General features: G+C 59.6%; 49 protein-coding genes (1 of these 49 running past the window's edge). 25 read left to right on the top strand and 24 right to left on the bottom strand.

From position 1 onward, the window contains the following. Window positions 1-414: the 5' end (the start) of a hypothetical protein gene (locus ACM6IT_RS04100; protein WP_414917569.1), read on the bottom strand. 777 nt of this gene lie to the left of the window's left edge; the window shows 414 of its 1191 coding nt (coding positions 1-414); its start codon is at window positions 412-414; the stop codon falls past the left edge of the window. A gap of 249 nt (window positions 415-663) precedes the next feature. Then, entirely contained in the window at window positions 664-4122 is a 3459-nt protein-coding gene (locus tag ACM6IT_RS04095; protein WP_414917568.1) for a P-loop NTPase fold protein, read from the bottom strand. Window positions 4123-4323: 201 nt separating this feature from the next. Here ACM6IT_RS04095 and ACM6IT_RS04090 point away from each other — a divergent pair, with 201 nt between their 5' ends. The 5 genes from ACM6IT_RS04090 (at window position 4324) to ACM6IT_RS04070 (ending at window position 9574) form a co-directional block, all read left to right on the top strand. Next, complete coding sequence (locus ACM6IT_RS04090) at window positions 4324-6147, top strand: glycoside hydrolase family 15 protein (protein ID WP_414917567.1); 1824 nt, start codon at window positions 4324-4326, stop codon at window positions 6145-6147. 293 nt (window positions 6148-6440) lie between these two features. Next, entirely contained in the window at window positions 6441-7406 is a 966-nt protein-coding gene (locus tag ACM6IT_RS04085; RefSeq protein ID WP_056722660.1) for an aminoglycoside phosphotransferase family protein, read from the top strand. Window positions 7407-7612: 206 nt separating this feature from the next. Beyond that, window positions 7613-8002 carry a hypothetical protein gene (locus ACM6IT_RS04080; protein WP_056722662.1) on the top strand — a complete coding sequence of 130 codons (390 nt, stop codon included), beginning with the start codon at window positions 7613-7615 and terminating at the stop codon, window positions 8000-8002. Window positions 8003-8013: 11 nt separating this feature from the next. After that, window positions 8014-8646, top strand: coding sequence for a BRCT domain-containing protein (locus ACM6IT_RS04075; protein ID WP_056722664.1), 633 nt, complete (start codon window positions 8014-8016; stop codon window positions 8644-8646). 28 nt (window positions 8647-8674) lie between these two features. Then, a complete protein-coding gene (locus ACM6IT_RS04070) occupies window positions 8675-9574 on the top strand; it encodes an alpha/beta fold hydrolase (RefSeq protein WP_056722666.1) in 900 nt (299 codons plus the stop codon). On the opposite strand, the gene ACM6IT_RS04065 is transcribed toward ACM6IT_RS04070, so the two are convergent. Then, window positions 9543-10526 carry a GlxA family transcriptional regulator gene (locus ACM6IT_RS04065; protein WP_414917566.1) on the bottom strand — a complete coding sequence of 328 codons (984 nt, stop codon included), beginning with the start codon at window positions 10524-10526 and terminating at the stop codon, window positions 9543-9545. The genes ACM6IT_RS04070 and ACM6IT_RS04065 overlap by 32 nt on opposite strands. Window positions 10527-10615: 89 nt before the next feature. On the opposite strand from ACM6IT_RS04065, the gene inhA reads away from it, so the two are divergent. Then, on the top strand, window positions 10616-11302 hold the full coding sequence (gene inhA, locus ACM6IT_RS04060) for an isonitrile hydratase (protein WP_340316072.1): 687 nt from the start codon (window positions 10616-10618) through the stop codon (window positions 11300-11302). A gap of 286 nt (window positions 11303-11588) precedes the next feature. Here the strand turns inward: inhA and ACM6IT_RS04055 are convergent, their stop codons facing one another. Beyond that, window positions 11589-12077 carry an SRPBCC family protein gene (locus ACM6IT_RS04055; RefSeq protein ID WP_409079192.1) on the bottom strand — a complete coding sequence of 163 codons (489 nt, stop codon included), beginning with the start codon at window positions 12075-12077 and terminating at the stop codon, window positions 11589-11591. Between the two features lie 197 nt (window positions 12078-12274). On the opposite strand from ACM6IT_RS04055, the gene ACM6IT_RS04050 reads away from it, so the two are divergent. Together ACM6IT_RS04050 and ACM6IT_RS04045 are read left to right on the top strand one after the other, a co-directional pair. Then, window positions 12275-12673, top strand: a complete 399-nt coding sequence (locus ACM6IT_RS04050; protein WP_223465804.1) for a GFA family protein — start codon at window positions 12275-12277, stop codon at window positions 12671-12673. Between the two features lie 62 nt (window positions 12674-12735). Then, window positions 12736-13137 carry a lysozyme inhibitor LprI family protein gene (locus tag ACM6IT_RS04045; RefSeq protein WP_414917565.1) on the top strand — a complete coding sequence of 134 codons (402 nt, stop codon included), beginning with the start codon at window positions 12736-12738 and terminating at the stop codon, window positions 13135-13137. A 149-nt stretch (window positions 13138-13286) separates the two neighbouring features. On the opposite strand, the gene peaD is transcribed toward ACM6IT_RS04045, so the two are convergent. From peaD to peaA, 4 genes are all read right to left on the bottom strand, one after another. Continuing rightward, window positions 13287-14405 carry a quinohemoprotein amine dehydrogenase subunit beta gene (gene peaD, locus ACM6IT_RS04040; protein WP_414917564.1) on the bottom strand — a complete coding sequence of 373 codons (1119 nt, stop codon included), beginning with the start codon at window positions 14403-14405 and terminating at the stop codon, window positions 13287-13289. A 21-nt stretch (window positions 14406-14426) separates the two neighbouring features. After that, window positions 14427-14750 carry a quinohemoprotein amine dehydrogenase subunit gamma gene (gene qhpC, locus ACM6IT_RS04035; protein ID WP_007971075.1) on the bottom strand — a complete coding sequence of 108 codons (324 nt, stop codon included), beginning with the start codon at window positions 14748-14750 and terminating at the stop codon, window positions 14427-14429. Between the two features lies 1 nt (window position 14751). Next, window positions 14752-16182 carry a quinohemoprotein amine dehydrogenase maturation protein gene (gene peaB / locus ACM6IT_RS04030; protein WP_056722678.1) on the bottom strand — a complete coding sequence of 477 codons (1431 nt, stop codon included), beginning with the start codon at window positions 16180-16182 and terminating at the stop codon, window positions 14752-14754. 96 nt (window positions 16183-16278) lie between these two features. Then, complete coding sequence (gene peaA / locus ACM6IT_RS04025) at window positions 16279-17859, bottom strand: quinohemoprotein amine dehydrogenase subunit alpha (protein WP_414912848.1); 1581 nt, start codon at window positions 17857-17859, stop codon at window positions 16279-16281. A 514-nt stretch (window positions 17860-18373) separates the two neighbouring features. Between peaA and ACM6IT_RS04020 the strand changes: the two genes are divergently transcribed. Then, window positions 18374-19864: an aldehyde dehydrogenase family protein gene (locus ACM6IT_RS04020; protein WP_414917563.1), complete on the top strand. Its 1491-nt coding sequence runs from the start codon at window positions 18374-18376 to the stop codon at window positions 19862-19864. A gap of 89 nt (window positions 19865-19953) precedes the next feature. On the opposite strand, the gene ACM6IT_RS04015 is transcribed toward ACM6IT_RS04020, so the two are convergent. The 7 genes from ACM6IT_RS04015 to ACM6IT_RS03985 all read right to left on the bottom strand — a co-directional run bounded on the left by ACM6IT_RS04015 (window position 19954) and on the right by ACM6IT_RS03985 (window position 29441). Beyond that, the gene (locus tag ACM6IT_RS04015; protein WP_414917562.1) at window positions 19954-21249 is read right to left on the bottom strand and encodes a tryptophan 7-halogenase; all 1296 of its coding nucleotides are present in this window, start codon (window positions 21247-21249) and stop codon (window positions 19954-19956) included. Beyond that, window positions 21246-21923, bottom strand: a complete 678-nt coding sequence (locus tag ACM6IT_RS04010; RefSeq protein ID WP_414917561.1) for a S8 family serine peptidase — start codon at window positions 21921-21923, stop codon at window positions 21246-21248. The genes ACM6IT_RS04015 and ACM6IT_RS04010 overlap by 4 nt, the downstream gene beginning before the upstream one ends. Further along, the gene (locus ACM6IT_RS04005) at window positions 21913-23631 is read right to left on the bottom strand and encodes an ABC transporter ATP-binding protein (RefSeq protein WP_056722688.1); all 1719 of its coding nucleotides are present in this window, start codon (window positions 23629-23631) and stop codon (window positions 21913-21915) included. Before ACM6IT_RS04005 ends, ACM6IT_RS04010 begins: the two co-directional genes overlap by 11 nt. Beyond that, window positions 23631-25535 (bottom strand): sigma-54-dependent Fis family transcriptional regulator, encoded by a 1905-nt coding sequence (locus ACM6IT_RS04000; protein ID WP_056722689.1) that lies wholly within the window; start codon window positions 25533-25535, stop codon window positions 23631-23633. The genes ACM6IT_RS04005 and ACM6IT_RS04000 overlap by 1 nt, the downstream gene beginning before the upstream one ends. A gap of 247 nt (window positions 25536-25782) precedes the next feature. Then, the gene (locus ACM6IT_RS03995) at window positions 25783-26808 is read right to left on the bottom strand and encodes a histone deacetylase family protein (RefSeq protein WP_414912853.1); all 1026 of its coding nucleotides are present in this window, start codon (window positions 26806-26808) and stop codon (window positions 25783-25785) included. Window positions 26809-26878: 70 nt separating this feature from the next. Next, window positions 26879-28108, bottom strand: coding sequence for a Zn-dependent hydrolase (locus tag ACM6IT_RS03990; protein ID WP_414917560.1), 1230 nt, complete (start codon window positions 28106-28108; stop codon window positions 26879-26881). Window positions 28109-28130: 22 nt separating this feature from the next. Continuing rightward, entirely contained in the window at window positions 28131-29441 is a 1311-nt protein-coding gene (locus ACM6IT_RS03985) for an MFS transporter (protein WP_414917559.1), read from the bottom strand. Between the two features lie 486 nt (window positions 29442-29927). Between ACM6IT_RS03985 and ACM6IT_RS03980 the strand changes: the two genes are divergently transcribed. From ACM6IT_RS03980 to ACM6IT_RS03960, 5 genes are all read left to right on the top strand, one after another. Beyond that, complete coding sequence (locus ACM6IT_RS03980; protein ID WP_056722702.1) at window positions 29928-30779, top strand: sugar phosphate isomerase/epimerase family protein; 852 nt, start codon at window positions 29928-29930, stop codon at window positions 30777-30779. Window positions 30780-30793: 14 nt separating this feature from the next. After that, window positions 30794-31864, top strand: coding sequence for an isopenicillin N synthase family dioxygenase (locus ACM6IT_RS03975; RefSeq protein WP_056722704.1), 1071 nt, complete (start codon window positions 30794-30796; stop codon window positions 31862-31864). A gap of 46 nt (window positions 31865-31910) precedes the next feature. Beyond that, a complete protein-coding gene (locus tag ACM6IT_RS03970; RefSeq protein WP_409079202.1) occupies window positions 31911-32705 on the top strand; it encodes an ABC transporter substrate-binding protein in 795 nt (264 codons plus the stop codon). Between the two features lie 64 nt (window positions 32706-32769). Continuing rightward, a complete protein-coding gene (locus tag ACM6IT_RS03965; RefSeq protein ID WP_056722708.1) occupies window positions 32770-34317 on the top strand; it encodes an amino acid ABC transporter permease/ATP-binding protein in 1548 nt (515 codons plus the stop codon). Window positions 34318-34363: 46 nt separating this feature from the next. Then, window positions 34364-35152 (top strand): SDR family oxidoreductase, encoded by a 789-nt coding sequence (locus ACM6IT_RS03960; protein ID WP_223542050.1) that lies wholly within the window; start codon window positions 34364-34366, stop codon window positions 35150-35152. 74 nt (window positions 35153-35226) lie between these two features. On the opposite strand, the gene ACM6IT_RS03955 is transcribed toward ACM6IT_RS03960, so the two are convergent. Genes ACM6IT_RS03955 through ACM6IT_RS03935 form a run of 5 tightly spaced genes read right to left on the bottom strand, consistent with a single transcriptional unit; the run spans window position 35227 to window position 40955 of the window. After that, window positions 35227-36060, bottom strand: a complete 834-nt coding sequence (locus ACM6IT_RS03955) for a class I SAM-dependent methyltransferase (protein WP_056722712.1) — start codon at window positions 36058-36060, stop codon at window positions 35227-35229. Next, complete coding sequence (locus ACM6IT_RS03950; RefSeq protein ID WP_414917558.1) at window positions 36054-37211, bottom strand: acyltransferase family protein; 1158 nt, start codon at window positions 37209-37211, stop codon at window positions 36054-36056. The genes ACM6IT_RS03955 and ACM6IT_RS03950 overlap by 7 nt, the downstream gene beginning before the upstream one ends. Continuing rightward, window positions 37208-38092 (bottom strand): class I SAM-dependent methyltransferase, encoded by an 885-nt coding sequence (locus ACM6IT_RS03945; protein WP_056722716.1) that lies wholly within the window; start codon window positions 38090-38092, stop codon window positions 37208-37210. Before ACM6IT_RS03945 ends, ACM6IT_RS03950 begins: the two co-directional genes overlap by 4 nt. Then, window positions 38089-39384: a glycosyltransferase gene (locus tag ACM6IT_RS03940; protein ID WP_414917557.1), complete on the bottom strand. Its 1296-nt coding sequence runs from the start codon at window positions 39382-39384 to the stop codon at window positions 38089-38091. Before ACM6IT_RS03940 ends, ACM6IT_RS03945 begins: the two co-directional genes overlap by 4 nt. Next, on the bottom strand, window positions 39378-40955 hold the full coding sequence (locus tag ACM6IT_RS03935; RefSeq protein ID WP_414917556.1) for a glycosyltransferase: 1578 nt from the start codon (window positions 40953-40955) through the stop codon (window positions 39378-39380). Before ACM6IT_RS03935 ends, ACM6IT_RS03940 begins: the two co-directional genes overlap by 7 nt. A 425-nt stretch (window positions 40956-41380) precedes the next feature. Here ACM6IT_RS03935 and ACM6IT_RS03930 point away from each other — a divergent pair, with 425 nt between their 5' ends. The 9 genes from ACM6IT_RS03930 to ACM6IT_RS03890 all read left to right on the top strand — a co-directional run bounded on the left by ACM6IT_RS03930 (window position 41381) and on the right by ACM6IT_RS03890 (window position 51427). Continuing rightward, window positions 41381-42295, top strand: coding sequence for a GDP-mannose 4,6-dehydratase (locus ACM6IT_RS03930; protein ID WP_056722753.1), 915 nt, complete (start codon window positions 41381-41383; stop codon window positions 42293-42295). Continuing rightward, on the top strand, window positions 42292-43263 hold the full coding sequence (gene gmd, locus ACM6IT_RS03925) for a GDP-mannose 4,6-dehydratase (RefSeq protein WP_056722724.1): 972 nt from the start codon (window positions 42292-42294) through the stop codon (window positions 43261-43263). The genes ACM6IT_RS03930 and gmd overlap by 4 nt, the downstream gene beginning before the upstream one ends. Before the next feature lie 3 nt (window positions 43264-43266). Next, window positions 43267-44709 (top strand): mannose-1-phosphate guanylyltransferase/mannose-6-phosphate isomerase, encoded by a 1443-nt coding sequence (locus ACM6IT_RS03920; RefSeq protein WP_056722725.1) that lies wholly within the window; start codon window positions 43267-43269, stop codon window positions 44707-44709. After that, complete coding sequence (locus ACM6IT_RS03915) at window positions 44710-45507, top strand: ABC transporter permease (protein ID WP_056722729.1); 798 nt, start codon at window positions 44710-44712, stop codon at window positions 45505-45507. Then, a complete protein-coding gene (locus ACM6IT_RS03910) occupies window positions 45507-46760 on the top strand; it encodes an ABC transporter ATP-binding protein (protein WP_414917555.1) in 1254 nt (417 codons plus the stop codon). The genes ACM6IT_RS03915 and ACM6IT_RS03910 overlap by 1 nt, the downstream gene beginning before the upstream one ends. After that, window positions 46757-48124 carry a glycosyltransferase family 4 protein gene (locus ACM6IT_RS03905; protein ID WP_414917554.1) on the top strand — a complete coding sequence of 456 codons (1368 nt, stop codon included), beginning with the start codon at window positions 46757-46759 and terminating at the stop codon, window positions 48122-48124. Before ACM6IT_RS03910 ends, ACM6IT_RS03905 begins: the two co-directional genes overlap by 4 nt. Next, entirely contained in the window at window positions 48108-49238 is a 1131-nt protein-coding gene (locus ACM6IT_RS03900; RefSeq protein WP_414917553.1) for a glycosyltransferase family 4 protein, read from the top strand. The genes ACM6IT_RS03905 and ACM6IT_RS03900 overlap by 17 nt, the downstream gene beginning before the upstream one ends. Beyond that, the gene (locus ACM6IT_RS03895) at window positions 49239-50369 is read left to right on the top strand and encodes a glycosyltransferase family 4 protein (RefSeq protein WP_414917552.1); all 1131 of its coding nucleotides are present in this window, start codon (window positions 49239-49241) and stop codon (window positions 50367-50369) included. It begins immediately after the preceding gene. 140 nt (window positions 50370-50509) lie between these two features. Beyond that, window positions 50510-51427 (top strand): LysR family transcriptional regulator, encoded by a 918-nt coding sequence (locus ACM6IT_RS03890; protein ID WP_414917551.1) that lies wholly within the window; start codon window positions 50510-50512, stop codon window positions 51425-51427. A gap of 47 nt (window positions 51428-51474) precedes the next feature. On the opposite strand, the gene ACM6IT_RS03885 is transcribed toward ACM6IT_RS03890, so the two are convergent. The 3 genes from ACM6IT_RS03885 to ACM6IT_RS03875 are packed head-to-tail and all read right to left on the bottom strand — an operon-like array spanning window position 51475 to window position 54466. Next, entirely contained in the window at window positions 51475-52416 is a 942-nt protein-coding gene (locus tag ACM6IT_RS03885) for a 2-hydroxyacid dehydrogenase (protein WP_177336474.1), read from the bottom strand. After that, a complete protein-coding gene (locus tag ACM6IT_RS03880) occupies window positions 52413-53168 on the bottom strand; it encodes a class II aldolase/adducin family protein (RefSeq protein ID WP_056725186.1) in 756 nt (251 codons plus the stop codon). The genes ACM6IT_RS03885 and ACM6IT_RS03880 overlap by 4 nt, the downstream gene beginning before the upstream one ends. Further along, window positions 53165-54466: an MFS transporter gene (locus ACM6IT_RS03875; RefSeq protein WP_056725185.1), complete on the bottom strand. Its 1302-nt coding sequence runs from the start codon at window positions 54464-54466 to the stop codon at window positions 53165-53167. Before ACM6IT_RS03875 ends, ACM6IT_RS03880 begins: the two co-directional genes overlap by 4 nt. Before the next feature lie 155 nt (window positions 54467-54621). Between ACM6IT_RS03875 and ACM6IT_RS03870 the strand changes: the two genes are divergently transcribed. Next, window positions 54622-55581, top strand: coding sequence for a LysR family transcriptional regulator (locus ACM6IT_RS03870; protein WP_056725183.1), 960 nt, complete (start codon window positions 54622-54624; stop codon window positions 55579-55581). Between the two features lie 13 nt (window positions 55582-55594). Here ACM6IT_RS03870 and mrdA read toward each other — a convergent pair whose 3' ends face one another. Further along, complete coding sequence (mrdA, locus tag ACM6IT_RS03865; RefSeq protein ID WP_414917550.1) at window positions 55595-57487, bottom strand: penicillin-binding protein 2; 1893 nt, start codon at window positions 57485-57487, stop codon at window positions 55595-55597. Window positions 57488-57489: 2 nt separating this feature from the next. On the opposite strand from mrdA, the gene ACM6IT_RS03860 reads away from it, so the two are divergent. Then, on the top strand, window positions 57490-57671 hold a 182-nt coding region (locus tag ACM6IT_RS03860; RefSeq protein WP_414917549.1), incomplete at its 3' end, for a hypothetical protein.

Here is a 57671-nt window from a genome sequence, read left to right as displayed (position 1 = left end):
GACCGCCGCCTCCGCGCCTTTCAACGGGGGAGCTGCCTGAAGGAATGCGGCAACCAAGCCCCCCACCGCGGCGAGCTTGATACCGGCGCCAGACTTCATCCGCGACCAAAACGACCAGCTCGTCATTTGTCGAAACCGGTGATACGCCATTTCCTGGCGCGTGTTGCGTCGTTCAACCAGGGCAGGCCTGTAGACCTCTTCATTCGGGAATTCATCGCAAAACCAGGAAATCCAGCTGAACTCAAACCGCTTCTCCCGACGTTTGTAACTACGGTACTCTTTTTCCGATTCCGCCATCTGCCGGCACATCTCGTCGGTGAGCACGAAGGCCTTTTTAGGCTTCTCGATTGAGTCGCTTTGGTCGCTTTGGTCGTTTTGGTTTTCGGGTTCTGTTGGTTGGTGTTCAGCTGACAATGTGTTGCTCCATGTCTTCGTGTCAGGGTGGGCTCCATTCTCCGTGGAAGTGCGCGTTCAGAGACCGAGGTCACGGGAGAGGCCCAGTATGCACATTGCAAAGCGCGTGCTACTCCCGGCTTTCGCTTCGCAGGGGGTGGCTGACTGTTGGATGACCACCAACAGACTTATCACCAGGTCCAGAGCGGGCCCAGTGATCTTCGCTGCTAGGTTTTTGCGGCGTCAGCAGTGGTCGACCTCGGCGAGAATTTACGGTGAAGCAGACTCTTCGGTCTCCTGCTCAACCTTAGTTTCCCGGGCTTTCTTTTGCTCAGCCTGTAGCAGCTCAGTTTTAGCCTGCTCGGCTTTTTTCTCAGAGTTGAGAATATCTTTGAAGATTCTCTTGAAGATCGATTTCTTGGCAAAGGCTTGATAGAGCTTTGGTGCTGACTTCTTAAGCTTCGCTACGGCAACCGCCATCGCCTCACGAAGCTGTTCAGAATAATTGAAACTTGCGATCTGCCTCGCACGGTCTTCAAGATACTCAAGCACGTCGCCAGTCTCACCTGAGTGCTCATTCAGGTATTCCAGAATGCCCATCAATTTGCCGACTTCAGCAGTATTGGCAGGCTGAATATCGACGATCAGATGCCCAAAGTTTTTCAGAAGCCAAACAGCTGGCTCAGCAATTCCATTTTCGACGTACGCAATATTTCGAAGCTCGGTACCCAAGAGATTTTTTTGTGCTTGGTCACAGGAAGCGAGCAACGTGTTGATACTGCGAACCGCATGCGTAGTAGCATCATCGTCCAGCTCACCGACCACGATTTTTCTCAGAACATCGATGGCTGAGCTGCGATACCCAGAACCAAGTGCGAAGCCCTGATGCGGGAAAGCCCATTGAATCAAACTGCAGTGATTATCACTTTCACTCAGTAGGATGGGTTCCCACTCTTCGTCACTTCGCTCATCGGAGCCATAGAATTCAAGAACGCCCTTCTTGAAGTCTTGGAATTGGCTTTCCGAGCTGTTCACAACTCTTTCGACAAACACGCTTTCGAGCTCATCAATAACATCGAACTCAGCTTTGAAATGACGTTGCCAGTCATTCAACCAGTCGAAAAGCTCCTGCACTTCGACGCCATAAGGCGATACAGCGTTAGCCACCCTGCTGAAGTTCTGGCCTACGTAGCCTGGGTTAAATCTCCACACCGCATTATCCCTAATGGCCCACGCAAGCACTTTGGAGACGATTTTTCCAACAGTCGGATCCTGGTACGCGGAAATGAGTACATCACTGTAGGCTACGCCTCGGAAGAGGAGCTTGAACACATCGCTCTCCACGACGGATTCAAGAGCTTCCACTTGGGCCAACTCTTCGAATCGTTTCGTGCTCATCAGTAATGCAGCCACCGCAGCATTCTGACTTGCCGTTCTGCCCTCGAAGGGTTGGCTGATGACCTGGGTAATGACGGTTTCCGGCAGTTTACCGCTCATAGCCAGCCCGAAGAGAATGGCCTCATGGTTGGGGTAAGTGCTGAACGACTGCGACATCGCCAACAGCTCATCTTCGGCCATCGGAAATTTGGGATCCTGACCAAACTTAACGGAGGCATTGAGAATACCTAACAGAACTTCCCGCTGCGATTCTGTAATGGGCAGTACCTTTGTCGAATCCGGCAGCGCTACGATATGTTGATGGATACTCTTGATTCCAGATTGAGCGAACTTAAAGTTTGCCGCATCTACAATCTTCAGCCCCTCACATTCCGAGAAAATGTGAATATAGTAAGACGCATTAGTCACGTTAACCGTAATGGGCTCATCACCCAATGCGTCAATAAAGTTATCGTAGTCTTTTAATCGGCTTCGTTTTGTCTCAAGCGTATCAGGCTGCACTGCATCATTCACATCTAGCCTGACAGCTTTCGCCAATTCGCTTTTAAGCCACTCCATTCCGCCGGTACGCATTCCTGCCAGACGGCAAATCTTGAGCGCCCCGAAAAACTCCTCGTCTTCCTGTGGGATATCACCTTGGAACGTTTTTCCCTCTCCGTTCAACAAAGATATGACACCCTCGAAGTCTCCTTGAGATAGCTTTTCCGAGGCCCCTGCGAGTACGCGGAGCAGATCGGCGTTGAAGACTTCACCCGAAAGATAGCGTTTGAATGCATCATTGAATCCGAACGTTGAAACCAGGTCTGCGAAGCGTTCTCCATTATTTTCCTTGATCGCCAGCGCCAAAGGCTCGTCAATCAACTCGGCCATCGCAATTGTTCTGTTCGTCAAGAAATGAATCTGGAGAAACTGTATCTGCCACCCTCTTTCGAGACCAGAACCAACATGACGATCAAGCAGCTTTTTTGTAGCAATAAGATCCGTGTCATCAAATTTTGGATGGACATCCTTATAGGATTGCGACAGGCCTTCCGTCCGGATCACCTCCTCAAGAGGGAGTTCATCATACTTACAGAGCAGCAGATGAGCACCGATGCAAACAATATCGATATCTGCACCCAGTGTTAGTGAGGTTGTGGCAATATCGTTGATGAAGCGTTTTTGCAGTCTGGGTGTTACGAGCTTGCTCCGCATTGGACTATGACGCTGAAGCAGCAACGCGCATTTTTCTGCAATATCCCTCTGCGCGTCGGGATATGTATTCTGCCACAGCAGGTAGAAACCATCCTTCCATCCTGCTGCGATGATAGGAGGAGCCCGAAACACGACCGGGAATTTTTTCGCGATGAAGTCGCGCGAGTCATAGGTACGCTCATGGTCAGGCGAAAGATACTTGGCGACCTTATTCGAGCAGAAAGGAACAATTACGGTGAGATTGTTATCTGCCGAGACCCAGGTGAAAATCTCAAGGTCACTCCATACAGCCCTTAAGCTGTCCTTGGGCAAACGATCAAGGTTGTCCAGGATAACGACATAGTGCAGATCCCCTATGAGCTTTAGATCATCCTCCAGAGTACGCTTGAGGTCTAAAGGCGTTACTTCCTTGGCAACCTTGATTTTTTCAGTAATCGTGTCATCCGAGCCCCCTTTGAACAGATGAAAAATACTCCACGGCTGATCACCGACTTTCGTATCCTTTAGTTTACGATGCGCTATAAGCAAAACAATCAGAGGGCTTACAAAGGAAAGTATATGAACAAAGATCCACGATATCACTGGATCCTTCATTTTAGTGATCGAAAACAACTCTTTGAAGGAACTGGTCGAGAAAAACAAGGCCACGACGAGTATCAATGCCCAGGAGCTGACACGACTAACTGTATTCTTGGTATACGTGAACTGTCGACCTAACGCGCGATCTCTGCTGTCCTGCAAAGAGTTTCTAACTTTCTCCTCAGAGCCGACTTTATCTATCAGCTCATCAGTGAACAGTTCAATAAAATTACTCTTGATAGAGCCCTGATAATTCTGCTCACAGTCGAAAAACCAGACCTTGTATTTCTGGTCAACTTTGACGAGTTTCGGCTGTAGCATCGTGAGGATAGAGCTCTTCCCTGACCCGAACTCCCCATCAAGCCCGATAACCCTGGAGTTCTTTTCATCGGCAATGTAATCGCACATAGCAGTGGCCACTTTGTCGTGGCTACCGCCAGGAAACACGTCTAAATCAGACGGTTGCTCATTCTGGAAGGATATACGTGACACGGAAAATCCTTTTTGAGGGTCAGGGATGGGAGCAAAATAGCACATTAACATCACTTCGACGGCCACCTGCCCAACCGGATCTGCCTACTGGTTTATTAACGATGGGTTACCCTCCCTTCCCCCTAGCCAACCTCTACCAGTTTCGCTGCGCGGAACAATTGCTCGCGAAGAGGCCAGAACAGACAACTCACCTCGCCCACCAAGTGAACTCTAGGCCACCCAAACCAGTCAGCTATTTAGGCCCCCGGTTCCCGGAGTTTCGCGACAATGGTTGATCCCCCCGAACGCCAACGCCCCATCGACGCCCACGGCATCATCGGCGACATGCGCAGCGCGGCGCTGGTCAACGACAAGGGCAGCGTGGATTTTTTCTGCTGGCCGGAGTTCGACAGCCCGTCGATCTTCTGCTCGCTGCTGGACACCCCCGAAGCCGGAATTTTCCAGTTGGCGCCGGACTTGCCCGACGCCCGCCGCGAACAAATCTACCTGCCCGACACCAATGTGTTGCTGACCCGTTGGCTCAGTGATCGCGCCGTGGTCGAAGTCACCGACCTGCTACCGGTCGGTGACACCGAGGATGACCTGCCGCTGCTGATGCGGCGGATCCGTGTGGTCAGCGGCCGCGCCACCTTCCACATGCGCTGCGCCGTGCGCCATGACTACGCCCGCGCCCACACTCGCGCACGCCAGAACAAACAGGATGTGGTGTTTGAAGCTGCCGACCAACCGACTCTGCGGCTCTCTTCGGATCAGGCATTACGCATCGACGCCAACGTGGCGATCGCCGATTTCACCCTCGAACAAGACCAGACTGGTCAATTCCTGCTAGGCGCCCTCGACGATCCGCGCTTCAAGGAAGGTGCCGCGCAACTGTGCCTGGAGCGCACCCTGAAGTTCTGGCGCGACTGGATCGGCCAGTCCAACTACCGCGGCCGCTGGCGCGAAATGGTCAACCGCTCGGCCCTGGCGATGAAGCTGCTGACCTCGCGCAAACACGGCGCCATTCTCGCCGCCGCCACCTTCGGCCTGCCGGAAAGCCCGGGTGGCACACGTAACTGGGACTATCGCTTCACCTGGATCCGCGACGCCTCGTTCACCGTCTATGCGTTCATGCGCCTGGGCTTCGTCGAAGAGGCCAACGCCTATATGCGCTGGTTGCGCGGTCGGGTCAGCGACTGCCAGGGCAAGCCGATGAAACTCAATATCCTGTACGCCATCGACGGTCGCCAGGAGCTGCCGGAGATCGAGCTGGCGCACCTGTCTGGGCATGGTGGCGCACAACCGGTGCGCATCGGCAATCAGGCTTACGAACAAGTCCAGCTCGATATCTTTGGCGAGCTGATGGACGCGATTTACCTGGTCAACAAATACGGCGAAGCCATCTCCCATGAAGGCTGGAAACACACGGTGGAGGTGGTCGATCAGGTCTGTGAAACCTGGGAGCAGAAGGATGTCGGCATCTGGGAGATGCGCGGCGCGCAATATCATTTCCTGCATTCACGGCTGATGTGCTGGGTCGCCCTGGACCGCGCCATCCGCCTTGCTTCAAAACGCTCGCTGCCGGCCCCCTTCGCGCGTTGGGACCAGACCCGCCAGGCGATCTACGCCGACATCTGGGAGAACTTCTGGTGCGAGGAACGCGGGCACTTCGTCCAGCACATCGGCGGCACCGGCCTGGACGGTTCGATGCTGCTGATGCCGCTGGTGCGTTTCGTCAGCGCCCGCGACCCGCGCTGGCTGGCGACCCTGGAAGCCATCGAAAAGAGCCTGGTGCGCGACGGCATGGTCTACCGCTACCGCAACGACGACAGCCAGATCGACGGCCTGCCCGGCAGCGAAGGCGCCTTCGCCGCGTGCTCGTTCTGGTACGTCGAATGCCTGGCCCGCGCCGGCCAGCTCGACAAGGCCCACCTGGAGTTCGAACAACTGCTCAGGTACGCCAACCCGCTGGGGCTGTATGCCGAAGAATTCGACAGCCATGGGCGGCACATGGGCAACACACCGCAGGCATTGACCCATCTGGCGCTGATCAGTGCGGCGTGCTTTCTGGATAGGAGGTTGAGTGGGGAGAAGGTTGTTTGGCAGCCGTGAGATTTGATTGTCCCCCCAATAACCGCGTTAGCCGGCAGCACTTTGTATTTTTGCTGCACATAAGCCGATGTAGGACTGTTCCGAGAATACTGTCAGCAATATCAGATCTAAGTAGATCGGCGTAAAAAGATTTTTTCTGGGGGTACTATTTTAAAACCGCCGTCACATTCTGATATGTTTTTTGTTCCCACTACACACGCCAAGCCTTCTTGATATCTAGCCAATAGTGCCGACTAAAGTCACACAAAAACAAAACGCCCTCGTAATCTATCGTTTTTTTCAGGAGCCTGTACATGAATAGCCTGGACAGCCTAATGCGTTCAATCTCCGAGGCATACGATCTACACATAAAACACATGGAACTCATTTACGACGCAGTCAACAAAATATTCAGAATAACCAACGACAACGATTCGTTGATTTTCAAGATCTTCAATAAAAGAGACCATTCAAAACAAAGAATCTCTTTCGAAAGAAAAATCACATCTTATATATCATCCCACCAACCCAACAGCATCAATCCAATCCTTGCGAAAGCCCAGATAGAAAAAACCTACCTATACGAGAACCAGTTTTACTATGGCATTCTCACTCGTGAGTGCACTGGCAACCCGTACCTTAAAAATGCCGGAGCTCTGTCAGACGACTATCTGTTTGGCCAAGCACTATTCACATTGCATCACATTCCACCACCCCCATTCAGAAACCCAAAACACGATACCAGTAACGTTAAGCATCTAATATCAAAGCTTGGAAGCCCCAACCGTTCCCAAAAAACCATTCAATTAAAGGAAATCATACAAACCTTACACAACGATATAAATCTAACTACCCTATCCCATACCGAGTGTATGATGCGTTGTATTAGCCACGGAGATGCCTGGCCAGGAAACGCACTTTATTCTTCTAATGCGTGCACCCTGATTGACTTTGAGCACACCAGAATCTCTGACCCGGCATTTGATGTCGCTACGTTCATCTGGTGGCTCACGGGGAGCGAACACACGGAGTTAGAAAAACTCAAATCATGGAAAAAATTCATCAATGGATATGGTGAGTCTATAAAACAACTAATCAACAACAGCACACCAACACTAATAAAAACCAACCAACTAAGAAGCCTTATCTTCTTACACAACAACATAATCATTAACAAAGAAATACTTGAATACGCACAACACCAAACATTTCATCTACTAGATAAATTAACCCCACACCTAAAAAGCGAGCACCTACTAGAAGCCCTGTGGAAAAAATAATAAATGCAACCATCTCTGATATCTCATTGCTTGCAAAAACACTTACATACCTTTGAAACTTGTTAGCAAAATCACTCTCACTGCCCATTTCGTAACTTTCTTACACTTTGAAATACCTTGTTGCGTATCGTTACCTCCCCACCTAACATCCTTACTGAACGGGAACAGCGGAGCTGTCCAATACACCCCGAATTCAAGGAACCAGAATGACCCAACGCATCCAACGCAGCATCGACTCCCCGCTCCGAACCGGTTTGAACCGCGAAGAGCTCTGGGAGGCCGGTGACAAGGGCCTGATCAAATGCTGGGAAGTCGGCCGCCAGCGCGCCGCCCGATTCCCCGACCTCGCCCGACAGTGCCTCGCCGGCGAGCTGCCCGTACTGGGCTGGAAAGGCGGCGTCAGCCGCAGCCTGAAGAAACTCGAAAAATATGGCTCCCTTAAATACCTCGCACAGTGGCAAGGGTTGCGTGGGGAAGATCTGGATGTTGATTTGAGCGAAGAGCGGGCGCTGACTTGCTCGCGAACCGGGATGGTGGTGACGTTCACGCCGGATCGGGCGAAGTATTTCAATCAAATAGCGGAAGTTGAATCCTAGGAGCATGGACAATGGTCGATTTGCATCAGGAATTTCAAAACAGTGGATTCTTCCACGAAGCGCGCATTGATAGACGTTCAGCCGACGCACTGGTAGGCATCGCGGCTGGACTCGCTGCCGATGGCAGGATCAACCAACAGGAAGCCGAGTTTCTCAAGAGTTGGATCGAGGTTCATTTGTGTCATCTGGGTGATCCGGTCGTGAACATCCTCTATAAACGCCTCTCCAACATGCTGAGTGATGGCGTGCTGGACTCTGAAGAGTCGGCTGAGCTACTGGACATGCTGCACCAGTTTTCAGGTATCCCGGTTGGCTCTGACCAGATCTTCACAACACCTTGCAGTCTTCCACTCGATATCCCTGCACCCGCACTGAACTGGATTGATCGGGTTTTCCTGTTCACCGGCGTTATGGCTTACGGTCCGCGCAAAGAATGCGAATCGCTGATAGTCGAACGCGGCGGTCTGATTGGTGGTTCGGTCAGCAAAAAAATCAACTATCTGGTGGTCGGCAGCATCGGAAACGATCAATGGCTTAATAGCACTTATGGCACCAAGATCAAAAAAGCCGTTGAACTGAGAGAGAGCGGTGTTCCTATCGCGATCATCAGTGAAGAACACTGGCAAAGGGTGCTGTTCGGGTGACACAACTTTGGGCGCCAAGGGAGGTACGATGATTGAGCATCCACTAAAGACCGTCCGCACGACACAACTCGACATTACCTACGAAGAACACGGCCCCGCCACTGGCTACCCGATCATCCTGCTTCATGGCTTTCCCTATTCGCCACGTGCCTACGACGCAATCGCCCCCGCTCTCGCCGCTACCGGTTACCGCGTGATCGTTCCGTATCTACGGGGTTACGGCCCAACACGCTTCATCAACGCTGATACGCTGCGTTCCGGTCAGCAATCCGCCCTTGCCCAGGATTTGCTTGAGCTGATGGATGCCCTTTCCATTAAACAGGCGTCTCTCTGTGGCTACGATTGGGGCGGTCGGGCGGCGTGCATTGTGGCGGCACTGTGGCCGGAACGGGTGCGCTGCCTGGTTACGGGCGATGGCTATAACCTTCAGGACATCCCCCATTCGACACTGCCTCTGGCTCCTGAGTCCGAGCATCGCTACTGGTATCAGTACTATTTCCACACACCTCGTGGCGTCGCGGGCCTGACTGAAAATCGCCGCGCTTTGTGCGAATTACTCTGGAAACTGTGGTCACCCACCTGGGCCGACAGCGCTGCACGCTATCCGTTGAGCGCCCCGGCCTTCGACAACCCGGATTTCGTCGACGTTGTGATTCACTCCTACCGCCACCGTTATATGTATGCCCTTGGCGATCCAACGCTGGAATGGATGGAGCAGGCCCTGAGCAAACAACCGGGCATCAGCGTACCGACGATTTCCCTGTGCGGTGCCGATGACGGTGTCGGGCCAGCGCAAGACGTCGACGAAGATATCGGGCATTTCACCGGCCCCTATGAGCGCCGGATCTTGCCGGGCGTTGGCCACAACATTCCCGAAGAAGCACCAGACGCCACACTCAAGGCACTACTGGATCTGCTCCAACACTAACCGAAAACCGCTCCCGATAAGCCTGTGGCGTCACGCCCATGGCCCGCAGGAAGCTGCGGCGCAGGGTTTCTTCGCTGCCGAAGCCGCATTGCACCGCCACCCGTTTGATCGGCACGCCGGTATCGCTGAGCAAACGCCGCGCGGTTTCGACGCGGATCAGTTCGATGGCCCGGGCCGGGGTCTGGCCGGTGTCGGCGCGGTAGTGGCGCACGAAGCTGCGTTCGCTCATGCCGGCCTGCAACGCCAGGGTCGGGATGCCCAGGTCGTGGGTCAGGTTTTCGCTGATCCAGGCGTGAAGTTCGTCGAAACGGTTGCCTTCCTGTTGCAGTGACAGGGTCACGCTGAATTGCGACTGGCCACCCGGACGCTTGAGAAACACCACCAGTTGCCGGGCGACTTCCAGGGCCATGGTGCGCCCCAGATCTTGTTCGACCATGGCCAACGCCAGGTCGATGCCGGCGGTCACCCCGGCCGAGGTCCAGACCGGGCCGTCGTTAATGAAGATCGGGTTGGGCTCGACGTGCAGTTGCGGGTGCTGCTGCGCCAATTGCTCGCAACGGGTCCAGTGGGTGACCACGCGCCGGCCGTCGAGCCAGCCGCTGGCCGCCAGCAGGAACGCACCGGTGCACACCGAGGCAACCCGCCGGCAGCCATGGGCATGTTCGCGCACCCAGGCGACCAACGGCGCATCTTCGGCCGCTGCGTAGACACCCCAGCCACCGGCGATGATCAGGGTATCGGTGCCCTCTTCCGGTAATGGTTCGGCCAACAGGGCCAACCCCGCCGACGACATCACCGCCCCGCCGCCGCTGACAATTACTGTCGGTGCATAGGGTGGCGGCAGGCCTTGCTGGCAGGCAATGTCGTTGGCCGAAGCGAAGACCTGCAACGGCCCGGTGACGTCGAGCAATTGCACGTTGGCGAAAGCGAGCACATGGATGGTTTTCGACATTTGGCGTAATTCGTGGGGATATTGGCGTATACGCCAAAGCCTATGAGCCTAAAGTCAAACCGTCCACCCACTTCACGAGAAAAAACACCATGACGTTGCAGATCGGTTTTCTGTTGTTTCCTCAGGTGCAGCAACTGGACCTGACTGGCCCTTATGACGTACTGGCCTCGCTGCCGGATGTGAAAGTGCATCTGATCTGGAAAGACCTGATGCCGGTCACCGCCAGCACCGGCCTGCTGCTGAAACCGACCACCACCTTCGATGATTGCCCGGCACTGGACGTGATCTGCGTGCCCGGTGGCAGCGGCGTCGGACCCTTGATGGAAGATGACCAGACCCTGGACTTTCTCAAGGCCCAGGCCGCCAATGCCCGCTACATCACGTCGGTGTGCACCGGCTCGCTGGTGCTGGGCGCGGCGGGATTGCTCAAGGGCAAACGCGCCACCACTCACTGGGCGTATCACGAACTGCTCAAGCCACTGGGTGCAATTGCGGTGCAAGACCGGGTGGTTCGCGACGGCAATCTGCTGACCGGTGGTGGCATCACCGCCGGTATCGACTTCGCCCTGACCCTGGCCGCCGAGCTGTTCGACCAGGCCACCGCCGAGCTGGTGCAATTGCAACTGGAATACGCCCCAGCCCCGCCATTTACCGCGGGCAGTCCGGAGACGGCCCCGGCCAGTGTGCTGGAGGAGGCTCGCCAGCGGGCTGCCGGCTCGTTGAAACTGCGGGCGCAGATCACCGAGCGCGCGGCGGCGAAACTCGACCGGCAGTGAAAAACGGCGGCGGGAACCCGGTGCCTGCCGCCACGATGTTTTCACGCACCCACAAAAAAACCCGCCGAAGCGGGTTTTTCCAAGACCATGACGACTCCTTGTCGTAGCGTTCCTTGCATATGGTCGATCATCCATGATCCTGAGCACATCCTGTGCTTCAGTGGGTAAGGCCAGATTACGCTTCGGATCCAATTTGTAACAGGCGATATCACTACCATCGCGTGTAAGACATTCGCTATAAACCACCTTCCGAAAACCCCTGGACGCCTCAGGTTTCGAGCCAGCTTCAGCCACTCAGTTGTTCGTGGGACTTGGCATTGTCGATCAAAAACTGCTCGATATTGTTCATTTGCTCTTCCCAACCGCGACTGTCCATGCGGAAAGCCTTTTCGCGACGGGCCTGGGGAACGTGATCGAAACCGGACTCGGAGACCTTGAGCAACGTGCCTTCGTCCATGTCTTCGAGTTCGAATTTCACCAGGGTGGTGGGTTCCTGGGAGTAATCGACTTCAGGGTTGACGGCATACGGGTGCCAGCGAAACGAAAACAGTCGCTCCGGCTCGACCCGCTCTACCAGTACATTCCAGCGCAAATGCTCATAACCGGGATAGGTAATCTGCCCCTGGGTCCACTCGCCTGCCACAAAGCGCTTGCCCTCCAGCGCCACGCCAAACCACTGTCCGAACATTTCGGCATTGGCCAGCACACGCCAGACCTGCGAACGCTTGGCCTTGAGCAGGACTTTCCTTTCGATGCGATCAGATGCTGGGTTCATAAGTCACCTCCTGTACTTGAACAGTAGGTCAGTAAGACCACAAGACCAACTTTAAAGTTGTACCAATGGGGATGTGCAATCAATCATGCCTGAGATATTCGGTCGCATTTGCACGGATAAGTTCTGGGGCAATCGCAAAGTCAGAGGGCGAAACGGCTAACGTTCCGTCTCGAAACAGCATCGAAAAGGATAGCGACATGAACAACCTGCGCGGCAGTTGCCTGTGCAAGGCCATCGAATACGAACTCGACAGCCTCGACATGCCCATCAGCCACTGCCATTGCCAGACCTGCCGTAAGGCACACGCAGCGGCTTTTGCATCGACCGCCGGGGTCATGCGCGAGCATTTTCGCTGGACCAAAGGCCAGGATCGCCTGAGCCGCCATGAATCGTCGCCAGGCAAGTTTCGGTATTTCTGTTCGGCCTGCGGTTCACACCTGATGGCCGAACGGCCGGCCCAGCCCCACGTGATCGTTCGGGTGGCGACACTGGATACCGATCCACGGAAGACACCCCAAGCGCATATCTGGACGGCCCATGACGTGCCATGGCTGGAATACGATTCGGTGGAAAAACACACGCAATGGCAAGCGTAGCGGGCTGAATGCCCCTCAGCGCTACACTGCATTTCTCATTCGGTCACAACGAGCACTCCAGCATGAACCCACGCTTACTATTGGCGCTGACGCCCCTGTTGTTCACCTCCATGGCGTTCGCCGTGGATTGTGACAACGCCCACGACCAGGCGACGATGAACCAGTGTGCGGCGCAGCAGAATGCTGCCGCCGACAAGGAATTGAATGCGCTGTACCAGCAGATCACTTCGCGGCTCAAGAGCAACCCGGACGGCAAGAAGCAGTTGGTGGGTGCGCAGCGGGCGTGGGTGGCGTTCCGCGATGCCGAGTGCAGGTTCTCGGCGTCCGGGGTGGAAGGCGGGAGTGTGTATCCGCTGATCTACGGCAACTGCACCACGGAGTTGACCAAGGCACGGGTTCAGACGTTCAAGCAGTACTTGAAGTGCCAGGAGGGGGATTTGAGTTGTCCGGTGCCGGGGGTTTGATTTTTGCTGTTTTTGCGGTGTTTTTGAGGGCCTCTTCGCGGGCAAGCCCGCTCCCACAGGGTTCAGGGGTGTTCACACGATAGTGATCACACTGCATATCCACTGTGGGAGCGGGCTTGCCCGCGAAGGCGTCAGTTCAGGCGCGGCAATTACCGGACAAAAATCTGCGCCGTGGTAATCGCCATGTCCCCGCCCGGCAGCTTGATGCTGCCCGTCTGCTTCAGGCTGTCGGCATCAAAGATCGCCACGTCGTTGAAGGTCCCCGCCAGGTAGATCTTGCTGCCGTCCTTGTTGAAGGAAATGCAGTAGTACGAGTGATCGAGCGTGGCGGACTGGAGCATCTTCTTCTGTTTGATGTCGTACTTGGCCAGGCGGTTGAGCACGCCGAACATCAGGTTCGGGTCCTTGGGCGAGCGCATGCCGCTGAAGTAGATTTCGGTCAAGGGCCCGAAGTCGGTGGTTTCGGTCTTGCCGGTCTTCAGGTCGACACTGAACAGGCCGTACAGGTATTCGGCGGTGGCCAGGTCCTGTTTCTTGTCCTTGAACTTCGCCGCGGTGTAAAGCAGCGAGAAGTCATGCCGGTAGGTCTGCTGGTTCCACACGTAGAGCACATCCGGCGCGCTGTAATTCGGGCGCTTCCAGTGGCGGCTGGGGATCAGCACGTCGAACTTGCCGGTCTGCACATTGACCTTGTAGACGTCCGCCCCGGCCACGTACAGCGTGCCGTCGTCACCGCTCTGCATGATGGTCAGCTGGCGCGGCGCCGGGAAACTGCGCACAGGCTTGGCGTCCATGCCGGCGTCGGTCTTGTACACGTCGAGCCGGGGCTGCTGCACTTCGTAGCGATCGTTCATCATCAGCGTCGGGTTGGCGACGGTGTACAGCTCCTTGCCGTCGTGGCTGAGGGTGAAGGCGAACATCGAGCGCGCTTTTTCCCCCGGCTTCTGGGCGATGCTGGCGTGGAACACCTGCTTGCAGTTGTCCAGTTCGACACCGTAGACGTCCGCATAGTGATTGTTCAGCACGTAGGCGGTCTTGCGGTCCGGCGACAATTGCACGGTGCCGGGACCGAAGGCGTCGGGCATCTTGCAGGTCTTGAACAGGGTGTCGGTGGCCAGGTCGATCACGTGCAGGTTGTTCGGGTAGTTGGTGGTCAACATGTACTCGTGACCATCTTGCAGTGCGGTGTTTTCATCGGCCAGAACACTGACCGAACAGCTGCTCAGAACGGCGAACGCGGCCAGGCCGCAGGCTTTGATATTACGCATGCTGGAATCCTTCTTCTGTGATCACTTGTCTTTGGGGAAGACAGTGCCGAGGTTGCGCCAGTTTTCGTTGGACGCCTGGGCATCCTTGTTCCAGTCCGGGTAGGTGCTCATCATGTCGGGCACCTGGGCCGGCCACCAGCAGGGGTCGGAGCAACCGTAGAGGTCGGCTTCCATCGGCTGGCACAGCGACGACACGCCGCCAAACGCATCGATTTCCCAGCCCGGATCGGTGGTTGAGGCACAGCCCGCCACGGAGCTCATGGCCACCACTTCTTCAATGCGGTTCTCGTCCGCGGCCTGATCCAGCTTCAACGCTTTGTTATTGATTGCCTTGAGATGTTTCATATCAGTGAGCCTTGCGCGGAGTGATGTAACTGCTGATGAACGCAGGGTTATTGGCCATGATCCGGGTGTAGACCTCGATGCCGAAGTCGACCCAGTCACGCATCAGTTCGCAGTAGTGATAGGTCGGGTGAGTCGGATCGCCGTAGCGGGCGTAGCTCTCGTGGTAGCAGCCGCCGGAACACAGGTTGCGGATCTGGCAGTCCTCGCAGCCGGTGTTGGTGCGGTCCAGGCGCTGGGACAGGAAGTCGTTCAACTCCACCTGCTTCACACCGCTGTGGACGTTGCCGAAGGTCGGCAGGCTCGAACCGGTAAAGCGGTGGCACAGGTTCAGCTCGCCTTTGTGATCCACCGCCAGCATCTTCAGGCCCGCGCCGCACGGCAGGGCTTTCTTGTGGCCTTCGTGGATGTCGGTGATGAGCTGGTGCAGGTTGGAGAAACCGATGTTGCGGTGCTCCAGCGCCGCTTCCAGATAGCGTCGACCGAGGGCCTTCATGTTGGCGAACACCTGCACCAGTTCATCGCTGGTGAGGTTGAAGCTGCTGATGTCGCCGGAGGTCACCGGGGCAAAGCCGACTTCGGCAAAACCCAGTTCGTTGAACAGGTGATCCCAGATGGTTTCGACGTCGGTCACGCCGGTGGTCAGGGTTACGCGAGCACCAACCGGACGGCTGTTGTAGCGCGACAGCAGCATCTCGGCCTTGCGCCGCACCACGTCGTACGTGCCCTGCCCGCCCACGGTGATGCGGTTGCGGTCGTGCACGGTTTTCGGCCCGTCGATGCTCACCGACAGCCCGAAACGGTGGGCGTTGAGGTAGTCCACGGTTTCTTCGGTGAGCAGCGTGGCGTTGGTGGTCATGACGAACTCGACGAACTTGCCCGCCTCGCGGAAACGCTTCTCACAGTAGTCGACCATGTACTCGATCAGCTTGCGGTTGCTCAGCGGTTCGCCGCCGAAGAACACCACGGTGAAACGCTCTTCGTCCGGGGACTCGCGCAGCAGCATTTCCACCGAGGCGATCGCCGTTTCGACGTCCATCTTCTTGCCCGCCGATGGCTTGTCGAGGTCTTCCTTGTAGCAGTAGGTGCAGCTCAGGTTGCAGCCGGTGTTGACGTTGAGCACCACGGTATTGATCGCCGTGCGCTCGACGCGCTTGGTGGCGATGTCCGGGGTCAGCGGCGAACCGTCGCTGACCAGTTCCAGCGCCATCAGCTCGCGCAGGGTCTCGGTGATTTCCTCGCCGCTGAAACGCGCGGCCAGGCGCTGGATCAGGTCGTCCGAGGAACAACCGGGCCCGCGCAAGGTGTCGATGATGGTCCCCGTCAGTTCATCGCTGGCGAACAGCGAACTGCTGGGGATGTGAAACAGCATGCGGTCGGCATCGACCTGCACTTCGTGCAGGTTGCGTTCGACCAGATTCAATATAGCGCCCATAACCAACCTCCTGTGCAGGCCCCGCTTGGCGGGGCTTGCGGTCATTCCAAAAAGTGTCTGTAGCCTTGAAGCTGTGTTAAGCCAAGGACAGCCAACTCATGGAATCGGTGGATTGTTCCAGCGTTGCACGGTGACGATCATGTGGCCTTCGCCGGTCAGGGATTGCCCTGCGTCGTCGACGGCGGCGATCACCTTGAGGTTGCCGGCATTGTTGGTGGACATCTTGCGCGCCGGGTTCGGCCCGGCATCGCCCGGGGTGAACACGCCGGTGTCGGCCTGCATGGTGCCGGCAAACTTGACGTCTTCGTCTTCCTTGGCGCGGTCGTCGAAGGCTTCGACCTTCCACTGCGCCGGGAACACGCCGATGCGATATGGCTTGCCGTCGGAGCCCTTGCCCCAGGCTTCGGCGTCAAAACGGCCCTGGACTTTCGGCGTCGAACCACCGCCCTCGCCGATCCGAGCCACCGAGAATTCCGGCACCACCTTGACCGAGGCGATCTTGCTGTACACCGACAGACTCGGGCCTTTCAGCGTGCCTACACTGACCGCGCGCACGCCCGGCTGGGCATTGGCCGTCGCCTTGAGCTTGACCTTGATCCGCTCGGGGCTCTGCTCGACCACTTCGAGCACTTCCACGCCTTTGCCGAAGTCCGGCTTGCCGGTCAGGCCGCTGCCGATCAGGGTGACTTCGGTTTCGCTGCCGGCCTTCACATAGCCCGGCTGCACCGCCAGCAACCGCTGGGAGCCCTGTTTGGCGGCGACGAAGTCCAGACCGCGCTCATCGTGCTCGGCCTCGAACATCCGGCCCTGCATCGCATTGCCTTGGGCAGCGAACACCTGGCGCATGGTCACGCCATCGATCGTCACGTTGCCGCGCCATTCATAGCCGGTGTAGAGAATCGCACTGCCGTCGCCATTGAACGGCGTGCCGTCAGCGTATTGACCTTTGACGCTGACCTTGAAAGTGTCGCTGCCGTCGGCGGTCACGCTCATCACACCGGCCAGTTCGCCCTTGCCGGGCAAGTGCCCGCTGAAGCTCCAGTCGCCCACCAGCGCCTCGCTTTTCGGCGCCGCGCCCTGCCATTTTTTCCAGGCCGGGTTATCCAGCGGATAGCGCTTGGCCAGCAACGGCACCATTTCTTTACGGGCCAGATCGAACCAGTCGCGGTCACGGGACAGCGCCTGGTACTCCAGCGACGGCCATTGGCCGAGGTGGAAGTTCACCAGGCGTTCCCACTCCTGGGCCGGACGCCGTTGCAGGGCGACCCGCGCACCGGAGTGGCAGCGGCCGCACATCTGGCTGGTCTGGTCGTCGAAGTGTTCGACGGTGTTGAGCCGGCGCTCCAGCGCATAGCGCACGCCGTCGGTTTCGCTCGGCGCAAGGCCCTGGGTATCGGCCAGGTATTTGACAAGCGTCCGGCGGTCTTCATCGCTGATCTGCAAACCGTGCATGGTCTGCATCCGGGCGATGCTCATCAACCAGCCTTCCGGCGTTTTGCGCTGGTGGCTGATACGGCTCAGAGCGTTATCGGCTTCGGGGGTGTGACAGCCCTGACAGGTTTCCTTGAGGATGGTCTGGGCGTCGCGGGCTGCCAGGCTATGAGGCGAATGCAGCGCTACACAAGCGGCTACGGCCAGCAGGCTGGCGCTCATGCCTGATCGGAGTTTTCTCTTCATCAACGTCGAACCTCGCACGGTGCGTTCTTATTGTTGTGGCTTATCGTTTTTATGGTTTCTGCCGCCGGCGGTGAACCGCTGACGGAGGCAAGAGAAACGTTTGCGATGAGCAATACACGGAGCGTGCCAGCTTATGAATATTTCTTTGAATCAATGACTTGCCGATAAAAGCCGGTGTTTTGCCAATCGTGTCGTCTGCGTTCCACGTTCAATTTCGCGACAACTGTTTCAACCTGAGACAAGCATAGGATCAAGATCAAAGGATCGCAGCCTGCGGCAGCTCCTACAGGTGAACGTTGCTCCTTCTGCAGGAGCTGCCGCAGGCTGCGATCTTTTGAACTTCACCATGCGTCACCGGCGTCTCACTGCGTCGCAATTTGCGACGCATGCTCCCCCTTTTCAACTTGGGTCCATAACCCGCAAGCCCCGCTAAACCGGCTCTTGCCTCCCAATCAACATAACTGGCACAACCGTTGCAAAAGACCTCGCCACACGAACAAGACGAGGTTTCATCATGTCGCTCCCAAACCTGCTTCCCGCCACTTCGGCATTCATCCAGCGCGCCCCGCGCATGCTTATCGGCGGTGACTGGGTCGAGGCCGCCGACGGCCAGACCATGCCCCTGCACAACCCGGCCACCGGCGAAGTGCTGTGCGTGGTGCCACGGGCAACGCCGGAGGATGTCGACCGCGCGGTACTCGCCGCCCGCCAGGCGTTCGACGATTCGGCCTGGACCCACACCCGCCCCCGGGAGCGGCAGAACCTGCTGTGGAAACTCGCCGACCTGATGCAGCGCGACGCCGAACTGCTGGCTCAGCTGGAATGTCTGAACAACGGTAAAAGCGCAGCGGTCGCCCAGGTGATGGACGTGCAACTGGCCATCGACTTCCTGCGCTACATGGCCGGCTGGGCGACCAAGATCGAAGGTTCGACGGTTGACGTGTCGGCACCGCTGATGCCCAACGACCAGTTCCACAGTTTCATCCGACGCGAAGCAGTGGGCGTGGTCGGCGCCATCGTTGCCTGGAACTTCCCGCTGTTGCTGGCCTGCTGGAAACTCGGCCCGGCCCTGGCCACCGGTTGTACCGTGGTGCTCAAGCCCGCCGACGAAACCCCGCTGACCGCACTGAAACTTGCCGAGCTGGTGCTGGAGGCCGGTTATCCCGAAGGCGTTTTCAACGTGGTCACCGGCACCGGCATCACCGCAGGTTCGGCCCTGACCCACAACCCGCTGGTGGACAAGCTGACCTTCACCGGCTCCACCGCCGTGGGCAAGCAGATCGGCAAGATCGCCATGGATTCCATGACCCGGGTCACCCTGGAGCTGGGCGGCAAGTCGCCGACCATCATCATGGCCGACGCCGACCTGAAAACCGCCGCGGCCGGGGCCGCCAGCGCGATCTTCTTCAACCAGGGCCAGGTCTGCTGCGCAGGTTCCAGGCTGTATGTGCAGCGCAAGCATTTCGACAATGTGGTGGCGGACATCGCTGGCATCGCCAACGCCATGAAACTCGGCAACGGCCTGGACCCGAGCGTCGACATGGGGCCGTTGATCTCGGCGCGCCAGCAGGAGCGCGTCTACGGCTACATCGAAAAGGGCCGGGAAAGCGGCGCGACCATCGCCTGCGGTGGTGAGCAGTTCGGCCCGGGGTTCTTCGTCAAGCCGACGGTGATTGTCGACGTCGATCAGAAGCACTCACTGGTGCAGGAAGAAATCTTCGGGCCGGTGCTGGTGGCCATCCCGTTCGATGACGAGGCCGATGCCCTGCGCATGGCCAACGACAGTCCGTATGGATTGGGCGCGAGCATCTGGTCCAACGACCTGGCGGCGGTGCACCGGATGATTCCACGGATCAAGTCCGGGTCGGTGTGGGTCAACTGCCACAGCGCCCTGGACCCGGCGCTGCCGTTCGGCGGCTACAAGATGTCCGGGGTCGGGCGTGAGATGGGGTATGCGGCGATCGAGCATTACACCGAGTTGAAGTCGGTGTTGATCAAACTGTGAAACAGTTTTTGTAGGAGCTGGCGAAGCCTGCGATCTTTTGATCCTCGGTACGTTTGAGGCAGCCAAAAGATCGCAGGCTTCGCCAGCTCCTACGGTTTGAATCCCTGCCCCATCAACCAACTCCTGACCATCCTTCCCTGTTCAGCCGTCAACCCGGCCAACACCTGCTCAGCCGATTCACTGCGCAACCGCCGCACCAACGCCGCCACCTCAACCCCATGCACATGCCAGATGCCCAACGGCTGATCCGCGGTGATCACCACCTCGACCTCATCGACCAGCCCATCACGCAACACCGGCGCCTGCTCAATCCTCAACCCATTGAAATCCGCCTCGGCATGGGCCACCTCGGCGTCCGGCCAGTTCCGTCGCGCCTGCCAGAACGGCTGATCCGGCCAGCGCTGCTCATCGGCATAAAAATCCCGGCCGATCCGGGCAAACCGCAAAAACAACTGTTCCACCCGCTGCTGGTGAAAACGCTGGGCCAGAGCCGCCCGTTCGGGTTTGCACAGCAGCGTGTTGATCACCGCCGGTGCCTGCAACGCCGAAGACAGGGACTGAAAGATCCCGTTGCCCGACAACGGGTCCACCGCCATGGCCGCATCGCCGACCCGGATCCAGTTTTCGCCACACACCTGCGGGCTCAGAATCGCTGTGCTGCTGCGAGCGTGCAGCTGTAGATCAGCTTCCGTTTCGCCGGCAAAAAATGCCGTGGCAAGCTTCGAACCCTGGCGCCGCTGCTGGCAGTATTCGAGCAACATGGCCTTACCCGGCAACCTGGCGCTGGCCACGTCCACCGTCCATTGCCAGTAACACTGGCCGTCGGCGCGCCGCGCCATCCATGCCCAGCCGTCCTTTAGGCTTTCCACGGCGCTGGCGGTGCTGCCCGGCGAGCCCTGCCAGCGATTGAGCAGGCTGACCGTCTCGGGCCCACGCATGCCCTTGCCGATAGCGGGGGCCTGACGTCCTCGGGCTTCCACGAGAAACGGCGCGAGCAACGGTTCGCGGCCGTCGATTTCGATTCGATGACCATTGGCCGATGACTGAACCGTCAGCACCCGGCCTTCGATCAGCTCGACCCCCGCCAGGTGCAAATCCTCACGCAGGCCTCGATCAAAAACCGGACGGTCGAGCAAGTATTCGATGTTCTGCGCGTGGTGTTGGCCATTCCACGAGACCTGGCGTTGAGAAGGCAGCGTCGCCTGCGCCAACGCCTGATGCAGGCCCGCGCCGCGCAAAGCCTCCAGCACCCGCACGGACACGCCTTCGAGCGCCGCAAACCGGCGCCATTCGCTGATCAGCGTGACGCCATGGCCCAGTCGCCGGAGTCCAAGCGCGACAGCAGCGCCGGCCGGTCCGGCGCCCAGAATGACGATGTCGGTCATGGCCCGAAACGCCGTTCAGGGCCACGGTAACGGGCATGGTCGCGCAACCACTCGATGACTTGCGCGTTGCTGGCGTCAGGCTGTTCGGCGAGGAACCCGGCGATGTGCCCGCTCAAGGCGGCACAACCGAGGCTCGCCCCGGATTGCCCCGGGTAGGTGCCATGCACACAGGCGGCGAAATCCGCCTGGGCGCTGTTGAGCCACGACCATTCCTGCTCGGCGCACCGCGCATCGCCGGTCACCCGCACCACCTGCGGATAGTTTGCCGGAAACACGCCTTCGCCCTGGGCCGGGCTCGACGCACACAGCAACACGCCCCGCGCCACCGCCGCCGCGCAGGCCGCGCGCAACAGGCTGCGATCCTGGCGCAGGCCAAGGCTCAGATTGATCAGTCGCACGTCCTGCGTCAGCAGCCAGTCAATCGCCGTGGCGATCTGCAAGGCGCTGGTGACACCGCGCTGGTCGAACACCTGCGCCACGCAAAACAGTGCCGAGGGTGCTCGCCGGCCGATCGCCTCGATCACCGCGCTGCCATGCCCCAGCGGATCTTCGCGCAAGTCGCCCTCGGCCAGGCCGTCTTCAAGCAATGAAAAGCGCCGGCCGGCGATCACTTGCACCGTTTGTGCCGCCGAGTGGCCGCTGTCCACCACGCCAATGCGCAACTCAGGTTTCATGCAGCACCGTTTTCGAGGTCAGCACGCCGTCGAGCAATTCGAAGCGCAGATCGGCATCGGCCAGGGTTGAGGGGCGATGGCTGATCAGGATGCGCGTACGCCCGGCAAACAAGCGGTCGATGGCGTCGATGACTTCGCGCTCGGTGGCCTCATCCACCGCGGACGTGGCTTCATCGAGCACCAGGATCAAAGGGTCTTGCAACAGCGCCCGGGCAATCGCGATGCGTTGCTTCTGCCCACCGGACAACTGCTGGCCCCGCTCGCCCAAGGGGCTGTCGAGACCTTCGGGCAAGGACTCGATGAGGCTGTCGAGTTGCGCCAGTCGCGCTACGTCGGCAATCGCCTCGCGGCTGGCATCCGGCACCGCGTAGGCCAGGTTGTCGGCGAGGCTGCCGCGAAACAACACGATGTCCTGGCTGACGATGGCGATGCGCCGACGCAACTGGAACAGGTCCAGTTCGCGCAGATCGACGTCGCCCAGCAGTACCCGGCCCGATTGCGGATCGTGATGACGTTGCAGCAGATCGATCAGGGTGGATTTACCCACGCCCGAGCCGCCGCTGAGGGCCACTTTCAAACCGTAGGGAATCCGCGCTTCGATGCCACGCAGGGTCAATTGGCGGCCGGGATGGGCGAAGTGCACGCTGTCGAACCACAGATCGCCGCCAGTGGGCATCGCCCGTGGCATGGCGGGTGTCAGCACGGTCGGTTGTTCGCCGCGCAACTCCATGACCCGGCCGAGGCTGACGGTCATCCGCTGGATCGCGACGTAAAGCCCGAGCAGACTCTGCACCGGCCCCACGGCCATGCCCAGGTAGGTGGAAAACGCAATCAGGGCGCCGAGTTGCCAGGTGCCCTGCACCACCCAGTAACCGCCGATCAAGAATGCGCAGGCCCGGGACAGCGAGGTCAGGGTACCGGGCACGGCCTGGGTGAAAAACTCGGTGACTTGCAGGCGCAGCAACTGACTCATGTAGCCTTGCCCCAGCGTCTCGAGGCGCCGTGCTTCGCGTTGCTGTTGACCGGCGGACTGGATGAACTTCATCACCGGCAGGGTCTCGACCATGAACGACGACATGTCCGCCGAACGCTCGCGCAACTGCCGCACATCGCGCTCGACCTTGCGCCGCATCCAGCGCAGCCAAAGGACATCAAGGGGAATCAGCACCAGGGCCAGCAGCGAGAGTTTCCAGGACAAGGTCAGCAGCATCGCCACGGCCACCACCAGGCCGATCACGCTGGACACGGCCGAGAACAGCGAGTCCACGGCAAAGCGCTGGATTTCCGCGACGTCGCCATCGAGGCGCGACATCAGGTCACCAATGCGCCGCTGGCCGTAAAAGCTCGGCGACAGGGTTTGCAAGTGTCGGTACAGGTCATCGCGCAGGGCAAATAGCATGCGCCCGGACAGGCGCGTGTGCAGGTAGCGGTTGATGCCCGAAAGCGCCGTGCCCAACAAGCCGGCAACGATCATCAGCCCGGCGATCAACACCAGCATCGGGAAGTTGCGCGCCAACAGCCCATCGTCGATCAGCAATTTGGTCAGCCACGGTTGCACCAGCACCAGCGCCGAGGCGCAGACCGACAAACCCAGCAGCCCGGCAATCGCCAGGCGATGGGGTCGCACAAAGCTGTACAGCCAGCGCAGTGACGCTTGCAGCGCCTCGGGGTTCTGGCTGTCGATCAGCCGAACGATCAGGCGCTGCATCACGAACGCAACTGTTTGAGCTTGCGATACAGGGTCGCGCGGCTGATGCCCAGGGCGTCGGCGGCGGCCGAGACGTTGCCTTGGTGCGTGTCCAGGGACTGACGAATCAGCTCCAGTTCGTTTTCCCGGATGCTGCCGGCCTGGGGCCGTTCGCTGGCGGTCAACTCGTCGAGCATGCTGTCGGGCAAGTGGTCGAGGGTCAGCACGGTGTCACCCGGTTCGCGCATGGCCAGCGCGGTGCGCAGGACCATCTCCAGTTGGCGGATGTTGCCCGGCCAGTGATAGCCGCTGAGCAAGCGATCGAGATCATCGTGCAGGACCACGGCGGGTGCGCCCAGTGTCGTCAGCATGCGAGTGACCAGCGCGCCGAAATCCTCGCGTTCGCGCAGGGCCGGGAGCATCACGCTGATGCCGTTGACCCGGTAGAACAGGTCCTCGCGAAAGTGTTTTTCTTCCACCAGACGCTTGAGGTCGCGGTGGGTGGCGCAGATCAGCGCGACGTCGATGTCCTGCTCTTCGCCAGCGCCCAGGGGCGCGACCTTGCGATCCTGCAACACCCGCAACAACCGGGCCTGCAAGGCCAATGGCATGTCGCCGATTTCATCGAGGAACAAGGTGCCGCCATGGGCCTGCTGCAAGCGCCCGACCATGCCGCCCCGGCGTGAACCGGTGAACGCGCCTTCGCGGTAGCCGAACAGTTCCGACTCGATCAGGCCTTCGGGAATGGCCGCGCAATTCACCGCCACGAAAGGTTTGTCGCAGCGCGCTCCGGCCATGTGCAGGGCGCGGGCGATGACCTCTTTACCGGTGCCGGTTTCGCCCAGCAACAAGACCGGTAACTCATTGGCCAGGCCTTGACGGGCCATGCGCAAGGCACGGGCGTAGCGGGTATTGCTGCCGGCCAGCGCCTCCAGATCCGGTGGCGCCTTGGGTGTTTTCGCCGCGGTGCGCGGCGGGCTGCTGACGTTGATCGAGCGTTGCGGCGCGCGCAGGGTCTTGTAGAAGAACTCACCCTTGGCGGTTTGCAGACTGCCGGCCCCGCCCTGATGCAGACGCGCCAACAACTGCAGGCCATCGACGCCGAGAAACTCCTCGCAGCGCCGACCGATCAGGGCCGAGCGCTCGGCGTGAAGCAACTGGCAGGCCTGGGCGCTGACCGCGAGGATCTGCCCGCCGAGGCTCACGGCCAGCAGGCCTTGCCACGGGGATTCCAGGTATTGCCTGCGGCTGTGGAAAGCGAGGACGATTTCGTCCGGATAGCTTGAGTTGAAGATGCGGCTTTCGATCTGGCTGACCGCCATGGCCAGCAGCGCGGTGCTGTCGTGGGCTCGGCCGAGCGGGCCTTCGCGGGTCAGGTCGAGGACGCCAAGAATGTCGCCCTGGGGGCAATGGATCGGCACCGACGTGCAGGAAAAATCACTGAGGCGGTCCAGATAATGTTCGCCGCAATCGATCAGGGTCGGCCGGGCTTCCACCAGTGCCGTGCCCAGGGCGTTGGTGCCGCGCACCGCTTCGCTCCAGCAGGCGCCGAGGGTGATGTCCTGCAGGCCACTGCCCTTGAGACGGTCGGCACGGCCTTCGACGGCGAGGATGGTGGCGTCGGAGTTGGCGAGGATGATCAGCCCTTCCTTGCCCTGACGCTCGGCCAGGTAATCGATGGCCGGCAGCGCGGCGTCGATCAGCAAGCGGTTGCTGGCCAGCAGCACGTCGAGGCTGGCACTCGATTCCAGCGCCAGCTCATGCTTGGCATTGAAATGCACGCCATGGCTCAGGCTGCGTCGCCACGAGGCATCGATTTCCGCACGCAGGACGCCATCCGGCACTTCGCCTTCCAGGTGCAGCTTTTCCCGGGCCAGCCGGGCTTCGCGATGCAGTTTGGGGGAGTTTGTTTTTATTGGCGTCATCAAGCGCTCCGGGTCATCCACCCTGCGCCTTCATACGTCGGCGCCCTGGAGCAATCTTTACGTTAACGTAAGGGCTATGGCAAGTGCCGTAGGGCGCTTGTAATTCACCAGATAGACCGAGTTATCGTTCTTCGCGAGCAAGCCCGCTCCCACATTGTCCGATGTTGACCACACATTTTTGGTTCAACACGATCAAGTGTGGGAGCGGGCTTGCTCGCGAAAGCGATTTCCCAGGCGCAGAAAAAAATCAGCGGTGCCAGACCTCAGGCCCGACAAAAAACGCCTTGGCATTTTCCTCCAGACTCTCCAGGTGATACCCGCCCTCCTGCACGATCAGGCACGGCAACCCCAGGCTGCGAATCCGCTCACCGAGCACGCCGAACCCTTCGCGGGTCACCGCCACTTTGCTCTGCGGGTCCAGTTCGAAAATATCGAAGCCCAGGGACAGCACCAGTACCTCGGCGCCAAAGTCCGTCACCGCCTTCAGCGCCACCTCCAATTGCCCGAGAAAATCCGCCTCGCTGGCGCCATGGGCCATCGGCAGGTTGAGGTTGAAACCCTCGCCCGCCCCGACACCACGCTCATCGGCAAAACCTGCGACGCCCGGATAGAAGTTGGTCGGATCGCCATGCACCGAGACGTAGAGCACGTCTTCGCGATCGTAGAAAATCTCCTGAATCCCCTGGCCGTGGTGCATGTCGGTATCCAGCACCGCTACCCGCGAGAACCCGGCACGCAAGACCTGCGCCGCCACCGCCGCGTTGTTCACATAACAGAAACCACCCGCTGCTTCGGCCCGGGCGTGATGACCCGGTGGACGGCACAGGGCATAGGCTGCCGGCTCGCCATCGAGCAATGCCCGGGCGCCGGCGATGGCGCTTTGCGCCGACCAGTAGGCCGAACGCCAGGTCTGCTCGCCCACCGGGCAGCTGCCATCGGCCAGATAGCACGCGGCTTGCGCGAGAATCCCGCGCAGGGCATTGGGTTCGCGGACAAAGATGTTCGACATCACTTCGTCGCCCCAATCCTCGGGAATCTCTTTCCAGCGCTGATGGGCCTCCTGCAAAAACGTGAGGTACGGTGCGCCGTGCACCGCCAGCAGCGGATCGAGCCCGGCATCGACCGGTTGCTCGACCTTGAAACCCAATGCATGAGACGCCTGCACCAGGCGCTGCGCACGCTCCGGCACTTCCTGCGGCGTACGCATCTGGCCACGGGAGTAGTAACTGCGAGGATGGTGGAGCAATTGTTCGGGGTGGAAAAAACTGCGCATGGAGTGATTACCTGTCAGTTAACGAAAATCTTGAAACCGGACACGCACTACTGTGGGAGCGGGCCTGCGTTCAGTCGATTTTTTCGGCGCGTGCCAACACCGCGTTGAGCAGCACATCTGTGCCCTGGCGCACATCCTCGGGCAGCACATCTTCGGCTTCGTTGTGGCTCAGGCCGCCCACGCAGGGGATGAACACCATGGCCGTCGGGCAGTACCGCGCCAGGTGGATCGCGTCATGTCCGGCGCCGCTGACGATCGATTGCTGAGCGTAGCCCAGGGCGTCCACGGCCTGTTGCACCGCCGCCACGCAGTCCGCGTCGAACGGTGTCGCCGGGCTGATCCAGTGCGGGGTGATCGCCAGTGTCAAGCCGCGAGCGTCGGCTATCGCCTGCAGCCGCGCACGGACTTGTTGCTCCATCGCCTCGATGGTTTCATCACGGTGATGACGCAGGTCGACAGTGAAGTTCACCAAGCCCGGAATGGTGTTGCGCGACGATTTGTTGATGCTCAACTCACCGACCGTGGTCAGGCCTTCGGGGGCGAAGTCCGCCGCCAGGCTTTCGATGGCCTGGATCATCTGCGCCACACCGTACAGGGCATCCTTGCGCAGGGGCATCGGCGTGGTGCCGGCGTGGGCCGCCATGCCTTCGACCCGTACGTCGAGCCAGCGAATCGCCTGGCCGCCGCTGACCACGCCGATGCTCTTGGCGTTGTCTTCGAGGATCGGCCCTTGTTCGATGTGGGCTTCAAAGTACGCATCCACCGCGCCGCCCAGCGGGCGCGCGCCGGCATAACCGGTGCGTTGCAGCGCCTCGGCGACGCTGATGCCATCGATGTCGCGCACCGCCAGCGCGGCATCCAGCGCCATGATGCCGGTGAACACCGCCGAGCCGAACATCGCCGGGGTGAAGCGCGCGCCTTCTTCGTTGGTCCACACCGCCACCTCCAGCGGCTTGCGGGTCTGGATGCCCAGATCGTTCAGGCAACGCACCACTTCCAGGCCGGCGAGCACGCCGTACACGCCATCGAACCGCCCGCCTTCGGGCTGGGTGTCGAGGTGGCTGCCCATCATCACCGGTGCTGCGTCAGGGTCGGTGCCGGCGCGGCGAGCGAACAGGTTGCCGATGGCATCCACGCTCAGGGTCATGCCGGCTTTGCGGCACCAGTGGGCAAAGAGTTCGCGGCCGGCCTTGTCCTCGTCGCTCAGGGCCAGGCGGCAGCTGCCGCCACGGGCGGTGGCGCCGATTTCGGCCATCGCCATCAGACTCGCCCAGAGGCGTTCACCATTGATCTTCAACATGTGTTTCTCCAGGAAATTCAGCTCAGGCCTTGGCCAGTTCCATACGTTCGGCACTGGCATGGCGACGGGCAAGGGACAGCACACACAGCAGAGAAGTCGCGGCAATCAGGCTGTAGAACACCGCCATCGGCCACCACTGGCCGGCGAACCTGTGCGCCAGCATCGTGCCGATCAGCGGCGTCAGGCCACCGGCCAGCGCGCCGCAAATCTGGTACGCCAGAGAGATCGCGGTGTAGCGCACACGGGTCTCGAACATACCGCTGACGTAACCGGCAATCACCGCGTAGAACGACGCCATGCACACCACCGCCAACGCAATGCCGAGGATGATCAGCGGCGCCTGGGCCGAACTGACCAGCACGAACATCGGGTACGGCGAGGCCATGGCCAGCAGCGAGACCAGGCACAGGAAGCGGGTCGCGCCAATCTTCTCGGCGACCCAGGCCGCCAGCGGCTGAATGCAGAACTGGATGATCGCGACGAAGAACAGGCACTCCAGGATCAATGAGCGCGGCAGCTCGAGTTGCTGGGTGGTGTAGGCGATCATGAAGGTGTTGGTGAAATACACCCCGGCGATCCCCAGGGTGTTGGCGCCGATGCATAGCAGCAATGGACGCCACGCTGTGCGCAGCACTTCCATGACCGGCGCCTGCTCCTTGCGCTGGCTTTTGCCGGCCTGCTCGCGGCTGGCAAGAAACTCCGGCGATTCATTGACCCCCAGACGAATCGCCAGGCCCACCAGCAGTAACAGCGAACTGGCGAGGAACGGCAAGCGCCAGCCCCAGCTCATCAGGTCCTCTTCCGGTAACCGGGTGACGGCGCTGAAGGCCAGCAGCGACAGGATCAAACCCGCCGGGCTGCCCAGTTGCGCAAACGAGGCGAAGAAATTGCGCCGGCCTTTCGGCGCATGCTCGCCGGCCATCAACACCGCACCGCCCCACTCGCCACCCACGGCGATGCCCTGGACGATACGCAGCACAATCAGCAGCACCGGCGCAGCGGCGCCGATTTGCCCGTAGGTCGGCAGCAAACCGATGCACACCGTGACCACGCCCATCATCAACAAGGTGATGATCAGCGACTTCTTGCGGCCGATGCGGTCACCGATATGACCGAAGACAATCCCGCCCAACGGCCGCGCAAAGAAACCCACGGCAAAGGTGCCGAAAGCGGCCATGGTGCTGAACAGTTTGTCGTCGGAGGGGAAGAACAGCGCGCCGAACACCAGCGCGGCGGCGGTGGCATAGATGTAAAAGTCGTACCACTCGATCATGGTGCCAATGAAGGCAGCGGCTGCCGCACGGCGCGGCTGGGACGAAGCGGGAGGCTTCATGGGGGGACTCCTTTGGTTATTTTTCTGGCAGGAGAGAAACGGCAAATCCGCGGCGCTCTGACGGCGCCGGTCTGGGGATGATTTTTCGTTTCGGGACCATGATTAGTCAATTTTCTATTTATTATTCGAAGTATCACCCAAGCTTATAATTGAGGGTGGCACCCTTCTCTACAGGGCAACACACGGCCAAAAAAGCCCCCCTCAGCGGCGCGGTGTCGATTGGGCGTCTTCAAAACGATGCCGTAGTGATGGCATCTCTCGCCAATATCCAACGTAGACACGTTCCGGCCGATAAAACCTGTCCTGGCCAGCGCTATAAGTAGCAAGCTATTTGTTGATGAAAGTCTGAAGTATTCTTTTGAACTTTCAGATTCTTTCAGTGCGCGGCCTGTGCCTAACATCGACTCCACAGCGAACCAGCCTCTTGGCAGCCTGGCGCCGTCGAAGTGCATTTGCAGTAGGCCTTGGGATTTTTGAGGATCACCGATGAAGCTGGAAATTTTCCGCACGCTGTGGGGTTACACCGCCAGCAAGGCCCAGGCGCTCGAGGAGTTGCTGCAAGCGGGCTTTGACGGGATGGAGGCACGCCTGCCACTGGACGCCCGTGAACGGGCCGAGTTTGGCGCCTTTCTCCAGGCCAATCGCCTGGGCTATATCAGCACGGTCTTCACCGCGTACGACGTGCTGCCGGACCAGTCGGCAACCCCTGCCGTCCACCTCAATGATCTCGATCAAAAACTCGCCTGGGCCGCTGAACTCGGCCCGCGCTTCGTCAATGTGCTGGCGGGCAACGATCGCTGGTCCTTGCCACAACAAGTGGAGTTTTTTGGCCAGGCGCTGGATCTGGCGCGCAAGCACGGCCAGGTCTGCAGTTTCGAAACCCACCGCTCGCGGTCGCTGTTCAACCCCTGGGTGACCCTGGAGTTGATCCGGCAACTGCCCGAGCTGTTGTTCACCAGCGACATCAGCCATTGGGTGGTCACCTGCGAGCGCCTGTTGAATGACCCGGCCGATGACCTGAGCGCTTTCATCGAGCGGGTTCACCATATCCAGGCCCGGGTCGGTTATGACCAGGGACCGCAGGTTCCGCACCCGGCGGCTCCGGAATATGCAAGGGAACTGGCCTTCCATCAGCAGCACTGGGAAAGCATCTGGCGCTCGCAGCAAGCCCGCGGTTACCAGGTTAGCACCCTGACCCCGGAGTTCGGCGCCGACGGCTACCTGCATCACCTGCCCTTCACCAATGTCCCGGTCGCCGACCTGTGGTCATTGAATGTGTGGATGGGCCAGACCGAGCGTGAACACTTCGACCGTTTCAGCCATTCAAGCCATCCTTAGGGAGCCGATGCGACATGCCTGACAACAAAAACAACAGCGCAAGCACTGACACTCACAAAGCCAACTTCAATAGCATCCCGGTGGTCAACATCGCCGGCCTGTTCAGCGTTGAACTGGAACACCGCCTGGCCGTCGCCGAACAATTGGGGCGCGCCGCCAGCGAGGTCGGGTTCCTCTACATCACCGATCACGGTATCGACCCGCAACTGATCGCCAACCTGCGCAAGGCGGCCAAGGACTTTTTCGACCAGCCCCTGGACGCCAAGATGCGCCACTACATCGGCACCTCGCAAACCCACAAGGGCTTTGTACCCGAAGGCGAAGAGGTCTATTCCAAGGGCAAGCCAGACCACAAGGAAGCCTTCGATGTCGGCTTCGAAGTCCCGGCCGATGACCCGCTGGTGCTGGCCAACACCCCATTGCTGGGGCCCAACGACTGGCCACGGCTGCAAGGTTTCAAGGCCTCGGTGCAGGCCTACTATGAAGCCATCTTCGCCCTGGGCCGGCGACTGTTCGGTGGCTTCGCCCTGACCCTGGGCCTGGAAGAAAACTATTTCGACAGCCTGGTGACCCGTCCACCGTCCAAGCTGCGCCTGATCCACTACCCCTTCGACGGTGCAGCCCATGACGCACCGGGTCTTGGCGCCCATACTGACTACGAGTGTTTCACCATCCTTTTGGCCGACAAACCGGGCCTTGAGGTGATGAACAATCTTGGCCAATGGATTGATGCCCCACCGATTGCCGATGCCTTTGTCGTCAACATCGGCGACATGCTGGAAGTGATGACGGCAGGCGCTTTCGTTGCCACCGCGCACCGGGTACGCAGCGTGAAGGAGGAGCGTTATTCCTTTCCGCTGTTTTATGCCTGCGACTATCACACCCAGATCAGACCGCTGCCCGGGTTCGCCCAGGCAGGCAACGACTACGAAGAAATCACCATCGGCGAACACATGTATGGCCAGGCGCTGCAGACCTATCAATATCTGCGCCAGAGGGTGGCCAACGGGGACGTTCAACTGCCAGGCAAGGCACGAAAGCCCGCCAGTTTCGGACATTTGAAAAATCAGGCCCAACCGTCCTGATTGAAGTTTTCAGCTAATCCCCTACCTACGCCGGAGTCAGCACATCATGAAAAACAACAAGAAAAACCTTTTGAGCCTGGCTGTATTGGCAGCCGGTATGTTCGGTGCCTCGGTGAGCATGGCCGCGGCAGATACGTTCAAGGTCGGCATGGAGATCACCTACCCGCCCTTCGAGTCCTATGACAAGGACAAAAACGTGGTGGGCTCCGACCCCGAACTGGCAACGTCACTGGCCAAGCACATGAACGCCAAGGTGGAGTTCGTCGACACCAAGTTCCCGAGCCTGATCCTGGGCCTGAACTCCGGCAAGTACGACGCGATCATTTCCGGCATGTACATCACACCGGAGCGCCAGACCCAGGCCCAGACCATCGCCTATGCCAACACCGGTGCCGCGGTCATGGTGCCCAAGGGCAGCGAGATCAATGCGAAGAAGCCTGAAGACCTGTGCGGCCTGAAACTGGGTCTGGAACAGGGCACCACCTGGGTGAAGGAGTTCAAGAAGCTCTCTGACGAATACTGCGTGCCGAACAACAAAGGCGCGATCACCGTCAGCGAGTACCCTTCGGCACCCGAAGTGACCCAGGCCCTGCTGTCTAAAAACATCCAGGCCCAGGTTGAAATCGCCGGCGCGGCAAAAATGATCGCGGAAAAGACCAACGGCCGGGTAGTGATCACCACCGAGCATCCGATTTATCAACAAACCCTGGGCATCTTCGTCAAGAAAGGTAACGACGAAACCTTCCAGGCCGTGCAAAAGGCCTTCGAGGAGAGCAAAAAGAGCGGTGAATACGCGGCAATTCTCCAGAAATATGGCCTGGAAGAACCGACTGCCAACTAAGAACCTGTCCTTGTAGTCTGGTCATCTGCCTCCCCTGCTCCGGGGCGGCAGATCGAGGTGCCCCATGCAATTCGATTGGTCGTATTTCTTATCCCTGTTCTCCCTGCCGGACTTCTGGAAGGCCTGCGTCACGGTGGTCCAGCTCAGTGCCCTGGCCTGGTTCATCGGCATGTTGCTGGGTTTTGTCCTGGCTACGGCCAAGCTGTCCCAGTCGCCCTTGCTGCGCATTCCCGCCGCGGTCTACATCTGGTTCTTCCGCAGCATTCCGTTGCTGGTGCTGGTGGTCTTCGTCTACAACCTGCCGCAATTGTTTCCCGGCAGCGGACCGATTCTGTCCAACCCCTTCTACGCAGGGTTGCTGGCCCTGGTGGTCACTGAAGCGGCGTACATGGCGGAAATCCATCGTGGTGGCCTGATCTCCGTGGCCAAGGGCCAGAAGGAAGCCGGGCGCGCGCTGGGTGTCGGCCTGCTCGGCATGCAACGCCTGATCGTGATCCCTCAGGCTTTCCGCATTTCGCTGCCCACGCTGATCAATGAATACATCACAGTGGTCAAGCTGACCTCGCTGGTCTCGGTCATCTCCCTGACCGAAATCCTCACGGTCGGCCAACGCCTCTATGCCACCAACTTCCTGGTCATGGAAACCCTGGCGGCGGTAGGCGTGTATTACGTGTTGATCGTCACCGTGTTCGGTTATTTCCTGCAGCGCCTGGAGCGCTACCTGGACCTGAACTTCCGCAAGCCGCACACGCTCGACGCGGCCACCATCGCCAGGTTCAAGGCCAGCGCCGAAGCCTTGCCCGACACTGCGCGCAAAGCCGCCGGCAACAACGCGACGCCCATCCTGCAACTGAAGAACATCCAGAAGAGCTATGGCACCCACCAGGTGCTGATGGGTATCGACCTGAATGTCGAATACGGCCAGGTGGTCTCGATCATCGGGCCATCCGGCTCCGGCAAGACTTCGCTGATCCGCACCGTCAACGGCCTGGAAAGCATCGATACCGGCGACATCCTGCTGTTCGGCGAAAAATTCATCGAAGCGTCGGACAAACCCAACAGCACCCGCCTGCGCAAAGGCGTGCGGCACATCGGCATGGTGTTCCAGAACTTCAACCTGTTCCCGCACCGCACCATTCTCGACAACGTCACCCTGGCGCCCCGTTACCACGGTCAGCCGGGCGAGCTGAGTGAACATCGTGCCTATGCGCTACTGGACAAGGTCGGCCTGCTGGCCCATGCCCACAAGTACCCGCACCAGCTCTCCGGCGGGCAGCAACAGCGCGTGGCGATCGCTCGAGCCCTGGCGATGGAACCGCAAATCATGCTGTTCGACGAGCCGACCTCAGCCCTCGACCCGGAACTGGTCAACGACGTGCTGAACGTGATCCGCGACCTGGCCAAAGAAGGCATGACCATGCTGATCGTGACCCACGAAATGGACTTTGCCATGTCGATATCCGACCGGGTCGTATTCATGGAGAACGGTAATATCCAACTGGATGCCGCACCGCAAACCATACGATGCGAAGCCGAAGGAGAACGCGTGCGACGCTTCATGGGCATCAGTACCCGATCGCCGAACCTGTCCGCAACGCTGGATCATGCATGAACAGGCAACCGCTTTCTTCGAACTTCCTTCTTTCAGGAAAACGTACATGAATCTGGGAATAGCAGGACGCTGGGCACTGGTATGCGCCGCCAGCAAAGGTCTGGGAAAAGCCTGTGCACAGGCACTCGTCAACGAAGGCGTGAACGTGGTGATCACCGCACGGGGCGAACAGGCGCTGAATGAAACAGCCCGTCAGCTCAGGGCGATAAACCCTGAAGTGACGGTCATCGCCGTCGCTGGAGACATTTCGACGCCCGAGGGTCGGGCGGCAGCGCTCAAGGCCCACGGGCATTTCGATATCCTGATCAACAATGCCGGGGGCCCTCCCCCCGGGGATTTCCGCGAATGGAATCGCGACATCTGGCTCAAGGCGCTGGATGCCAACATGCTGACGCCTATCGAGTTGATCAAGGCAACGGTCGACGGTATGGCGGCACGTGGATTTGGTCGAATCATCAACATCACCTCGAGTGCCGTGAAGTCCCCTATCGAAAGCCTGGGCCTGTCCAATGGTGCGCGCAGTGGCCTGACTGGGTTTGTCGCAGGGCTTGCCCGGCAAGAAAACATTGCCAGTCGCAATGTGACGATCAACAACCTGCAACCAGGCTCGTTCGACACCGATCGACTGCGTGACAACCTGGTCGCGGCGGCCCAGGAGTCGGGGCAGGACAGTGAGGTGTTCCTTGACCAATGCCGTAGCGAAATTCCCGCCAAACGCTTCGGTTCAGCCGAGGAGTTCGGTGCCCTCTGTGCCTTCGTCTGCAGCAGCCAGGCGGGCTACCTGACCGGACAGAACCTGTTGATTGATGGTGGGGCTGTTCGCTCTAGCCAATAATGGGCAAGAGCTATGTGGGTGTACCCGGGCGATCAGGCTTGAGTTCGCGGCCTCGCCCGGGTGAGCTTTGCTGATCAGGGCTTGCGCGCAATGATCACCTGACTTTTCGCCACCACCGCATCCAGCGCCTGCTTGATCTGCGCCCCCCGTGGTGAAGCCAGGATCGCCTGCCAGGTATCCGCCCAGTGGTTGAGCAACGGATGGTCCGGGTTGCTGAAATCGACCTTGGCTTCCCAGAACAACAGCATCCACATCGACCAGTAGAACCCGTACTGGCTGTGGCTGATCACTTCCAGGCCGGCATCGCTGACCATGGCCTTGAACTGCGCTTCGCTGATGATGCGGATGTGATTGGGCTTCTGGAAATACTCGGCCGCCGCGATATCTTTCTGCAGGTCTTCGGAGCTGGGGTGCGGGACGCTCAGCAGATACAGCGCGCCCGGTTTACCGACGCGCACCAGCTCAGCGAGGAACTGCGCCGGATCGTCCACGTGCTCGATGACTTCGGTGGACACCACCCGCGTGGCGGTCCCATCGGCAATCGGCAGCGGGTTGCAGTCGGTGACGTGGCATTCGACGTCGCGGGCCGGTGTATCGCTAAGGCGCAGGCGGGTCGCTTCGACCTTGGCCGCGTCGATATCAGCGATGATGATCTTCGCCCCGCGCATCCCGCAGAAATGCACGTTGCCGCCGTCGCCGCAGCCAACATCGAGCAGCGTGTCCTCGGGGGTCACCGGGAAACCGGTGAACAGTTCGCCAGTCTGCTGATTGAACCAGCCGCTGAGCATCGCGTCGTGCAGGCCGAGCATGTAGGGATCGACCTTCTCCGCCACTGGCGCCGCGGGCGGTGCCTCTGGCTGCACAGGCGCGGGCGTGCCCGCCGTGAGTTTCTTCAAAAGGCTCAGCATGAGGTGGCTCCAGAGGATGGGACGGCTGTTCGGGAGTTGCCCAGGCGTTTGACCAGCGAGGCGCCGCGGTTGCGCATGGGCATTTCAATGAAGCGATAGTTGAGTTCGCTCAGCAGCACGATCAGGCTGCCAGCCATCAGCAACATCAGAATCGGATGGCCAGCCGGACTGGGCAGCCCGGCAGCCTGTAACCGGAAAATGAACTCACGAACCAGCAAGTAGGCCGGGATATGGATCAGGTAAATCCCGTAGGAGCGACTGCCGACCCAGGTCATCAGGTTCTTGAACATTCCCTTGGGCATCAGGTAATCACGGTTGTAGGACGCGATCCACACCAGCAGCGCACACAACAGCGCAATCACACCGATTCGATAATGGGTAAAGGTGAAACGGTCCGTTGCCATGAAACCGAGCACCAGTGCAATGCCGAGCAATGCCGACAAGCCGGCCCAGGGACGACGCAGGAAAGTCGGCTCCCAGCGCCGATATGAAGGCTGCACGCTCCACATCGCCAACAGCACGCCAAGGGCCAGCGCGTCGGTGCGCACCACCATCAGGATCGGCGTGCGCAAGGTCAACAATTGCACAGCCACCAGCGCCAGCAACGCCCACACCAGGTGCTTGCGAAACAGCACGATCATCAGTGGAAACAGCAGGTAGAACTGCTCTTCCAGCGACAGGCTCCAGTAAACGAAACTGGTGCCGTACTCGTAGCGATAGAAACTGTCGGCAAAGCGGAAGTTGGCGTACTGGGCGATGCCGGCCAGCGTCGCCTGAATGTTCGCGTGCAGGGTACCGAACGCGCCGGAGCGGTTGAGGAAAAGGCATGCCAGCAACATCAGCGCCAGCCACAGCCAAGCCGACGGCAGCAATCGAAAGGCCCGGCGCAACCAGAAATTGCGCGTCTGTTGCCAATACTCTTGACCCGTGGTGCAACGGCGCAAGGCCGGGATCAGGCTGCGGGCAATGACGAAGCCCGAGATCGCAAAAAACAGATCCACGCCCCACCACGGCTGGCTGTACAACGTGATGGCCTGGAACAACGGCACAGCCGCCGCGAACAGGCTGTCCTGCAGGTGATGAAACAGCACGCCAAGCACCGCTATGCCGCGCAGCAACTCGATGTCCATGATCCGTTTTTCGTTGCTCATGCGCCCTCCTGGACATGGGGTTTGCGGGCGATGATGACCTGGCTCTTGGGCATGAACCGGTCCAGCATCTGCTTGATCGCCAACCCGTCGGGCTGGGCCAGCAAGTCCTGCCAGGTTTTCGCCCAGCTCTCCATCAGCGGCGGATAGGGCGCCTGAATCCGGTCGCGAACCGCGCCACCCAGTTCACGCCCGGCAGCCCGCTCGCTGGCCCAGAAAAAAATCATGCCCATGACCCAGAAAAACCCGGTGGCTTGACGATGCTCGATGACCAGGCCCGCGTCTTCCACCAGCGCGGCGAATCGCTCGGGGCTGAAAATCTGCACGTGATTGGGCGATTGAAAATAGCTGGCAGGGGCAATGCCTTTCTGCAGATGCTCGCCCACCGGGGACGGTACGCTCAGCAGGTACAGTGCACCGGGGCGACCCATGCGCACGAGTTCGGCCATGAAGGGTTCTGGCTGGTCGATGTGTTCGAGCACTTCCATGCACACGACTTTGCTCGCGCAACCATCGGCCAGAGGCAGCGGCAGGCTGTTGCTGACCAGACCGAGATTCGCTTTATCCGACTGCGCGTCCACTTGCCGCGCCAGGTCGCGGACCTTGTCGTGCTCACTGTCGGTGAAGATCACCGACGCGCCTTGACGCACCGCAAACAAGGTCGCAACCCCTTCGCCACAACCGACATCCAGCAAAGTGTCGTCGGCGGTAATGGCAAAGCCTTTGAGCAATTCGCCGCTGTCGCCCGAAAACCAGCCGTCATGCATTGCATCATGCAAGCCCACGTCTCTTGGCGACACACGGGATTGCTCGACCGGCGACGGCGCGGGCCGTGGCTCGGGTTTCGTCTCTGCAAAGAAACGTCTGACCCATGCGCGAATCATGCCTCAGGGGTTTCCACGGCACGGCTCTCGAACAGGCGCTCAAAAAATACGCCAAGCCGTTGCCCGGCAGTGGCCTGACTGCAGAACTTCCCGAGGCTGGCCACTGCGTGCGCGGACATCTGTGCATAACGCCCGGGATCCCCCTTGGCCACGTCATAGCTTGATTGGTAAGCCCTGCACAACGACGCCCAATTGGTGACGTAGCGCAAGGTGCGAAACGCCCTGCGCGGGTCATGAGGCCAGGCCGTCAGCTCATCGGTGGAGTCAATCAGGAATGCATTATCGGCATCCAGATAATCGATCATCGCCGTGGTCCGTGGCGCCACCGCCGGTTTGCCACAGGACATGAACTCCATCAGCGGAAGACACTGGCCTTCGCCGTAGGACGTGTTAACCACGTAACTGGTGGCTTGCACCAGTTGCTCATAGTCCGCGTCAGCCAGATAGCCGTAAATCAGCACGACCCGGCAGCGGTAAGACTGGTTTTTGTATAAGTGGTGAAGGATATCGGTCAGCGCTTCTTCGGCATCGTGGTGCGTCAGTTTGAGCACCAGCGTTGCGTCGTCCACCTCGCGAAACGTCACGCAAAAGGCACTGAGCATGTCTTCCCAGTTCTTGCGCCCGTCACTTGGGTTGAACACCGAGGTGTAAATCACGCCGTCGAGGACCAACTCGTGCTCACTCGGCGGGGCCTTGAAATCAATACCCGCACCTCGGCGAGTGGCCACGGGGCCGAAGGCTCGCAAGTCGAGTTCGCGGCTGTCTGCCAGTAACCCCTTGAGCGTCAAACGCACCTGACTGGCCAAGGGCTGACGTTGCAAGTGGGCGCCGCGCTCGGAAAAACGGTCCCATACCGGGGCCGGTACCGCGATGACCGGATAGTCGGCGCCCATCGCCTCGCGCACCGCATTCACGGTGTAGCTGGAATGGGTAATCGCCGCACCCGCTGCCCGCAACACCGTGCGCCAGTCATTGAGCGGGTCACCGGCAAAGGGTTCGTTGGGGATGGTGCTGAATTCCCACGCGAACACCGGCAGCGTCGGGCAGGCGAAATTGACCGGCGTGCGATGAGGCGGTGAGAACGACAGGAACACGCACGCTTCACCACGGGACAAACAGTCCATGTACAAGACATCGACTTCGGTCCGCGGGTCGCTGACTTCTACCACTCGCCCCAGCCGCTCCAGCACGGGTCGGTACTCCTTGAGCACGAAGTAATAGCTGTACTCCGAGCGGCCAAGGTTCTGGGCAATGGTGTGCTGGTTGGTTTCCGAATGAATGATGATCAGCATGAGGCGGTATCCGTCACGGTTGCTGTCGGCAAAGCCTGTGGCGCCAGCCCGAAAAAATCCGCCATGCGTTTCTGCACCGGAGCGAAAGCGCAGTAATCGTGCATGCGCTCGACGGCGGCGAGGGACATGCGCTGATACTCCAGCGGTTGCTCCTTGGCCAGGCGGTAGCTGTTTTCGTAAGCGGTTTTCAGCGAACCCCAATCCGGCCGGTAACGCAGGGTGCGGTAGATGATGCGAGAGTCCTGCGGCCAGATGGTCAGCTCCTCGCTGGACTTGACCACAAACGCCACACGTTCATCGATGTAGTCCTCCATGGCCGTGTGATCCGGGGCAATCACCGGTTTACCACTGGCCATGAACTCCATCAGCGGCAGGCACAGCCCTTCGCAGCGCGAGGCATTGACGTAGTAACTGGCGGCCTCGTACAACCGGGCATATTGCGGGTCGTCCAGGTAGCCGTGCATGACCACCACCCGACAGGCGAACGGAGAAAGCTGCGCGAGCAACGTCATCAGTTCGTCGTGGTAGGACGACAGATCGCTTTGGGTAATCTTCAGCACCAGTGTCGCATCAGGCGTTTCGCGGAACGCCCAGCAGAATGCAGTGATCAGTTGATGCCAATTCTTGCGACCGTCACGCGGGTTGAACACGGTGACATACACCACACCGTCAACCTGTGTTTCGACCAGGGCTGTGGTATCCGGCCACTGTCGCGGTTCTGGCTCGGGTACTGCCATCGTCTGTGGGCCGGCGATGGCCGGCAACCAGCCAGCGAGACGCTCATGGGCGGCTTGCGACAACAAGTCGCGAATCCCTTCCCAGTACCACTGGCTTAGAAAATGCGTGCGATGCACCGGGATCGGCAGCGATTTACCTTTGTCCAGGCGCCACATATGCAGGTAATGGCGGGCAATCACCAAGCGGCGCTTGAGTGTCAGCGGCGGTGGCTTCAATGCCTCCAGTTCAGCCTCGAGCGCCGCCAGTTCCTCGGCGGTCGGCACGACGGGAATCAGTGCATCGGCGCTCAGCCCGAGTGTGCGCGTATCGAAGATGCAACCCTTGATGTCCAGGGTCGAGCCGGCGCAGATCGGGACGCTGGTGTGGCGACTACGAATGTCGGCGAAGTTTTCCCACAACGGCGTCGGCAACACCAGTACCGGGAAGTCTTCGCCCATGGCCCGACGAATCGCCCGGGCGGTATGGCTGGAGAGCGTGATCACCCGGCCCTGCCGCGCCAGCATTTGCGTCCAGTCCTGGCGCGGGTCGTTATCCCATTGTTCATCGGGAATCGAATCAAACTCCCAGGCCACCACGCAAATCGTCGGGCACTCAAGGTCGTTCGGGGTTTTCTGCGGCGGCGTAAACGACAGGAACAGACTGTCTTCGCCAGCGGCCAATAATTGTTTGTAGAGCGGATCGACCTCGGCGGTGGAGGACACCACATGCACTCGCCCCAGGCTTTCGAGCACAGGGCGATAGGCCTTGAGCACGAAGTAGTAACTGTACTCGGGACGGCCGAGACTCTGGCTGATGGAGCTGTCGTTGACGTCGGAGTAAAGAATGAAATTCATGGCATCCCACGGTGAGGCCGCCATCCCGGCAGCCTCACGCTATGACGGGGAGGATACGGTTCGAGTCAGTGTTTACTGGCGCTCGCCCATCGTCTTGCTGCCCGTCTTCGTTCTTGTTTTAGTGGTCAGTTTCTCGCAGTTTCGAAGCGACGCTGCCGAACCCCGGATAATCGTGACGAGGGGCATTCTAACCACATCCGTTGAGGATTCGTGAACCGCCCGACGAGAATAAATCAGGCTACGCTGACGAGAACTGGCCAGTCACTATTGGACTTGTTGAAATTGCCGAGCAAATGGCACAGATTGGATACCAAACAACTACAACAAAACATTTCGTCCGTCTTCATGAGTAATCCTGTTGGTTCGTGAGACCCTTCCATTAAGCCTTTAGGAAATGGATGAAATGTATGACCCGGGGGTCGCTGTTGAGAAAACGTCTATTTGTCACGGGTCTGACTGGATTTGTAGGACAACACATCCAATCGCGTTTGCAGGCTGAGAATTCGGAATGGAAGCTGCTGCCTGTTCCTTGCCGCTACGATCTCTCTGCGCCGGACAGCCTTGAAGGCTTGTGGCCGGAAATGCCCGATGCGGTGATCCACCTGGCCGGCCAGACTTTCGTCCCGGAGGCCTTTCGTGATCCGGCGCGCACGCTGAACATCAATCTGCTGGGCACCCTGAACCTGCTGCAAGCTCTCAAGGCGCGCGGCTTCAACGGCACGTTTCTGTACGTCAGCTCCGGCGATGTCTATGGCCAGGTCGCTGAAGAGCATCTGCCCATCACTGAATTGCAACCACCCTGCCCGCGCAATCCCTATGCCGTGAGCAAACTGTCAGCGGAGTTCCTGAGTTTGCAGTGGGGCCTGAGCGAAGACTGGCCCGTACTGGTCGCCCGCCCGTTCAACCACATCGGCACAGGGCAGAAAGACAGCTTCGTCATCGCCAGCGCCGCACGTCAGATCTGCCGGATCAAGCAAGGCCTGCAAGGGCCCCAACTGGAGGTCGGGGACATCGACGTCACGCGCGATTTCCTTGATGTCGGGGACGTGGTCTCGGCTTACCTGGCCTTGCTGGAAAAAGGTACGCCGGGGCAGGTCTACAACATTTGCTCGGGGCGCGAGCAGAGCATTCGCCGCCTGATCGAACAGCTGGCAGATCTTGCCCAGGTCGACCTGCAACTGGTCCAGGACCCTGCGCGACTTCGCCGCGCGGATCAGCGCCGCGTGTGCGGCAGCCCTGCCAGGCTGGTCGAAACCACTGGATGGAAATCTGAAATCACAACACAACAATCCCTGCGGGCGATCCTGTCCGACTGGGAGACGCGAGTACGACAAGTATGACTAAAAGTGCATTGATCACAGGCATCACCGGCCAGGATGGCGCGTATCTGGCCAAGCTGCTGCTCGACAAGGGTTACAAGGTCCACGGCCTGGTCGCGCGCCGCAGCAGCGACTCGCGCTGGCGCTTGCGCGAGATGGGGGTCGAGGCGGACATCGTCTACCTGGATGGCGACATGGCCGATGCCTGTTCTGTGCAGCGCGCGGTGATCAAGTCGGCGCCGGACGAGGTCTACAACCTCGCCGCGCAAAGCTTTGTCGCTGCCTCCTGGGATCAACCGGTGACCACCGGCATCGTCGACGGCCTGGGTGTTACCCACTTGCTCGAAGCGATTCGTCAGTTCAGCCCGCACACGCGTTTCTACCAGGCGTCCACCAGCGAAATGTTCGGTCTGATCCAGGCCGAGCAGCAGGACGAGAACACGCCGTTCTATCCACGCAGCCCTTATGGCGTGGCCAAGTTGTACGGCCACTGGATCACCGTGAACTACCGCGAAAGTTTCAACCTGCATGCCAGCAGCGGCATTCTGTTCAACCATGAGTCTCCGCTGCGCGGCATCGAGTTCGTGACGCGCAAAGTCACCGACGCCGCCGCCCGCATCAAGCAGGGCAAGCAGCAGGAACTGCGCCTGGGCAACATCGACGCCAAGCGCGACTGGGGCTTTGCCGGGGACTACGTCGAAGCCATGTGGCTGATGCTGCAACAGGACAAACCCGACGACTTCGTGGTGGCCACCGGCGTGACCACCACGGTGCGCGAGATGTGCCGGATCGCCTTCGATCACGTAGGCCTGAACTACCGCGACTTCGTGAAGATCGACCCGGCGTTCTTCCGCCCGGCCGAAGTCGAAGTGCTGCTCGGCAACCCGGCCAAGGCCCAGCGTGTGCTGGGCTGGAAACCAAAAACCGACCTGGATACCTTGATCCGCATGATGATGGATGCGGACATGAAACGCGTCGCCAAGGAGTAGGCCATGCTGATTCCCGTGATTCTCTCCGGCGGTGCCGGGACAAGGTTGTGGCCGGTGTCGCGTGAAGGCCATCCCAAACCGTTCATGGCCTTGCCTGACGGCCAGTCGCTTCTGGGCAAGACCTATCGGCGTGCCGCGGACCTGCTCGACGGCTGGGGCGATATCGTCACGGTGACCAACCGCGAGTACTACTTCCAGAGCAAGGATCACTTTCGGGACGCGCACCTGGGCCGTCATCGCGGGCACTTCCTGCTGGAGCCGACGGGGCGCAACACGGCGCCGGCCATCGCTGCCGCCGCCCTCTCCCTCCAGGCCCTGCATGGCGACGAGGCGATCATGCTGGTCATGCCCGCCGACCATCTGATCGTCAATGTCGATGCGCTCAAGGAGGCGGTCGAGCATGCCATGACATTGGCCAGGAGCGGTCACCTGGTGACCTTCGGTGTGGTGCCGACTGCTCCGGAAACCGGTTTTGGCTACATTGAAGCCGGCACACCGCTGGACGACAAAGGCGCTGCCGGCGTGCGGCGTTTCGTCGAAAAACCGGACCTGCAAACCGCGACTCATTACCTGGAAAGCGGCAATTTCCTGTGGAACTCCGGGATGTTCTGCTTCTCGGTTGCCAGCGTACTGGCCGAACTGCAAATCCATGCTCCCGACTTGCTGGAGCAGGCGCAGACCTGCATGGCCGCCAGCGCCGCAGTGGAAAACGCGGGGAGCCTGCAGCAGGAACTGTCGCCGGCCCTGTTCGGCGAAATCATGGACATTTCCATCGACTATGCGTTGATGGAGCGCTCCGACAAGGTGGTCGTCGTGCCCGCCCGTTTCGACTGGAGCGACATCGGCTCCTGGGGTGCGGTGGCCGCACTGGTACCGGCGGATGCACAAAACAACCGCACCGTCGGCGAGTCGGTTTTCATCGACAGCCACAACAACTTCGTCCAGAGCGACAACCGTCTGGTCGCGACCGTGGGCGTGGATAACCTGATTATCGTCGACACCGCCGACGCGGTGCTGGTGGCCCACGCCGACCGCGCCCAGGATGTGCGCCGGGTGGCCAGGCAACTCAAGGACAAAGAGCACGAAGCCTATCGCCTGCACCGTACGGTCAGCCGGCCATGGGGCACCTACACCGTGCTGGAGGAAGGCCCGCGCTTCAAGATCAAACGCATCGTGGTCAAGCCCGGTGCCAAGTTGTCGTTGCAGATGCACCACCATCGCAATGAACACTGGGTGGTGGTCGAAGGCATGGCCAAGGTCACCAACAATGGCACCGGCACTCATCTGGTGGCCAAGAACGAATCGACCTTCATTGCCGCCGGTCACAAGCATCGCCTGGAGAATCCCGGCGTGATCGACCTTGTGATCATCGAAGTGCAAAGCGGCGAATACCTGGGAGAGGACGACATCGTCCGCTTCGAAGATCAATACGGCAGGACGGTTTGAATGCTGCTTTCCCTTTACCGCACGCTGAGCAGCTATCGGGGGTTCATCCTCGGTAGCGTCCAGCGAGAGTTTCAGGCGCGTTATCGCAATTCGTTGTTCGGTGCCCTGTGGACCGTGCTCAATCCGCTGTCGATGATCATTGTCTACACCGTGATTTTTTCCCACATCATGCGTGCCCGTTTGCCAGGGGTAGATGACGGCATGGCCTACAGCATCTATCTCTGCGCCGGGTTGTTGACCTGGGGACTGTTTGCAGAAATCACGGTGCGCAGCCAGAACATGTTTCTGGATAACGCCAATCTGCTGAAAAAAATCAGCTTCCCACGGATCTGCTTGCCCGTGATCGTGCTGTTGAATGCCGGTATCAACTTCGCAATCATCATCAGCCTGTTCCTCGGCTTTCTGTTGATCACCGGTCGACTACCGGGCCTTGTGCTGTTGGCGCTCATTCCTCTATTGGTATTACAGGTGATGTTCTGTGCCGGGCTGGGGATTATTCTTGGCGTATTGAATGTGTTTTTTCGCGATGTCGGGCAATTTTTCGCCATCTGTCTGCAATTCTGGTTCTGGCTGACGCCAATCGTTTATCCGATGAGCATCCTGCCCGATTGGGTCCAGCGCTTGCTGCAACTCAATCCCCTGACCAACCTGATCACCAGCTACCAGAACATCTTCCTGTACGGCCAATGGCCTGTCTGGAGTTCGCTGCTGCCGATCATGGTCGCCAGCGTATTGCTCTTCTTCATCGGGTTGCGGCTGTTTCGGCAGAGAGTCGGTGAAATGGTGGATGAACTCTGATGGGACACATACGCGTCACCGGCCTGGGCAAGGCCTATAAACAATACCCTACACGCTGGAGTCGACTGGTTGAATGGCTGGTCCCGTTCTCGCCGATCCGCCATCGTCAGCACTGGGTGCTACAGGACGTGACCTTCCAGATTGCACCCGGAGAATCGGTGGGTATCGTCGGGATCAACGGTGCCGGCAAAAGCACCTTGTTGAAGATGATCACCGGCACCACCCATCCCACCTGCGGAACCATTGAGCTCGAAGGCAGCGTCGCCGCCCTGCTGGAATTGGGCATGGGTTTTCATGCGGACTTTACCGGTCGGCAGAATGCGGTCATGGCCGGGCAACTGCTGGGCATGCAGGTCGAAGAGATAGAAGCGTTGATGCCGGAAATCGAACGTTTCGCGGAAATAGGCGACGCCATCGACCACCCGGTGCGCACCTATTCCAGCGGTATGCAAATGCGTCTGGCGTTCAGCGTGGCCACCGCGCGGCGCCCGGACATATTGATCGTCGACGAAGCACTGTCGGTGGGCGACGCCTACTTTCAGCACAAAAGTTTCGACCGCATCCGCAGCTTTCGCAAAGCCGGTACCACGCTGCTGATCGTCTCCCATGACCGTGGGGCGATTCAGTCGATCTGCGACTCGGCGATTCTCCTGGAAAACGGCCATATGGCCATGCACGACAAGCCCGAAACCGTCATGGATTACTACAACGCCCTGCTCGCCGAGCGTGAGGGACAGACCGTGCGCCAGGAAGCTCTCGCCGGCGGCCAGTTCAGTACCATTTCGGGAACGGGTGAAGCCAGGATTCTGACCGTACGCTTGCTCGACAAAAATGAACGCTCCATCGACGCCGCCGAAGTCGGCCAGCCGGTCGTGCTGGAGGTGAATGTCGAGGTTCGCCAGGACATCGAACGGCTGGTACTGGGCTTCATGATCAAGGATCGCCTGGGCCAGGCCATGTACGGCATCAACACCCATCGCCAGGATCAGGCGCTGACCGATCTGCAGGCTGGCGAGCGCGTGACTTATCGCTTTGCTTTCGTCATGGGGTTGGGCAAGGGTAACTATTCCGTGGCGTTGAGCTTGTCACGCCTGGACTCGCACCTGGACCGCAACTTCGAGTGGCGCGATTACGGGTTGGTGTTCCATGTGATCAACAACCGCCAGGAAGATTTTGTCGGCTGCTCGTGGCTGGCCGCGAAGACCACTGTCACGCGCTCGAGCGCGCCGGTCACTCCGGAGATCACGCCATGACGCGTCTTTTGGTGGAGTGCACGCACGTATTCCAGCACCCCAAGGTCAATTCGGGCATTCAGCGAGTGGTGCGCAACGTCGTCAATCAGCTACCGGAGTCTGTGGACGGCGTTGAATGCATCCCGGTTGTATTGCTTAAAGGCAAACTCTATCGGGTACTGAAACTCGGCGCGCTGAACATTCCGATTTTCGATGCCTTGATGGCCTTTGGCGGACGACTTGGGCGCTTGGCTCACCGCTTCTGGCAACTGCATCAGCGCCTGCACAACCGAAGCAACTCGCGAGTGATCAAGCGCCTGCTGCACGTGGCCTACCGGGTGACAGCGGTTACCTGTTTCGGCCTTCCACTGCGTGTGATCGAGGGCATCAACCAGTATCAACTGCCCAAACGTTGCACGCCGCTGCAGCACCAACCGGGAGATCAACTGGTGTTGCTGGATTCGTCCTGGCACACCGACTTTTTCCCGTTTGCCGAACAGCTCAAACGTGAAGGCGTGGGCATTGTTTCAGTGATCTACGATTTGATTCCCCTGACTCACCCACAGTTCTACGACACACGGCTGGTGCAGGTGTTCAACGAGTGGTTCGACTGGATCACTCAAACCGCCGATGGCTACGTGGCCATTTCCGCCACGGTGCGTGACCAGGTGCGTGATGAGGTTCAGCGCCGCCTGGGCTCGGCCAAGGCCAATGCATTGTGGTTCGACTATTTCCACCTGGGCTCCGAACTTGATTTGAGCGAAGTCAGCGAAGCCGTGGAACCGCGTCTTGCGCGGCTGTTCGCGACGCCGGAACCGGTATTTTTGATGGTCAGTACCATCGAACCGCGCAAGAACCACGACTACCTGCTGGACGCCTTCGAACGGGCCTGGGCGGCAGGCTCCAATGCCCGCCTGTGCATTGCCGGGCGAATCGGCTGGAAATGCGATGCGCTGCTGGCCCGGATACGCAATCACCCCCAACTGAACCAACGACTGTTCATGTTCAATGACCTGAGCGACACCAGCCTCGAGCATGCCTACCACCATGCCAGCTCACTGGTGTTTCCGTCTTTTGTGGAAGGCTTCGGCCTGCCGCTGGTAGAAGCCATGCAGCGTGGACTGCCGGCCATGGGTAGCGACATTGCGGTCTTTCGTGAAATAGGCGGCGAGTTCATGGCGTACTTCGATCTGGCCGAGCCAAAAAGCCTGGCTGATCTGGTCATTGGTTTCGAGAACAGCGGTCAATTCCCGGCCACTCGCGACGTCGTGGACTGGCGCTGGATCGGCTGGCGTGAAGCCAGTGCGCAACTGGCTTCACGCACCCTGCGCAATCTTGTCGACGTGCCGCTCATGCAAGAGAGGCAACATGCGAATTGCCCTTAACGCGCGGATACTCCAGGCGCCACGTACCGGCATCGGCCATTACGTCGCCGAACTGGCGAACGCCTTGGCGAGTGAACCGGATGTTGAACTGGCGCTGTTTCATGGCTGGGGCTGGAGCTCTGTGCTGCCTGAGGCAGCCATGCCCGGCTATTCCCGGCTGACACCATTGCTGCGACAGATCCCGGGCGCCTATCAGGCCCGACGGTGGCTGGAGCAGAAACGCTTCGATCAAGGCCGCGCGCAAGCCATCGATCTCTATCACGAACCGAGTTTGTGGCCGCTGTCGTTCGACGGCCCGACCGTCATCACCCTGCATGACCTGACTCACCTGCACTATCCCGAAACGCAGCCACCGGCGCGCTTGCGAGAAATCGAACGGCGCGTGACCGATGGCGTGCGACAGGCAAGCCTGATTCTTACCGACTCGCAGTTCATTGCTGACGAAGCCCAGGCGCATTTCGGATTACCGGCCGAGCGATTTGTCGTCGCACCGCTGGGTGTAGCCGCGCGTTTTCACCCGCGATCCCCCGAGGCTATCGACGCCGTACTCAAGACCCATGGCGTCGAAGCGCGGGAATACTTCCTCTGTGTCGGTACCCTGGAACCGCGCAAGAACCTGTCCCTCGCCCTGCGCGCCCACGCGCGATTGCCGGAATCAGTCCGTCAGCGTTTTCCATTGCTGATCGTCGGCATGGCCGGCTGGCAGCGCGAGCAGTTCAGCGAAGAGTTGCATCAGGCCCTGGCCTGCGGTCATGTCTGTTTGCTCGGCTATCTGCCTGACGAGCACGTTGCGCAGCTGTTGGCCGGTGCCCGGGCATTGATTTTTCCGTCGCTTTACGAAGGTTTTGGCCTGCCGGTGCTGGAGGCCATGGCCTGCGGCACGCCGGTCATTCTGACCAGACGCTCAGCCATGCCCGAAGTGGCAGGCTCTGCGGGTAACTATGTTGAACCGGATGAAACCGACGGCTTGCGCGATGCAATGAGTCGTCTGATCGAGGATCTAGCGCATTGGCAGGCATGCCGAGAAGCCGGGTTGGTACAGGCAAGGCTTTTTACCTGGGAACGCTGTGCGCAAGTCACGGCCAGCGCTTACCGCCAGGCAATGGGAGGTTGAATGCGAGTTCTTCATTTTTTCAAGACGTACCTGCCTGACTCGGTCGGCGGGATCGAACAAGTGATTTTCCAATTGTGCGAAAGCGGTGCCCTGCACGGCGTTGAAGGCAAGGTGCTGACGCTCAGTGCCGACCCGACACCGCCGGTGATGCAGATCTCCCAGCATGAAGTCCATCGAGCCAGGCTCGACATTCAGTTCGCCTCCACAGGGTTTTCCTGGAGCGTCTTCAAACAGTTTCGCGAGCTGGCAGCCGAGGCCGACGTAGTCAATTACCACTTTCCATGGCCATTCATGGACCTGGTGCATTTCGCCAGTGGCCTGAACAAACCCAGCGTGGTGACGTACCACTCGGACATCATCCGCCAGAAACACCTGCTCAAACTTTACCGGCCGCTGATGAATCGCTTTCTGCACAGCGCCGACCGGATCGTCGCTGCATCGCCCAATTACCTGCACACCAGTGATGTGTTGCAACAGTTTCAACACAAGACCCGAGTGATCCCCTATGGGTTGAACAAGACAGGTTATCCTCAGCCGGACAGTGATCGAATGGCTCACTGGCGGCAAAAGCTAGGCGATAAGTTCTTTCTGTTTGTGGGTGTGATGCGCTACTACAAAGGTTTGCACATCCTGCTCGACGCCCTGAAGGACCTGGATTACCCGACTGTGATTGTCGGTGCCGGCCCACTGGAAGTAGAGCTGCATGCCCAGGCGGCCGCCTTGGGTTTGCGCAATGTTCACTTCCTCGGGCGTCTGGGGGACGAGGACAAAGTAGCGCTGCTGCAACTGAGCTATGCCATCGTGTTCCCATCGCACCTGCGCTCCGAAGCCTTTGGCATTTCGCTGCTGGAAGGCGCGATGTATGGTAAACCGATGATCTCCAGTGAAATTGGCACTGGCACCAGTTACATCAACATTCATAACGAGACCGGACTGGTGGTGCCACCGAGCAATCCACCGGCATTTCGCGAGGCGATGCGCACGCTTTGGGAAAAACCGGTGCTGGCGGCGCAAATGGGCGAGAAGGCCCAGGCCCGTTATCAAAATCTGTTCACGGCGGATGAAATGGGCCGCAAATGGACGGCCTTGTATGAGGAACTGCTGGAAGAAAAAGCCCTCGCCTACGCATGAGTTTTTTTGCAGATCCGAATTGCCTCAGCTGCGCTCCAACAGTGTTACGATCCCGCGACTGCAGATTCTCCACGGCTTGCGCAGAATGTGTGCAAGCCGTCGACTCTCCCCATTGGCCCCTGACTTTCTGCTGAGCGCCTATGCAACGCCTGCTCAATGACCGCCTGGACTGGAACCTGCTGCGCACCTTTCGGGTGATTGGCCAGGAGCAGAGCATCAGCCGCGCCGCCGCCCGCCTGCACCTGACGCAACCGGCAGTGAGCCAGGCACTCAAGCGCCTGGAAGAACAACTGGGCCGCCAACTGATTGCCCGTCGCGGGCCACGTTTTGCCCTGACCGAAGTCGGCGAGCAGATCTTCACCCTGGCCGGGGAAATCTACGGGCAAATGTCCCAGGTCAGCAGCGTGCTGGAACAACCGGCCGATGAAGTGATCGGCAAAGTGCGGTTGCTGATCATCAGCCGGATCTTCTCCGAGCGCTTCGACGACTTCCTTGCGGACTTTCATCGACAGCACCCGCGAGTGGATCTGGAAGTCGATGTGATGCGCAGTTCCGACATCGTCAGCGCCCTCCAGGAAAAAACCGCGACCCTTGGCCTGAGCCTCAATCGGCGCCCGCAACCGCGCCTGGAGCAGCGTTTGTTCCTGCGTCAGCGCTATGCGTTTTTCTGCGGCAAGCATCATGCATTGTTCGGCCAACAGGACGTCGCCGAAGGGGATTTGCAGCGGGAAAACTTCGTCAGCTTCACCAGCGACCAGATCGGCGGCATGCTCTCGCCGCTGACGATTTTTCGCGATCAGCAGGGTTTCAGCGGCCGTATCGTCGCGTCGTCACCGAGCCTGGAAGAAGTCCGGCGACTGGTGATCGCCGGCTTCGGTATCGGTTGCTTACCCGAACACGTGGTGGCGGCGGACGTCGACGCCGGATTGCTCTGGCGCCTGCCGCCCCACGAAGGGATTGCCGATGTGGACATTCATTTGCTGTGGAACCGCGAGCAGCGCATGAGCCGGGCCGAGACGATCTTTCTCGAAAGCCTGCAACAACGGCTGACGGACTAAACGCAGCGAGCGAGCCGGGGATTTTTATTGGTTGGATAACGCTGGGTTCAGTAACCCAACAATCGGTCGGCACAGTTCAGTAACGGTTTGCCGGACTTCAATCGACGAAAGTTCTCCGCTACTTGCTCGGCAATACAGTCATGGGATGCCGCCGAGGCCATGTGCGGGGTGATGGTGACACCGGGCATTGTCCAGAGCCGGTGATCGATCGGCAGCGGTTCCTGTTCGAAGACATCCAGCAAGGCGCCACGCAATTGCCCGCTCGCCAGTGCCTGTTCGAGATCGTCGATGTTCAAATGACCGCCGCGCCCACTGTTGACCAGTGCCGCGCCGTTGGCGAGTTGTTCGAAAGTGGCTCGCCCAAGGATGCCGCGGGTTTCGCTGGTCAGCGGGAGCAGGTTGATCAGCAACTCGACGCCATCGAGAAACGGATGCAACGCATCAGCCCCGGCGAACGTGCGCACACCCGGCAAATCCTTGCTGCGCCGTGCCCAGCCGCGCACGTCGTAACCGGCTGCGACCAGGTCCAGAGCAATCGCGCTGCCCAGCGATCCGAGCCCCATCACACCGACCTTGAACTGCCCCGCCGCCCGTTGCAGCGGCCGCTCCCAGCGTTGCTCCCGCTGTTGCGCCAACACCTGGTCGAAACCGCGGTGATAGTGGATCACCGCCCAGCGCACGTACTCGGTCATGCCTTGGCGATGGCCCGGATCAACCACGCGGCAAATCGGCAGGTCCGGGCATGACGGATCGTGATCGAGGTGATCGATACCGGCAGCCACCGAGTGGATCACCTGCAGGTTCGGCAATGCGCCGAGACTGCCCGGCAAGGGAAACCAGCACGCCGCCATCTGCGCATCCGCGGCCCGTGGATCATCGGCCAGCACGGCGGTGAGCTGCGGCGCACTGCGGGCAAACGCTGTCTGCAATTGCTTGAGCAGCAAGGTGTCGCGGGACAGCAGAACCACGGTATTGATGACGGCGTTCATGACAAATAAGACTCGCGCTGGGATTCGATCAACGTCAGGGCGGCCTCCCAGGCCAGGTCGATGATGTTGTCCTGCTCATCACGGTCAAACTGTTCGGCGGTGTGCGCGCACACTTGCGGCGACGGGTAATGCAAGGCGGAACCACCGGCCAGCGCCTGCACCTGGGCCTGACAGGCCCGCTCCAGGAAGTGGATTTCCTGGAAGGCCTGGGCCACGCCCGAACCACCCACCAACAAACCGTGGTTGCGCAGGATCATTGCCCGGTGCGGACCGAGGTCGGCGATCAAGCGCTCGCGCTCATCCAGCGACAGCGCGATGCCCTCGTAGGTGTGATAGGCCAGCTTGCCGTAGAACTTCAGCGCATGCTGACTGATCGGCAGCAAGCCCTGTTTCTGCGCCGCGACCGCCATGCCCGCTGCAGTGTGGGTGTGGATCACACAGTTCAGGTCCGGGCGCGCCATGTGGATCGCCGAGTGAATGACGAAGCCGGCGGCGTTGACCCGATGGCCGGCGTACTCCGGGTCGACCACCCGCCCGTCCTGATCGATGCGCACCAGATCAGAGGCACGCATGCGGTCGAAGATCACCCCGTAGCGGTTGATCAGGAAGTGGTGCTCCGGCCCAGGTATCCGCAGGGTGATGTGGGTGTCGATCAAGTCGGTCATGCGAAAGTGCGCGACCAGTCGATACAGCGCAGCCAGTTCGCAACGGGCTTGCCATTCAACCGGGTCGATGTGTGCAGGTTTACTCACGAATACACCTCTTTGGCAGCGTGGGTGACGACCGGGTTGGCGCGCAGGCGGGCCAGACCGCAAACACCGATCAGGGACAGGGCCGAGAGCAAGGTGAAGAACACCGCCAGCGGCAACCATTGTCCGGAAAACTTGCTGGCCAGCAGGGTGCCGATCAGCGGCGTGGTGCCACCGGCCACGGCGCAAGCCAATTGGTAGGCGATGGAAATGCCCGAGTAGCGCAGGTGCACCGGGAAGGCCTGGGTCATGTAGCCGGCGATCACCGCGTACAGCGCCGAGAGAATCACCACCGCGAGGGCAATGCCGGCAGTCATGAACACAATGTTCTGCGTGCCTACCAGCAGGAACATCGGGTATGGCGTAACCATGCACAGCAGCGCGACCCATTTGAGAAAGCGATCTTCGCCAATACGCTCGGCGATCAACGCCGAGAGCGGTTGCGAGAGCAACTGGATGACGGTTACCAGAAACAGGCAATCGAGAATCGTCGAACGGGCGATGCCCTGGTATTGGGTGACGTAGGTAATCATGAAGGTGTTGGTGAAGAAGAACCCGGCCGAGCCAATGGTCACGGCCGCGGCGGCGAACAGGATCTGCCGCCAGCAGGTGCGGATCACGTCCATCACCGGGTATTTGGCGGTCTCGTTGTTGTCCCTGGCCTTGGCGAATTCCGGCGACTCGTGAACGCCGGAGCGGATCAATAGGCCGACCATCATCAACACGCCGCTGGCGAGGAACGGCAGGCGCCAACCCCAGGCGAGGAACTCCTCAGGCTCAAGGGACGTCACCAGACGGAAAGCGATCAGCGCCAGCAACAAACCGGCCGGGCTGCCCAGTTGCGCGAACGAGGCATAAAACGTCTTGCGCTTGGCCGGCGCATGCTCGCTGGCCATCAACACCGCCCCACCCCACTCGCCACCGACCGAAATGCCCTGAATGACACGTAGCACGATCAGGCCGACGGGCGCCCAGATGCCGGCGCTGGCATAGCTCGGCAACAGGCCAATACCCGCGGTGGCGATGCCCATCAGGGCCATGGTCACCAACAGCATTTTCTTGCGCCCGAGACGATCACCCAGATGACCAAACACCATCCCGGCCATGGGCCGGGCAATGAAGCCGACAGCAAAACTGCCGAATGCAGCGAGGGTACTCATGACCGGGTCGCTGCTGGGGAAGAACACTTGCCCGAGGACCAGCGCCGCCGCGGTGGCGTAGATGTAGAAGTCGTAGAACTCGATGGTCGTGCCAATGAAGGCAGCGGCCGCGGCTCGGCGCGGTTGGGGAGTAGTGTGCATGCAAGGACCCTGTGTACTTATAGTTTTTGGGCAGGTGTTAAGGCTGATGACGGTTGCGCTCTGTGGCGCTTGTGGGCTTTATCGCTTCCATGCCAGGATTAGTCAATTTTCAAATTCTTATCTTTACTATTAGCACTGCTACTACATGAGGTTTTATGCCCTCCACTTCCAACCCGTGGGTCGGCCGGCGCTTTCTCAATGACCGCCTCGACTGGAACCTGCTGCGCACCTATCTGGTCATCGGCCAGGAAGGCAGCATGAGCCGCGCCGCCGCGCGACTGCACATCACCCAGTCGGCGGTCAGCCAGGCGCTGAAACGACTGGAAGAACAACTGGAATGCGTGTTGATTGCCCGTAGCGGACGACGCTTTGACCTGACGGAAACCGGGGAAGAAGTCCTGCGCATTGCGGCGGATATTTACGGGGATATTTCACGCCTGGGGACAGTGGTGGAGAGTCGCCACGATGATGTGGTGGGCAAGATCCGCATCCTCACCGTCAGCGGCGTGCAGGCGCGGCATTACGATGACTTCCTTGCGGATTTCCATGAAACCCATCCGAAAATCGAGTTGGAAGTCGAGGTGATGGGCAGTTCGAACATCATCAGTTCGCTGCTGCAAAAGACCGCAACCATCGGCGTCGGCCTGTGCCGCCTGCCGCAGCCGCGGCTGGAGCAACGGGTACTGTTTCGAGAGACCTATGCTTACTTTTGTGGCCAGCGTCATCGGTTGTTCGGACAAGAGAACCTGGCCCTGGAACAACTGGCCGCGGAAAACTTTGTCAGCTTCACCAGCGATCAATTGGGCGGCAATCTTTCGCCCCTGACGCTATTCCGCGACCAGCAAGGCTTCACCGGCAAGATCGTCGCCTCTTCCACCAGCTTCGAAGAAATTTACCGCCTGATCTGCGCAGGTTACGGCATCGGCGCCTTGCCCACCCATCTGGTGCGCCGGGACGTCGAGCAAGGTCTGCTCTGGCGCTTGCCGCCGGAAGAAGGGGTGGTGGATTTCGATATCCAGCTGTTGTGGAATCGCGAACAGAAGATGAGCCAGGCCGAAACGGTGTTCCTCGAAAGCTTCCAGCACATGCTCAGCATCCGTGAGCCTGTGCTGTGAAGCCATAAGGGGTTCAGACGTGAGGATCGCCCGATGCCTTGCTCGGCGCGGCGTACTGCGGCTTGAGGTGGCCATCCTGATCGAGTAGCCAGGCGTCCATGATCTCTCGCACGACCGGTCCGGCGACGCGACCGCCGGCTTCGCCGTTTTCGATCATCACCGAAATCACGATCTTCGGGTGCTCGGCCGGAGCGAAACCGACGAACAAGGCATTGTCGCGGTTACGCTCGCGGGTTTTCTCCCGGTTGTAACGTTCGCCCTGCTTGATCGCCACCATTTGTGCGGTACCGCTCTTGCCGGCAATACGGTACTGCGCGCCCGCCGCTACCGCCCGGGCAATCCCGCGGGCGTCATGCATCACCATCTGCATGCCGTGGTTTACCTGCTCCCAATCGCGAGGATCCTTGAGCAGAATGTTCGGCATCGGATGCTCATCCACCGGCGCGACACCGTCCACGGTTTTGGCCAGGTGCGGGCGATTCCATACGCCTTTGTTGGCAATCAGCGCCGTAGCCTGGGCCAACTGCAGCGGCGTGACCTGCATGTAGCCCTGGCCGATACCGAGAATCACCGTCTCTCCCGGGAACCAGGCCTGACGACGGGTGGCGCGCTTCCAGGCTTGGGATGGCATCAGGCCGGGGGATTCTTCATTCATGTCCAGGGAGACTTTCTCACCCAGCCCGAACATGGCCATGTAGTCGTGCAGGCGATCGATACCCAGCTTGTGTGCCAGGTCATAGAAGTAGGTGTCGTTGGAGCGCATGATCGCCGCATCCATATCCACCCAGCCGTCGCCGCTGTGGTTCCAGTTGCGGTACTTGTGATCAAAATCCGGCAGTTGGTAATAACCGGGGTCGAACACACGGGTCTGTGGCGTGACGACACCGGTATCGAGGCCGGCGATTGCCACTTCCGGCTTGATGGTCGAACCCGGCGCATAGAGACCGCGCAACACACGGTTGAACAGCGGTCGGTCGATGGAGTCCCGTAGCGCGGAGTACTCTTTGGAGCTGATACCGGTGACGAACAGGTTTGGATCGAAACTCGGGTTGCTGACCATGGCCAGCACTTCACCGGTCGACGGATCCAGCGCGACCACCGAACCACGGCGATCCCCCAAGGCGTGCTCGGTGGCTTCCTGAAGCTTGACGTCAAGGCTCAGGACAATGTCTTCGCCGGGCACCGGGTCAGTGTGCTTGAGCACTCGCAGCACGCGGCCCTGGGCATTGGTTTCGACTTCCTCGTAACCGACATGGCCGTGCAACTGTGACTCGTAGAATTTTTCGATCCCGGTCTTGCCGATGGATTGGGTGCCTCGGTACTCGACCGTATCCAGCGCCTTTGACTCTTTCTCGTTGATACGTCCGACGTAGCCGACCGAATGAGCGAAGTGCTCGCCCAATGGATAGTGCCGAACGAACTGCGGCTCGACATCGAGGCCCGGCAGGCGGAACTCGTTCACTGCGAGTACGGCAATCTGTTCTTCGCTCAGCTCATAGAACAAGGTCACGGGTACGAAGGGGTGACGTGCCTGCTTCATCGCCTTGTCGAACTGTGAGCGATCTTCAGCGGGCAAGTGCAGCAGATTGACTACCTCGTCCAGCTCTTCGTTTACATCGATAGCACGTTCGCGGGTGATGGTCAGGTTGTAGCTGGGACGGTTATCCGCGAGGAGTACGCCGTTGCGATCGTAGATCAACCCGCGAGGCGGTGTAATCGGCAGGACATGTACGCGATTGTTTTCGGAGATGGTCGAGTGATAGTCGAACTCGACTACTTGCAGGACATACAGGCGTACCACCAGAGCACAGGTAATGGCGGCAACGAACAAGGCGCAGGCCATGAGTCTCTTGTTGACCAGCCGTGTCTCTTTCTCGTGGTCCTTGATGGGTATCGGTTCAGGCACTTGTGCAGCAACTCTTTGAAAAGAATGCCGATCCGTGGGCGGGGCGCAAACTCAGTCCCTTAAAAATGAGCTGCACCATACCAAAAGCGTGGAACCTGGTTTGTGTGATTTTTTTCACAATTGACCTTGGCTGGCTCGGCCCTTTTTCGAGCGCAAAAACAAAACCCCAACTGCTTTCGCAATT

Origin of the sequence: Pseudomonas sp. IT-P4 (genome assembly GCF_949767755.1) — a bacterium.
Taxonomy (GTDB): domain Bacteria; phylum Pseudomonadota; class Gammaproteobacteria; order Pseudomonadales; family Pseudomonadaceae; genus Aquipseudomonas; species Aquipseudomonas monachiensis.
The sequence above is the reverse complement of the archived record's forward strand: the minus strand, read 5'-3'. Positions and strand labels throughout refer to the sequence as shown.

What these genes read in the sequence shown, in the direction of transcription:
- ACM6IT_RS04090 (WP_414917567.1), top strand. Translation starts at nt 4,324, where the DNA reads ATGGTTGATCCCCCCGAACGCCAACGCCCCATCGACGCCCACGGCATC.
- ACM6IT_RS04085 (WP_056722660.1), top strand. Translation starts at nt 6,441, where the DNA reads ATGAATAGCCTGGACAGCCTAATGCGTTCAATCTCCGAGGCATACGAT.
- ACM6IT_RS04080 (WP_056722662.1), top strand. Translation starts at nt 7,613, where the DNA reads ATGACCCAACGCATCCAACGCAGCATCGACTCCCCGCTCCGAACCGGT.
- ACM6IT_RS04075 (WP_056722664.1), top strand. Translation starts at nt 8,014, where the DNA reads ATGGTCGATTTGCATCAGGAATTTCAAAACAGTGGATTCTTCCACGAA.
- ACM6IT_RS04070 (WP_056722666.1), top strand. Translation starts at nt 8,675, where the DNA reads ATGATTGAGCATCCACTAAAGACCGTCCGCACGACACAACTCGACATT.
- ACM6IT_RS04065 (WP_414917566.1), bottom strand. Translation starts at nt 10,526, where the DNA reads ATGTCGAAAACCATCCATGTGCTCGCTTTCGCCAACGTGCAATTGCTC.
- inhA (WP_340316072.1), top strand. Translation starts at nt 10,616, where the DNA reads ATGACGTTGCAGATCGGTTTTCTGTTGTTTCCTCAGGTGCAGCAACTG.
- ACM6IT_RS04055 (WP_409079192.1), bottom strand. Translation starts at nt 12,077, where the DNA reads ATGAACCCAGCATCTGATCGCATCGAAAGGAAAGTCCTGCTCAAGGCC.
- ACM6IT_RS04050 (WP_223465804.1), top strand. Translation starts at nt 12,275, where the DNA reads ATGAACAACCTGCGCGGCAGTTGCCTGTGCAAGGCCATCGAATACGAA.
- ACM6IT_RS04045 (WP_414917565.1), top strand. Translation starts at nt 12,736, where the DNA reads ATGAACCCACGCTTACTATTGGCGCTGACGCCCCTGTTGTTCACCTCC.
- peaD (WP_414917564.1), bottom strand. Translation starts at nt 14,405, where the DNA reads ATGCGTAATATCAAAGCCTGCGGCCTGGCCGCGTTCGCCGTTCTGAGC.
- qhpC (WP_007971075.1), bottom strand. Translation starts at nt 14,750, where the DNA reads ATGAAACATCTCAAGGCAATCAATAACAAAGCGTTGAAGCTGGATCAG.
- peaB (WP_056722678.1), bottom strand. Translation starts at nt 16,182, where the DNA reads ATGGGCGCTATATTGAATCTGGTCGAACGCAACCTGCACGAAGTGCAG.
- peaA (WP_414912848.1), bottom strand. Translation starts at nt 17,859, where the DNA reads ATGAAGAGAAAACTCCGATCAGGCATGAGCGCCAGCCTGCTGGCCGTA.
- ACM6IT_RS04020 (WP_414917563.1), top strand. Translation starts at nt 18,374, where the DNA reads ATGTCGCTCCCAAACCTGCTTCCCGCCACTTCGGCATTCATCCAGCGC.
- ACM6IT_RS04015 (WP_414917562.1), bottom strand. Translation starts at nt 21,249, where the DNA reads ATGACCGACATCGTCATTCTGGGCGCCGGACCGGCCGGCGCTGCTGTC.
- ACM6IT_RS04010 (WP_414917561.1), bottom strand. Translation starts at nt 21,923, where the DNA reads ATGAAACCTGAGTTGCGCATTGGCGTGGTGGACAGCGGCCACTCGGCG.
- ACM6IT_RS04005 (WP_056722688.1), bottom strand. Translation starts at nt 23,631, where the DNA reads ATGCAGCGCCTGATCGTTCGGCTGATCGACAGCCAGAACCCCGAGGCG.
- ACM6IT_RS04000 (WP_056722689.1), bottom strand. Translation starts at nt 25,535, where the DNA reads ATGACGCCAATAAAAACAAACTCCCCCAAACTGCATCGCGAAGCCCGG.
- ACM6IT_RS03995 (WP_414912853.1), bottom strand. Translation starts at nt 26,808, where the DNA reads ATGCGCAGTTTTTTCCACCCCGAACAATTGCTCCACCATCCTCGCAGT.
- ACM6IT_RS03990 (WP_414917560.1), bottom strand. Translation starts at nt 28,108, where the DNA reads ATGTTGAAGATCAATGGTGAACGCCTCTGGGCGAGTCTGATGGCGATG.
- ACM6IT_RS03985 (WP_414917559.1), bottom strand. Translation starts at nt 29,441, where the DNA reads ATGAAGCCTCCCGCTTCGTCCCAGCCGCGCCGTGCGGCAGCCGCTGCC.
- ACM6IT_RS03980 (WP_056722702.1), top strand. Translation starts at nt 29,928, where the DNA reads ATGAAGCTGGAAATTTTCCGCACGCTGTGGGGTTACACCGCCAGCAAG.
- ACM6IT_RS03975 (WP_056722704.1), top strand. Translation starts at nt 30,794, where the DNA reads ATGCCTGACAACAAAAACAACAGCGCAAGCACTGACACTCACAAAGCC.
- ACM6IT_RS03970 (WP_409079202.1), top strand. Translation starts at nt 31,911, where the DNA reads ATGAAAAACAACAAGAAAAACCTTTTGAGCCTGGCTGTATTGGCAGCC.
- ACM6IT_RS03965 (WP_056722708.1), top strand. Translation starts at nt 32,770, where the DNA reads ATGCAATTCGATTGGTCGTATTTCTTATCCCTGTTCTCCCTGCCGGAC.
- ACM6IT_RS03960 (WP_223542050.1), top strand. Translation starts at nt 34,364, where the DNA reads ATGAATCTGGGAATAGCAGGACGCTGGGCACTGGTATGCGCCGCCAGC.
- ACM6IT_RS03955 (WP_056722712.1), bottom strand. Translation starts at nt 36,060, where the DNA reads ATGCTGAGCCTTTTGAAGAAACTCACGGCGGGCACGCCCGCGCCTGTG.
- ACM6IT_RS03950 (WP_414917558.1), bottom strand. Translation starts at nt 37,211, where the DNA reads ATGAGCAACGAAAAACGGATCATGGACATCGAGTTGCTGCGCGGCATA.
- ACM6IT_RS03945 (WP_056722716.1), bottom strand. Translation starts at nt 38,092, where the DNA reads ATGATTCGCGCATGGGTCAGACGTTTCTTTGCAGAGACGAAACCCGAG.
- ACM6IT_RS03940 (WP_414917557.1), bottom strand. Translation starts at nt 39,384, where the DNA reads ATGCTGATCATCATTCATTCGGAAACCAACCAGCACACCATTGCCCAG.
- ACM6IT_RS03935 (WP_414917556.1), bottom strand. Translation starts at nt 40,955, where the DNA reads ATGAATTTCATTCTTTACTCCGACGTCAACGACAGCTCCATCAGCCAG.
- gmd (WP_056722724.1), top strand. Translation starts at nt 42,292, where the DNA reads ATGACTAAAAGTGCATTGATCACAGGCATCACCGGCCAGGATGGCGCG.
- ACM6IT_RS03920 (WP_056722725.1), top strand. Translation starts at nt 43,267, where the DNA reads ATGCTGATTCCCGTGATTCTCTCCGGCGGTGCCGGGACAAGGTTGTGG.
- ACM6IT_RS03915 (WP_056722729.1), top strand. Translation starts at nt 44,710, where the DNA reads ATGCTGCTTTCCCTTTACCGCACGCTGAGCAGCTATCGGGGGTTCATC.
- ACM6IT_RS03910 (WP_414917555.1), top strand. Translation starts at nt 45,507, where the DNA reads ATGGGACACATACGCGTCACCGGCCTGGGCAAGGCCTATAAACAATAC.
- ACM6IT_RS03905 (WP_414917554.1), top strand. Translation starts at nt 46,757, where the DNA reads ATGACGCGTCTTTTGGTGGAGTGCACGCACGTATTCCAGCACCCCAAG.
- ACM6IT_RS03900 (WP_414917553.1), top strand. Translation starts at nt 48,108, where the DNA reads ATGCGAATTGCCCTTAACGCGCGGATACTCCAGGCGCCACGTACCGGC.
- ACM6IT_RS03895 (WP_414917552.1), top strand. Translation starts at nt 49,239, where the DNA reads ATGCGAGTTCTTCATTTTTTCAAGACGTACCTGCCTGACTCGGTCGGC.
- ACM6IT_RS03890 (WP_414917551.1), top strand. Translation starts at nt 50,510, where the DNA reads ATGCAACGCCTGCTCAATGACCGCCTGGACTGGAACCTGCTGCGCACC.
- ACM6IT_RS03885 (WP_177336474.1), bottom strand. Translation starts at nt 52,416, where the DNA reads ATGAACGCCGTCATCAATACCGTGGTTCTGCTGTCCCGCGACACCTTG.
- ACM6IT_RS03875 (WP_056725185.1), bottom strand. Translation starts at nt 54,466, where the DNA reads ATGCACACTACTCCCCAACCGCGCCGAGCCGCGGCCGCTGCCTTCATT.
- ACM6IT_RS03870 (WP_056725183.1), top strand. Translation starts at nt 54,622, where the DNA reads ATGCCCTCCACTTCCAACCCGTGGGTCGGCCGGCGCTTTCTCAATGAC.